The following is a 57,671-nucleotide window of genomic DNA, read 5'->3' on the forward strand; positions in this document are numbered from 1 at the left end:
GATCAACTTGCCAATAAAGGAATTCGTGTTATTGTTAGCGGCCTAGATCAAGATTTTCGCCGCCGCCCTTTCGGCAATTTACCAAATTTAATGGCAATTGCCGAAAGTGTTACCAAATTACAAGCAGTTTGCGTAATTTGTAAACGCGCAGCGACAACTTCAGCCCGTAAAACTAACTCAGACCAACAAACCTTAATTGGCGATAATTTTGAATATGAGGCAAGGTGCCGCGCTTGTCATCATAAAAAATAATTTAAAAATATTTTTTATGATATAATTATTACAAGTTTGTGCAAGTGTAGTTTAATGGCAGAACTTCAGCCTTCCAAGCTGACTGTGAGGGTTCGATTCCCTTCACTTGCTCCATATCAGTTTGACCTATTTTAAAAAGTGGCTTTTGCCACTTTTTACATTAATTTAAATACTTTTATTTTAAATTAATGTAAAATATATAAAAAAAATCCATAATTTAGGGAAAATTATGGATAAAATTGAAAGGAACAAAATGGTAACTGTCACTGGAAAAGTAATTGATAAACTTGGTTTTCACGCAAGACCAGCATCAAAAGTTGCAAAATTAGCAACTAGTTTCAAATCTGAAGTTAAAATTTTTACAGGTCAAAAATCCGGAAACGCAAAGTCAATCATGAACATCATGGCGATGGGAATTAAAGAAGGCGCAGATTTTCGCTTTGAAATTACAGGTGAAGACGAAAATGAAGCTGCAAAAGCAATTAAAGAATTGCTTATTGATGAAAAATTAATTCTTGGATAATTTTTAAAAGACAAATCTAACAGAAAATAAATTTTCAAACTGGGATTACCCCGGTTTTTATTTTTTAACGTAAATTTTTTCAAATTTACATTAAAAATGTAGGATTTATTAGTGGAAAAATATATATTTTTTACCAAATTTTTCCACTTTTTTGGGTTTCAATTCATCTTAAATTCTAAAAAATGCTGAAAATACGCACTTTTTGTGATTTTCATTTTCTAAGGTTTTACCTTGAAAAATGAAAACTTTACTCGAAAGTAGGTGTCATATGACACCTACTTTTTTTAATTTTTGGGTAATTGTGCATAAAAATGCTGCTTTACGAGCAAAAAAATGGCCAAATTTTCCTAAATTTTTCCACTTTTTGGGCTGTTTTCAGAACCTAAAATCATAAAATTTCCTAATTTCAGGACTTTTTTGATTTTTAGAATTTTGATTATTTCAGCGCTAAAAATTTAAATTTTTTACTATTTTTTTATTTAAATAATATTAAAATTGGCAAGTCTTTTGTTGTATAATTTAATATAAGATGTGATTATTTGCAAATCAAGTCGAATCTTTTGGCTTTGCTTGAACTTTGTTAAATTAAAATTACACTTTTAGAAGGAGAAATATGGAAAAATTTCGTTATGTAAAAAGTGGCCAAGTCATGGCAAACGACCAAGAATTAATCCGTTTTCTTGATATTGATGGAAACTTGCTTGACAAAACAGTTTTTGGGAAAATTGATGAAAAACAAGACATAAATTTATCAAGCGATCAGATTAAAAAAGCTTATGAATTCATGGTTTTATCACGTCAACAAGACGCTTACATGACACAGTTGCAGCGTCAAGGTCGAATGTTGACTTTTGCACCAAATTTTGGCGAAGAAGCTCTTCAAGTTGCCTCAGGAATGGTGCTTACAAAGGATGATTGATTTGTTCCAGCCTTTCGTTCTAACGCAACAATGTTGTATCTTGGAGTTCCAATGATCAACCAAATGCGATATTGAAATGGTAGTGAAAAAGGTAATGTTATGCCTCAAGATGTGAATGTTTTGCCAATTAACATTCCAATTGGAACACAATTTTCTCATGCTGCTGGAATTGCTTATGCAGCAAAACTCACTGGCAAAAAAATTGTTGCCATGAGCTTCATCGGAAATGGTGGGACAGCTGAAGGTGAATTTTATGAAGCACTAAATACTGCTAGCATCTGAAAATGACCAGTTGTTTTCTGCGTTAACAACAACCAATGAGCAATTTCAACTCCAAATAAATATGAAAGTGGTTCAACAACTATCGCTGCCAAAGCAATGGCTGCTGGTATTCCAGGTGTCCGTGTTGACGGAAACGATCTCTTAGCTTCTTATGAAGTTATCAAGGAAGCCGTTGACTTTGCTCGTTCAGGAAATGGACCAGTTTTAGTTGAATTTGTTACTTGACGCCAAGGTGTCCACACTTCTTCAGATAATCCACGAATTTATCGGACAGAAGAAGAGGAAAAAACTCAAGAAAAATGGGAACCTTTTCACCGAATTGAAAAATTTATGTTTGATCGTGGAATTTTAAATCCAGATCAAAAACAACAAATTTGGGATGACTCACTGGCAGTTGTCAAAAAAACTTATGAAGAATCACTAGTAAATCTTGAATCAACAATTGATGAAATTTTTGACCACACTTATAAAGTTTTACCTGCTGATCTTGAAGAACAAAAGCAAGAAGCTCTTGATTTTTTTAAAGGAGGAAAATAATGGCTGATTCAACAAAAATTGCCCTAAATAATATCGGCGCAGTCACAAACGCCCTTGATTTAATGATGGAAAAAGACCCTCGCGTTGTTATGTGAGGTGAAGATGCTGGATTTGAAGGCGGTGTTTTCCGTGCAACCGAAGGTCTTCAAAAAAAATACGGAATTGAACGTGCTTGAGATGCGCCAATTGCTGAAGCATCAATTTGCGGGATTGCAATTGGTGCAGCAATTGCTGGGCTAAAACCAGTAATCGAAATGCAATTTCAAGGGTTTTCTTACCCTTCTTTCCAGCAACTTTTTGTCCACGCTGCACGTTATCGTAATCGTTCTCGTGGTCGTTTCACTGTGCCAATGGTGATGCGAATGCCCATGGCTGGAGGAGTTCGTGCTCTTGAACACCACTCAGAAGCAATTGAAGCCCTTTTTGCCCATATTCCAGGTCTTAAAGTGGTTATGCCTTCAACTCCCTATGATACAAAAGGTCTTTTAATTGCTGCAATTAATGATCCAGATCCAGTTATTTTCCTTGAGCCCAAAAAAATCTATCGTGCTTTTAAACAAGAAGTTCCAGCTGAAATTTACGAAGTCCCAATTGGTAAAGCAAATGTTATCAAAGAAGGTTCAGATCTTACTATTGTTACTTACGGAGCTCAAGTTCATGAGTCAATTGCTGCAATTCAAGCGCTTCCTTCAACACCAGGTCTTGAAAATGTTGATGTTGAATTAATTGATCTTCGCACAATCAAACCTTTAGATACAGAAACAATTATTGCTTCTGTTAAAAAAACAGGACGAATTTTGATTGTTCATGAAGCAGTAAAATCTTTCTCAGTTTCAGCAGAAATTATTGCCCGTGTTAATGAAAAAGCATTTGAATATCTTGATGCTGCGCCAGTTCGTTGCACTGGATATGACATCACAATTCCGTTGGCAAAAGGGGAAAATTTCCATTCAATTACCAAAGAGAAAATTCTTGCTAAAATTCGCCAAATCTTTACAAAATAAAATCTAATTAATATCTTGATGGGTTAATAACTTTTACAAAAAAAAAAAAAAAACTTGTAAAAATCAATTAATTAGCATATTAATCTCAGATATATCAAGGAAGTGTGCCTGAATTTTTTATATTAATTTATTAAAAATATTTTTAGTTTACTTGTATGTAAGTTGTTAAAATTTGTGATAAAAAATTTCAAAAATTTTAACAATAAGTTTTATTAGCTTGCTAAATATGTATAAAAAGCATAAAAACTAAATTAAGACAAATCTCACAAATTCTTCTAACTAAAATTAAAAAATATTGTAATTATAATAATTTTTATAAATTCATATGAAAATCAAATTTTTCAATTAAATTTTTGTTTTTAACTTTATTCAAATTAATTAAATTAGTCAGTTCATCTACTTTTAGGATTATGATTTGAATAAAACTAATACTTTTAATAATATTTTGTCAGAAATTGTTTTTAAATTGATTAAATTAAAAACAATTTCTCTATTATAGTTATGCTCAACACCCATTAAAATTTTTAAAAATGTTGATTTTCAAGTGTTATTTGAAGCTGTTTTTTTTTTTTTTTTCAAATTTTTAAAAAAAGTGATATAATAATGATGAACATGCAAACAAAAGTTACTATTATGAAGAATATTAAGTTTGGCATTTACAAAAATGCCATCTTTTGAATTTCTTATAATAGTAGTTTTTAAATTCTAAATTAAAAAAAATAAAATTAATTTCAAATTAAAAAACTACTATCAAGACGATGGTAGTTTTTTAATTTGTAAGAAAAAGAAAACAAGGAAAATTTATGAGGAAAATTTTAATTGGAACTATTTTAGCCAGTTTTTCAGCAATAAGCTTTATTTCCTGCACTGTTGAACCCGCCTGAAAGCGACAGGAATTTAATGTTAGAATTAATAGTGATGATTCTTCACCTGGCGCTTTCAAAGTGGGGCTTCAATATGCTTTCGCGCAACCAAGCCAAGTTCAGGACTATTACACAAATTCATTTTTAATTCAATCAGTTTACGAAAATGGCCTTAAAATTAGACAGGATGGAATTGCTTCTGGCAGCCAAAATCAAAAAGACAAAATTTTTAATTATAAAATTGTTGAACCAACTTATCGCTACAAAGCCTTAGTAAATGCAAAGGCAATTTTAGTAACAAAAAATGATGGTTCTGAAGCTGTTTTTGACAATGACGAACATGAAGAAGGTTACTTAAAACAAGGAGAAAATACCCAACAATTAATAATTGATTTGTCATCAAAGAACCCAAAGTCAATTAATTCAAAAAAGTTTACTGAAGAACTAAATGATGCCAAAAAGGTGCAAATTTTCCTTAAAGAAAATGTAAAATGAGTTGATTATCAAGGCAATCCAACCAAATTTGATGTAACTCCCCGTGATTATTGGTACGGATTTCGCTTTCAGCGTCTTGGTGACCCAGATTATCGCCATCAAAATGGAGCTACTGAGGAAATTGACAAGGAGGCTTCTGAAAAAATTCCGAATTTTGATCCAAAATCAACTTATTTTAGCAACACAGTTATCAATTTTTACTTACTTGATCTTTTTGGTTTTGATGTTTCTGATTTTGATAATGAAGACAAATATATCCAAACTTATTCAGGTGAAAATACTGATTTTTCAGGTAAAAAAGCAATTACCTTGCAAAAAGGTGACAAAAAAGAAAAAGCTTTTTTTAGTGCCTTTTTTAGTCAAATTATTACAAACGGAATTTTAAGACCGGCACCATCTGGTTTTATTGATGAACGTGTTAAAAAAGAAGCTAAAATGAAGGATGGAAAACTTGTCGGTGCTTTTGGTGAAACCGGTGATGCCCTTAAATTTGGTTACTATTGGTACACCAAAGATTTTAAAAATGATCAACTTTATAATTCGCCTTACACACAAACTCATTGAGATCGATATCGCCAAAGTTGAAAAATTAATAAATATTATCCACGAACAGGGTGACAAGAAAGTTTACCATATATTTTTACAAAAATTAATAATTTTTATTCAAAATACAATAGCCCCAGCGATTTTGCAAACTCACAATTTAATTCTTACCGTGAAGGCACAATTATGGGTGTTTCCTTTAATAGTTTAAATGATTCACAGAAAAATTTAGTTGCTAGTGATCAAGCAAAATTTGGTTGAGAACTTTCACGACAAATTAGCAAAAATAGTTTGGAAAAATGGTATTATTCCTTGCTTGTTCCAGGCTCCCTAAAACAAAAATTTAGTCCAGAAACAGGCGTTAGTTTTAATGAAAATTATTATGCTTTTAATGATAATTTTTCAAAATTAAATTATGGAGTTAGCCGCAAGGAACTTGCAAGCGGTGGTGCAAAAATTATTGACTATATAAGTTCTGGAGTTGGTCTTGAATTTCGGCAAATTATTGCAAATGCCTGAAATCTTTACACAACTGCACAAGCTGGAAATCTTGATGCATTAGCTTGGTACAACTTTGTTGCTCCTGACAACAAAATTAACTCAGTTGCAACCTCAAAAACTCCCCGTGATTATTACAAAATCGCGAATACAATTAAACTTGTTGATCAAAATGGCAAAGTTTATTATCAAAAAGATCCTGAAAGCGAAAGAAAACAAAATTTTGCCAATGTCAAAAGTGCAAAATTACAATTTCAGGCTCCAGAATTTGCTGTTTTAAAAGCAAAAATGAAAGCTATACTTGACAAATTTTATGCAGAAAATAAAATCTCTGCAAGTGAAAAAGTGTCCTGAACTAGCCATAGTTTTTACATAAATACAAACAGTAAATGAATTGCAGCAATCACAAATGCTGCTGAAGCCATCAAAAGTTTAGATCCACGACTTGAATTTAAATTAAATTGGCCAATTACAGACCAAGCAAGACGAAAAAATTATTTATTTACAAGAACAGGTGGCCTTGATTATGGTGGTTGAGGTTATGATTATGACGGAATTGGTTCTGGTTTTGATGGTAGAATCCAGCGAAATGGTGTTGGCTATGCCATCCTTTCTTCAATTTTCGCCCGCGGCGAAAATTCTGAAATTGCTAAATCTTATCCACAAACTTTTAAATATGCAAAAGCAATCAAAGATTATTTTGAAGCTTTTGCCCAAAAAGGACTTATTCGTACTTTTGAATCTTGAAAAGATGCGCCAAATGCACCCGATTTTGGTGCTGATGACCAGAATCAAAAACCAAATTTAATTAATTTTTTCATTGGAAGTGTTGTTGAAAGTGATGATCCTAAAAAACCTGGTCAAAAAATTAAAACTTGAAAAAGTTTCGTTGACCAACAAAAAGAGAAAAAATCAACTGAATCACATGAAGATTTTGACTTTTATTCCCATTCAGCAACCTTTAATTTAAAATATCAAGAAACAACTCCTGAAAAGGATTTAGTTGAACTTAGCGCTGAATTAACTTCGCTTTTAACTCCGGGAATCACAGATTTACTAGTTATTCCATCAACAACACCATTCGCAACTCTCGTTAATCCAAATATAATTGATCCTTACAATGACTATTATGGAACATCAACACCAGACATGATTTTAATAAAACCATTGCTTGAAAAAGCAAGAAAAGGAGATAAATAATGCCGTGATTGTATTTTTTTAAGCGTTTAGCGCTTGCATTATTTACTTTCATTGCAATTTACATTATTGTCTTTATTTTGCTAGCTAATTTTTCACCTGACCCTTTTGCCGACTCCTTAAAAGACGCCGGAAAAGGTGCAGATGAAACCAAAAAATTAGCTGAACTTCATGCAAAATATCATTTTGACAAACCGACAATTGTGAGACTATGGATTTACACTGCTGATATTTTCAAAGGAAATTTTGGCGCAATTTACAAAACAGGCCAAGATAACGCAATTCCGAATCTTTTCTTCGGGCCATTACGTTATACAATTTTAGTTTCTTTACCTTCATTTTTGATCAGTTCACTTTTGGGAATAATTCTTGGAACAATTGCAGCATATCGCCGGGGACGAGTTGAAGATGCAGCAATTTCGGGAATTTCCACATTTTTTGTTGCCATTCCCTCGTTTGTTTTAGCACCTTTTGTTGTTTTAATTGCAATTAAAATTGGTCTTCCTTTTGAGTTCAAGGATGCCGAAATTTACGGTGTTTCAACTACGATTGCTTCACTTTTACCACCAATTTCGGTTTTTGTTTTAACTTCGGTTGCTGGCTATGTTTTTCTTGTTAGAAACCAAATTATTACTGTTTTAGCATCAGATTATATTCTGATTGCCAAAGCAAAAGGTCTTTCAAAAACAGCAATTTTTTTCAAATATGTGCTAAAAAATGCAGCAATTCCTTTGGTTAGATCATTAATTTTTTCTTATATAATTTTGCTTTCAGGTTCAATTGTGCTTGAACAATTCTTTCGAATTCCTGGATCATCAAGCGTTTTGGTTAACGCTGCTTACAATGGCGAAATTAATATTTCAATGTTTTCAATTATTTTTTTCACCTCGCTTTCACTTTTTGTTGACATAATTGGTGATTTATCCTATGTTTTCATGGATCCACGAATTAGTTTTAGTCAAAAATCACCTATTAATTATTTTGAGCGTTTCAAAAACTGAAAAGCACGAAATTATCCCAAAAAAGGAGTAAAAAATGCTGAATCCACAAGAATTTAATGAAAAATATAGGCTCAAACCTGAGCATCTTAATCTCCTTAAACCAGCAAGTGCAACTGAAAAAAATTATCAGCTGACAGGGAAAGTGCTTCAACTTTGAAAAGACACAATTAGAAAATTTTTTCGTTCACCAATTTCATTAATTTCAACAATTTTTTTCATTTTAATTCTTTTAATTGCAATTTTCACAATTGCCTTTAGTCCCTATAGTACAACAAAACCAATTTCACAAGCTGATGCTGCGCTTGTTTACGAGCAATTGCCAAGTGGCTATGGAATTATCAAAACAACAATTTCTACTGATATTTTGGAAAAAATTCGTGCAATAGAAGCTGAAAAAAATGTTGTTTTAATTACTGGCCAAACGCACGAATTATTTCCAAATAGATGAGAAGTTCATTTAAATCCCTACCAAATTATGAGTGTTCTTGAAGGTGGGAAAAAGTTTATTTCAATTATTGGAACTGACCAATATGGCCGTGATATTTGACTAAGGACTTGGGAAGGAACAATTAATGCGCTTTTAATTTCAATAATAATTGCCCTGATTCAATTTATAATTGGAATTGTTTTAGGAACTTACCTTGGTTTTCACATTGGAACTTGAATTGACAACATTGTTTTAAGAATTATTGACATTTTTGGTTCAATTCCTTGAATAATTATTTTCATAATTTTTATTGCAATTTGGGGGCAAGGAACAATTACTTTAATTCTCCTTTTATCACTAACTGGATGAACACGTCCGACCTATCAAGCTCGACTTTACACCGTGATTGTCAAAGATGAAGAATATATTTATGCAGCAAAAGTGATTGGTGCTTCAAAATTAAGGCAAATTTACTATCATATTTTGCCAAATATTTTTGGAAAATTATTATCAACTTTTGTTGCAAGTATTTTTAGTTCAATTACAACAGTTGCTTCACTTGCTTTCCTTGGTTTTATCAAAGAAGGTGTAGATTCTAGCGCAAATTTAGGTCTTATCATCAATTCGGCTGTTTCTCTTGCAGATAAAAATCCTTTGGCCTTAATTTTTCCATCAATAATTTTGGTAATTTTAGCTGTGACAAGTCGCTTTATTGCCAACGGAATTCATGATGCCCTTGACCCACGTGTGGGAGGTCGAAAATAATGGAAAAAAAGAAGATTTTAGATGTTAAAAATCTACATGTTAGCTTTAAAACTGGGCGAAAAGAATATCTTGAAGTGATCAGAGGAATCGATTTAAGTGTCTTTTCTGGTCAAATTGTTGCCCTTGTTGGTGAATCAGGTTCTGGAAAATCTGTGTGTTCCAAGTCGCTTTTGGGCATTAATAATTTTGCTAAAACAACTGCCAAAAAAATGGAAATTGCCGGTACAAATGTCCTTGATTTTAAAAAAGATTATCAATGACAACAAATCCGTGGTAAAAAAATTGGCTATATTCCCCAAGATCCACTTGTTGCGCTTAATCCAACAAGAACAATTGGGAAACAACTTTTGGATGCAATCAAAAATGATTCGCGCTTTAAAACTAAAGCTGAAAAAAAGCAATTTTTGGTAAAATTGCTTGAATCCTTTGGTTTTGACGAAGCCGAAAAGCGCTTTAATTCTTATCCACACACACTTTCTGGTGGAATGAAGCAGCGAATTGTGATTGCGATGGTTGTAGCTGCTCAACCATCAATAATTATTGCAGATGAACCAACAACAGCGCTTGATCCAACTGTGCAGTCATCAGTTTTGGCGCTCCTTGATGAAATTCGTCAAAAATATAATTTAGCAATCATTTTTATTTCTCACAATATTTCAATAGTTGCTAAATTTTGTGACTATATTTACGTAATGTATGCAGGTCGAGTGGTTGAAAAAGGAACAAGAAATGACATTTTCACCGATCCACGGCATCCTTATACTTGAGCACTAATTTCAGCGATTCCGGAAGGAACAAAAAAAGCTGAACTTTATACAATCACGGGAAATCCACCTGATTTAAAAAATTTAACAGCTGGTGATCCTTTTGCACCAAGAAATGACTATGCTTTGGCGCTTGATTTTGAAAAAGAGCCACCACTAATTCCTATTTCTGAAACTCATGCAGCTGCAACATGACTTTTGCACCCTGATGCGCCCAAAATTACTTTGAGCACTGAATTAAAAGAAAGAATTAAATCATTTAAAGAAGTTTTATAATGGAAATTGCACTACAAACAAAAAAATTAGAAAAATATTTTCGGAACAAATTTGGTATTGTCAATGCTGTTGATGGTGTTGACCTTTTACTTGAAAAAGGAAAAATTTTAGGAATCATTGGTGAATCTGGCTCAGGGAAAACCACAATTGGTCGTTGCCTTGTTCGACTTTACGAGGATTTCGGTGGGCAGGTTCAACTTTTAAATGAAGTGATTTCAGGTAAGAAATTAAGTAAAAAACAGAACCTTTTCTTGCGAAAAAACATGCAAATGATTTTTCAAGACCCCTTTTCTTCATTAAATAAGCAGAAAAATATTTATGCAATTTTGAAGGAAACTTTAGTAATTAATGGAATTATTGGCGGAAAAATCAAGGACATTTTTACTGACTGAAATGAAGTTGTTTTTCATTTTCAGCGCTCTTTAGAGCGAAAATATCTGGAAACAGAAGTTATTTTGCTTGAATCTTGGGTAAAAAATTTCACTGAATTTTTCAATTTTTGGAGTGAGCAAATTCCAAAAATTGAAAGCGAGATTGTAGAATTTGAAAAAACAGTTACAGATGAGGTTGCGCTTAATGAGTTTTTCAGTCATTATTTTTCTTATTTTGAAAAAAAACAGAAACTTTTTGCTGAAAATTACAATTTAGGTTATAAAAATGTTGCAATTTTATACAATTATTTTTATGAAGTTCAACAAATTTATCGTAAAAAAGAGCAGAGTAAAATTGAATTTGAATATCGTAACGCTCTCAAAGAGCTTGAGGAACTAAAAGCAAAAATTAAGGAGGAAAATTCACTTTTTACAAAGACTTTAAATCAAACTGGGATTGAGGCAAAAAATATTGCAAAAGATCTTGAAATAAAGTTTAATAATCAAAATAATCTCATCAATTCTTACATTTTAGAACACAAATATGAATCTAAAATTGCTAATGATAATGCATTGGGATCAGGTGAGAATTCCAATTATTCTTTTTATAAAAAGCAAGCAATAATCAGCAAATTAATTGCCAAATTTTTGGCAAAAAAAGTCTCCATTTATTCGCAAAGAAAACTTTTTTCTTTTTTGGAAATTTCACAAATTGAACAACTTGTGAAATTTCTTGCTGATTTTCAAACTGAGCAAATTAAAAAACATGAAAATTTGATTTTCAACACTATTTCACAAAAAAATGCTATTTCAAAAAAGGAATTTCACAACCAAATTGCTACAAAATTGGAAAATTTACCTCTTGATAATTTAGTTAAAACTGCTCTTAAAAATCAATCAGATTATGACAAAATTGTTAATTTTAAAACTAAATTTTTGACATTTAATTACATTTTTGCACTTAATAATGCCAAAAAAGTTTCAAAAAGAAGCGAAAATTTGACAAAAATTGCTGAGCTTGAGGCAAATTTTGAAGCAAAAAAAGCTATTTATGACAAAGATAAGAACCATTTTGTTCAAGAATATGAATCCTGAAAAACAATTGAAACTACAAAAATTAGTCAACTTAATCAAGAACAAGGAAATTTGATGGCTAAAATTAATCAGCTTGACCAAAAAATTCATATGATTCATAAAATTTTTTTGGCTAAAATTAGCCAAAATTCTGAATTTAAACAGTTTTCAGAAATATTTCAAAGTCGCTTTTTTGAAAAAGTTTCAACTGTAAAATCTTCACAAATTGAGAAAGTCAACTTGGCAAAGGTTTATAAAAATATTCAGCTTTTTTATGGAATTAAAAAGCTGCCTTTTCGTTCTTTGCTCAAAAGAGCAATTAAAAAGTTCGTATTGAGTGAGTTAATTTATGAAGCCTTGGAGAATGTTGGGCTTTTACGATCCTTTGCTTACCGTTATCCACATGAATTTTCTGGTGGCCAAAGACAAAGAATTGCGATTGCTCGTGCCCTGATTGTTCAACCTGAAGTAATAGTCGCTGATGAACCAATTGCCTCACTTGATATTTCAATTCAGGCGCAAATTATTAATTTGCTTAAAAAATTAGTAAAAGAAAAAAATCTTTCACTAATTTTCATTGCTCATGATTTGTCAGTTGTTGAATATATTGCTGATGAAGTTGCAATTATTCATGCAGGAAAAATTGTGGAAAAAGGTTCAACTGATGCCATTTTTGAAAACCCAATTCACCCTTATACAAATAATTTGCTAAATTCCGTGCCGAAAATTTCAAATGCACATATCCCTTTTTCACCAGTCTTATTTAACAATAAATATCTTGAAGAGCAAAAGTACCCAAATGTTATTCAAGAATTCAAAGTTGCTGACAATCATTTTGTCTATGGCACATCAGAGCAACTAGATTCCTGAACTTCAATCAATCTAAAAAAATAAGATTTAAGATTGAATTTTAGTTGATTAAGTTAAAAAATTCCTCAATTAGGGTATATTTTAGTGTTTGTTTCTAAATGCTTTTTTTGAACTAATTTTGGCCAAATCCACATGAAAAATGGTGGATTTGAAGTGGAAAAATAAAGTTTTTTTCCTAAATTTTTCCACTTTTTAAAATAATTTTAGCATGTAAACTTTAAAAACTCCTAAAATCAGACTAAATTAATATACTAATTTATATTGTTCTACCATTTTTTAGAATGCCTAAAAAATTATTTGCATAGGCATGCAAAATTGATTCTTTGTGTGCAATTTTACTGTTTGATTTTCTTTTGTGAATTTCTCTAATTTTTCTGTAAAATGCAAAATTGCTGTTTTTGCCCCTTTAGATTTAGCAATTTGATGTATTTAATTTTATTTTCAATTGGTGAGTTTATATTGTTTCATTTGACATGACTTTTTTGTTATTTTTGAAATTAATATACTAATTTGTTTAAAATTATTTACTTTTTTTTTTTTTTGCAATGATATAATTATTCAATTATTTATTAACCTGAAGGGGAAACTATGAAAACAAACACTAATTATATTTTTTGGAAAAAATTTCTAAAATTGACTGTGAGTGCGATTCCACTTGCAACTTTTGCTACGCTTGTTTCTTGCGTAGTAAGGACAAGCGACGCAGAAAAATTAAAGGAGGTAAAATATTTGGCAATTGGTGATTCAGTGACTGCTGGATTCAACCAGGAAACCTATACTGATTATCAGGGTAAATTCACTGATAACAAACCTTCTGGACTTTCATATCCAGCATTTTTTGCGCACTTTTTGCAAAAAATTAACCCAAGTTCATTGGTTTCATATGAAAACCTCGCTTTTTCAGGTGCAACTGTTAAAAATTGGTTGTATTTACTAAAACCAGATAAATATCCGGATGGAAAAATTTCAGATAATCCATTTGTTTCAAAAGAAACTCAGAACAGTGCTAATTTTAATAATTTATCAACTGTTTTCAATAAATTTGAAAAGCCAAGTTTTCCTACTTTAATTCAAAAAGTTAGTGATGCAAATCTTTTAACAATGACTGTGGGGGCCAATGACATTTTTCTTGAAGCGACTAAATTTGGTCCACTTTTAACACCAGAAAGTTCTGGAATTCTTGAAGAATTAATGAAGATTCAACCACCAGCTAAAAATGAAACTGGATCAGGCGCAACTACTACGCCTTCAGCACCATCCGGAGGTAACAACTCTACATCAGGTTCTGGGTCCACTGCTAGAACTTCAACAAATTCAACCACTGGATCAAGTGCAACAACTCAAGTTTCAAGTTCAAAAATTACTCCATCATTATTTCAAACAACTCCTGCAAAAACACCAAAATTAAGTAAAGAAGAAATAAAGGTTAGAAGCGGGATATACATAGCAAATGAAATTGATAACAGACTTAAAGAACTAAAAACTGATGTTGAGAATTTAATTAATGAACTAAAGGCAATTAACCCAAATTTAAAGATAAATTTGCTGAGTTATAAATTGCCAAATTCAACTTTAGTTAAAGTTTTAAAACATCTTTTAAATAATGAATTTGGTCTTGGTCTTGATTTTGTTGATAAAACTGTTGAAAAAATCAATAAAATACATCATGACATAGCAACAAATAAAGGAATAAACTTTGTTGATCCTTATGACCAAACTGTTTGAAATGATAATGACCAAATTTATGGTGCAACTGATTTTGATATTCACCCAAAAATTAAGGGTTACAAAAAAATTGCTGAAGAACTAATTCTAAAATTAGGTTTGGATCAATCTCAGTCTGATCAAAATGTAGCTAATCTTACCAAGGTTGATAAAAAATTCATTGATGTAAACAAAGATGGTAAATTAGCTTATCGCCAAATGTTAGATTTTTCAGCTATTGCTCCTAAAAATGAAGATTTAATTAAAAAATTACGTGGTGACAATGATTCTGTTACATTTATTAAATCAAATTCAGAATTTGAAGATGCACAAACAAAAACAATTGAATCTGGAAAAAATACACTAAACCAATCATTATTGTCTATTTTAGATTCAAATTTTTTAGGAAAACTTAATTTTAAAGAATTAATCAAATCAACTGGGGGCTGAGGTTCTACAGTTGCTGGTGTAATTCCTGATGGTTCTGAAAATTTTACAATAACAAAAGGATTAAAAAGTGTTGAAGAAATTGCTGTTGGAAATGATTTATTAAAAGCAACTGTTGATAAAACTAAATTTTTGGACTCAACACTAAATGAATTATTTGATTGATTTAAAAAACATGTTAACGATACAACATTACATAAAAAAATTACATTTAAACTTATTACTAAAGAATTGATTAATTTAGCAATGGCTAAAGTTGATCTTGGAAAAGCGTTAACATACTTTTTAGGCGGTGGTTCCAGCGGTGGTTCCAGCTCTTCCGGTTCCAGCGGCGGTTCCAGCTCCGGTAAATAATCCCACTCAAATTTTGAATAAATCTTAAACCCAATTTGTTAATTTTAATAAAGAAATTAACAAATTGGGTTTTCTTTTTGTTAAATTTTATTCATGAAAGAAAAAATACAAGAATAGTACTAAAAAATTTTTCAAAACTAAATTATAATAATAGTAATATTTAAAAATAGGGTTAAAAATTATTGTTTATGAAATTAATTAAAATTGAAATTGAAGGATTTAAATCGTTTGCTGAGCCAGTAAGTATTAAATTTGATGGTTCAGTCGTGGGAATTATTGGCCCAAATGGCTCAGGAAAATCAAATATTAATGATGCAATTAAATGAGTTTTAGGTGAAAAATCAGCAAAGCAACTGCGTGGTTTTAACATGGATGATGTTATTTTTGCTGGGTCTAAAACAGTTTTACCAGTCGACAAAGCGATGGTAAGATTAACCTTTAATGATGACAGTCGTGAAGATAGTGCCCAAGTATTTACGATTTCCCGTGTAATTAAAAGGGGTGAAGGGCTTAATCAATATTTTTACAACGATCAACCTGTTCGCTATAAGGATATTCGCAATCTAGCAATTGAGGCTGGAATTTCTAAATCCTCGCTTGCAATTATTTCACAAGGGACAATTTCAGAAATTGCTGAATCAACACCTGAACAAAGAAAACTTGTAATTGAGGAAGTCGCCGGAACTGCGAAATATAAACTTGATAAAGCTGAGGCGATTGCAAAATTAGATCAAACTCAAATTGGGATTGAAAAAATTGAATTTAAAGTAAAAGAACTCGAAAAACAAACGCATCAATTGGAAAACCAAGCTAAAAATGCCAAGATTTTTCTTGAGAAATCAAAACAATTAGAATCTGTTGAAGTTGCTCTAATCACAAACGATATTAAAGAATATCAAGTAAAATTAGCCCAATTTTCACAAAAACTTGCTGAATTAAAATTTGAAGAGCCAAAATTTGTTGCTGAAATTGAAACAAATGAGAAAATAATTGTTGATTCAACAAATAAAAAAGCCGAAATTGAAAAAAAAATCAATGATCAAAACAAAAAAATTTCTGATTTAAAAAGTCAACTTTTAACAATTGAAACTGCATATGAAAAAGCAATTCAACTTCAGGAAATGATTTTAGCAAATGAAATAAATGTTGATTTTGAGCAAAAATTAGTTGCTTTAAAACAAAAATATAGTCAAATTTCTATTAAAAAGGAAAATTTTGAAAAATTAATTCTAGAAAATCAAAGTAAGAAAAAACAAATTTTGCAAAAACTTACTGAATTGCAAAATAAAAAAAAGGAATCCGAAAATAATTATTATTCTTTAAATTCAAAAAAAATAACTGCACAAACACAAATCGAGGAACTTGAAAAAAGACTTAATTCAAAGACTTTTTTGTCAAAAGGAACAAGAACAATTGTTGAAAATAGTTTTCTTTTCCCTGGTTTTTGTGGTTTGGTTTCTGACATAATTAAAATTGATGAGAAATATTTAGTTGCAATTGAAACTTCACTTGGTGCTGCTTTGAAGCAAATTGTTGTTGAAAAATCTGAGGATGCTGTCGCTGCGATTAATTTTTTGAAAAAAAATTATGCAGGTAATGCGACTTTTATCCCCCTTTCATCAATAAAACCTCGTTTTGTTTCTGATTTATATTTAAATCAGCTCGAAAAGCAAAAAGGCTTTATAAATTTGGCAAATAATTTGGTTAGATTCGAAAAAAAATACCAAATTTTGGCTGATTTTTTGCTTGGTGGGATTATTGTTGTAGATCAAATTGAAGCAGCAAATCAAATTGCAAATTTTGTTGATCACAAATATGTTGTAGTCAGTCTAGATGGCGATATCATTCGTACAAGTGGTGTAATTTCAGGAGGCCACAAGCAAAAAAGCGACTCTTCGCTCTCAATCCAGCTTGCAATTGACGAGTTGAAAAATAGAGTGAATTTTTTTGAACAGAAAATTCATGATTTTAAGCTAGAAATTAACAATTTTGAACAGCAAATTGCTGCTGAGAACAATTTACTACAACAAATTGAAGTTAATCTTAATGTTTTTCAAATAAAATTTCAAGAAGTAAAAAATGAATTAATTGATTTGAAAACTCAAAATCAAGAATTTGAGAGTTTTTTGAACAAACCTGAAAAAAATGAACAAGCAATTACAGAGACTTTGAAGGACAAGATTGAACTTGAAAACCTAATTTCTGGATTCGAAGATGAAAATAAAGCCTTGAATTCAGAAAAGCAACAATTAGAATCTCAAATTAATGAATTGACAATTTTATTGCAGCAATTGAATCAAAAACAACGAAAAATCAATGCTGAATTAAATCAAACTCGTACAAATCTGGACAAAATTGAATTTCTACTTTTAAATTTAAAAAGTGATTTGTCGCAAAAATACAATTTAACATTTGAGGCAGCTGAAGCCGAATATGAACTAGAAATCGACATTGAGGTTGCCCGCGAATTTGTTGAAAGTTTAAATCTGGAAATAAAATCGCTTGGTAACATAAATTTGGATGCAATTGCTGATTTTGAACAAATTTCCGAGCGACTTGAAAAATTAAAAAATAATCAAAATGAACTAGAAGTTGCGCGCTCAAAAATTTTGGAAGTGATTTCTGATTTAGACAAAATTATTATTGGAAAAACGCAAGAAATTGTTGATTTGGTCAATTCTGAATTCAATTTGGTATTTCAAAATATGTTTGGTGGCGGTATTGCAAAAATTTATTTCACTGACAAAAATGATATTTTAAATTCAGGAATTGAAATTAGCGCTCAACCGCCAGGGAAAACAATCAAAAATATCCGACTTTTTTCTGGTGGTGAAAAGGCAATTATCGCAATTTCACTCTTATTTTCAATTATCAAAGCAAGACCAATTCCACTTTGTATTCTTGATGAAGTTGAAGCTGCGCTTGATGAAGCGAATGTTATTCGTTATGTTGAATTTTTGAAGCAATTGAAAGAGAATACGCAGTTTTTAATTATTACACACCGACACGGAACTATGTCTCGTGTTGATCAATTGTTAGGAATAACAATGCAAAAAAGAGGAGTAAGTTCGATTTTTTCAATTGAACTTGACAAAGCAAAAGAACTTTTGAAGGAATAAATTCATCTAATTTCATTGATTTTTGCCAAAAAGTAAAAAAATTTTTTAGTTTTGCTAAGATCTAATTTTGAATTAATTTTAGCGAAATCCACATGAAAATTGAGATTTAGGGCGGAAAAATAAAAATTTTTCCTAAATTTTTCCACTTTTAGGTAAAAATACAAAACCTTTTTTCTGAAAAACTTCCTGTTTTTCAGTCTTTTCAAGTCCTTTAACACAAATCTAGTTTTTTATTTATTTTTTTAAAATTTTATGATATAATTTCTTAACGAAAATAAACTTATGTAGAGAGCAGGAAACTAAAATTTTCTATTCTAACCCAGATTTTTATCTAGCACTTTTCGTAAACTTACTAATTTTTCTTTTAATTATCCTTGCTGTACCAGTAATTCTTGTTTTATTGGTTGCTTTTTTTAAACCAAGGATAAAATCAAGTTCTAATATTTATCTTTATTCCCTGAGCACAGGACTTTTGTTAATGGTAGCGACAGTTGGACTGATGCAAGAAGGATTTAATGGGGCTGAAGAATTTAGCCATAAATTCGGTAATTTGGAAATTTTATATAAAATTTTAATTATCGGCGGCGGTAGCATAATTGGTCTAATTAGTGTTTTTATTGCGCGCTATTTTTTTCTAAAGTTCTTCAAAAAACGCGATCTTCATTCTGATCACAAAACCCACGATCATGGTGATCATATTGTCAATTTCTCTGATGTTGACAATCCAAAAGCTGCCTGACTTGCAATTCTTTTGCTTCTTTCCCATCGAACAATTGACGGATTTATTTTAGGTTCTGTCGTTTCTAGAACTACTTCTGGCGAACCTATTAATTGATTTTTGATTGGAACATTCGTTGCTCACATGTTGATTGAAGTTCTAATCATCCATTATCGTCAAGTTCAATATGGACAAACAATTAAAAAATCAGTGATTTACAACTTGATTACGACAGTTATTTTGGTACCAATTATTGCAATCGGCGCTTTTGCAAACCGCTTTTTTATTAGTACTGGTTGGCTAATTCCATTTTTCAATATTTCAGGTGGAGCAATTTTGAGCTTTGTAGTAATAATTGAATTAGTTCCAGAATTTATTCATCTACGAAATAGTTCATCATCTAAGTGATATATTTCATTGGTTTTGTTTTCTGTAGGAATTGTTTTTGCATTAATTTTATTAACTATGCATGAACATCCTTCTATGGAAGCGGCTGGTGACCATCATCACCATCACAACCACTCTCATTAAATTAATTAATAGTTGTAGATTTTTCTTTGGAAATAAAAAAAGCCTAGTTTTATTTAGGCTTTTTTATTATAAGTGAAAAATTAGAAAAAATCAGTTAATTTTACAGTTAAAATTTCATTAAAATATAAATTTTATCAAGAACCTAATGCTTGAATTTTGCAATGAATTTGTTGTAAATTCAAAAACTAGCAAAAACTAAACCGATTCCAGAAAATAAAATTAGAGGAATCAATCAATATCATGTTGATTTTTGATCAACACCCCCTTTTTTTGTACTATTTTTGCTTGAATTTTCGGAATCTAAAACACCAGAAGGTGAAAAATCTGAATTAAAAACTGTCAATTTTTTAGTTCCATTTAATTGAAAAGAACCAGGTTCAAGAATTAAGGTTGCCTTATCCAAATTGGGATTGTTTTTGAAATCATGCGCAATTTCTGATAAGTTTTTTAAGTGCAAATATTTTTTTGCATCAATATTTTCTGGCAAAAGTAAATTATAAACATGATCTTTGATTGCATTTTCTAGGTTTTCACTATATTTTGAAATTGAAAGTCCAAATTGTTTTACTTTTATTTCGCTTAAATTTTTAATTTTTGGCTTCCTTAAGCTGCCAACAATATTTACCAATCTTATATTTTTCACCCCATAAAATTTTTGATTTGAATTTTGTTTAGGAGTTAATTTTAAATTTCAAATTTTGTGTGGGAGTTGTTCATTTTCTTCAATATTTTTAATTGCATTTTCAACTATTTTATCAAAATCAGCAATTTGATAATCAATATTGTACTGAAATTCTGTATTCTTTCAGGATTTTTGGATTTCACTAAGAATAAAATTTTTTGCTTCATCTGATGATTTAATTCTGGCTAAATTTATGCTATCAATGTTAAGATTTTTGAAAATATTTGTCGAATTTTCCTCAATATTTTGATTTTTTGATAGTTTTCTTAGTAAAATAAATGGTTTTTCTAAATAAAATTTGTCATTATATTCTTTTTTAATTTTGAAATTTGCAAAAATTCCATCAGGATTTTTTTCAATTACGATGTCAACTTTATCACTATTATTTTGTTTGGAAAATTCCTCAATAATTTGTCCGTAATCATCAGCATCCTCACTTTTTAGCAACAGTTTTTTATCAACATTCAAACTAATTTTCTCTTTAATCTCACTGAAATCTTCATTTTCAACCTTAATATTTTTAAAACCTAAAGTGTTTTTCTGAAAACTTGATTCTAAATTTCTGTCTAAATCAATTGCTTCAAACTCAATTTCAAAATCAAAAGATCCATCATTATTTTCCTTGATATTAGTAATTTTTGTGCTAATTTTACCAATTAATTCCTCATCATCAATCGCCATTAAAACTAAATCATCAATCATTTCAGGCTTTATTTCTAGAATTTTGCCTGTGTTTTTGCCATCATTTTGAGTTTTTTCTTTCTTTTTGATTATTGATGAAATTCGATTTTTAATTAATTCAATACTTTTAATTTGTGAATTAACTTTTCGAAGTCAATATTTTTTAGTTGAATTTTCAATAAAATTTTTTCAGTGTAACAAAATTTCTTCATATGAAAGTTTTTCCAAATCATCTTGTGAAAATTTTAGTTCTAGCAAATATTGCATCAAAAACTGACCAGGTTCTGAATCTCAAAATGGTATTATTGCCTTATTTGGAAAAATGTCAGTAAAAAGTTGTGAATTTGAATTATTACCAATCGAAACTAATTTAAAAGATGAATTTCCTTTGTCAAATTTTGAACTAAACAGTCAAATTCCTGAACTAGAAAAATACTTATTAGCACTTTTTGTTATAACAAATTCATTCGATTTTTCATTATTTTTTTCCTTAATTTCAAATTTTTCAAGGTTCTCTGTGTTAATTGAAAATTTTTGTGAACTATTTTTTTCATTTTTAATTAATTTATTTAAAGTAATATTTGCGCCTTTTCCACTCACACTTGCCTCGGCGATAAAACCAAAATTAGAATTTCTGTTTCTTTTTCAGTTATTCAATTCGTTTGGTAGTTGCAAAAAAACACTGTTTTTAGGCAAATTTTTTGGATTACTCCCAGTTGAAACTCACAAAATTTGCTTTTTTGTTCCTGTTTTTGGATCAATTAAAGGGTCAAATTTTGGATTTTTTACTTTCTTCCCGAATTCATCGCTTATTACATTGCCTTTTTCATCTTTCAAATATGGTTCAATTAATTCTTGTTGTTCCTTATTATTTGCAGGATTTCAAGCAAACCATTTGATGTCCATTATTGAATTTACAGATTTTATTACTAAATTAATTTCATAAATAGCAATTACCTTTGAATTATCCTGAGTTTCATGGTTTTTTTCAAATTTTTTAATCTGAATTTTATATTCATTATTTGCGCTTTGCGCCTGTTTTTGTTCAAGTCGTAAATCTTCCAATTCATAATCAAAATTGCGATCAAGAACATCAATTGGCTTATCATTTATGAACAAAATTTCGTTTTCTTCGGGATCAGCAATAAAATTTAACCTTGCTTTACTATGATATTCTCATTTTCCACCATTAATATAGCGAATATTTTCTTTTTTTTCTACAGTTTTTTTAGGTTTTAAAATTTGATCTGGTACATCAATTTTTATAGTTTGATCATTTGGGTCGTAAACTTGACCTGGTGTTATTGTCAGTCTTTTTCAAAATTGATCTTCATTTTTCACATTTTTTAATTCAAAAAGGATGGCTACATTGTTGTTTAGTACAAAATTATAATAATTTTGATCTTGTGGGTGTTTAAAAACAAGAAAAAATTCAAGTTTATTGTCGTCAATAATCCGGAATGATAAATAGCTATTATATTTTTTCTGCTCATTGTTTTCAACTAATTTTTTTTCAAATTCAGGAATTTTTTCCTTAATTTTTTGCAGATTTTCAGGCGTTGATCGCAATGAAATGTTCTTAATCTCTGAATTATTTTGATTTTCTTGAGTACTTGGAAGCAAAATTTTATTATCTTTGATAACTTCTGTGTTAAATTTTGTTTTTAATTTATTTAAATAATTTGTTAACTCGTTGTTTGGGAGTAAACTTGGCTCCCGATATGTGTAATAAAATTGAAGACTTGCGGTAAATTTTTTAATTTTATTTGCTGTTATTTCAAATCCAACTCGATAAAGTAAGTTTGCAACTTTTATTTCAAAAGCGCCAAAATCATTTTTTAATTTTTCAATTTTTTCTTTTGCAAATTTGCTTAATTTATTACTTATTTCAAGAATTTTTTGATTTTTTGCATTAATTTTTAAAGAAACAAGGTCAAAAATCGAGCTGTCATATTGACCATAAACATTAAAAATTGTTTCATTATTTCAGTTCCGAAATTTTCTTTCGTCTCAATAATATTGCCAATTTTGGCAATATTCCAATTTCTGGCAAAATTGATTTGAATGAATATCAGGATTAATTTTTGGTGCTTCACCTGGTGAATAAATTTTTTTTATGATTCTCTCATCAAATCAGTAATATTTTAATTTTCGTGTCTCAATTTTTGAAGAATCATTTCATTCAAAATTGAATGAATTAATGTTGTTATCAACCTCAAAATCAAAATTTGTCGTGAAATTCGCAAATCCAGATTTGGTTTCGAATTCAGCATTTTTTCCGATTTCAAAATTTTGATTATTTTGAAACCCAGTTGAAAAAAAGAGAATTGGTGTTAAACTTAAAAGCAAAAAAATTGGAATTTTTTTGTTCATTAATTTTCCTCCTTAATTAATTTGTCACCCTTATCAAAAAATAATTTTTTTTCCATCTGATTAAAATAACCAGCGCAAATATAACGGTCATTCAGGTTTGCAGAAAAAATAAATTCACCAATTTGCGCCAAAGCAATGAACTTTTTTTCCTCCTTAGTAAGACCGCCCGATGATGAAAAAAGTTTATCAACCTTTTCAATATCGTTGCTTTTTAAATTGAAGAAGAAAGCATATTGGCAATTTTCGATAATTGCTTCTGATTTTCGAGCAGCTTCACCGCTAATCGCAAAATCACCCGGATTTTGTGTTGTTATTATCAAAGAACCATTGTATTTTCGGATGGTTTTTGCAATTTTAAACAAAAAATCCAACGCAACTGTGTTGGATTCGTCAATGAAACGATGTGCTTCATCAACAATTAAAACAATTTTTTGTTCTTTGTAAAAATTAGTGGCAATTTTTCCTTCAATAAAAGACAAAACTAGAAAAAAAGCTGCTTGATAAATCCTTTTTTCAAGGTGCATCAAGGTTGAAACATTGAAAATCGAGAACCCTTTGTTGATATCAAGTTCGCTACTAAAACCATTAAAAAGTTTATTTAATTTTCCATATTTGCTAAATTCGTAGCGCAAAGTTGAAAGCACAATTGTTTTTTCTGTTGGCAAAATGTAGTCAAATTCCCTTTTTTGATAATCCTCAATTAAATCATCAATTGTTGGAAATTCTTTTGGATTTAAAAGGTAAATATCATTTTCCATATGATAAAAATTGCAATTTTTATAAATTTCATTTGTTGCTTCAACAATTGACATCACCATTTTGTGGTCAAGATTTGGTAATAAAATTTTAAAAAATTTTTCAAGATTTTGAAGGTGCAAAGCAATTGTTTCAGCATTATTTGTAGCTTTTAAATCCAAATTTTTCGCCTGTGGATTAAACACTTTTTGAATCTGCAAAGGATTAAAAACTGTTGTTGCTCCACCCCCAAAATTAATTTTATTTGCATCTAAACTGTCACCAATTTTTCAATATTCGTTCTGTGGATCCAAAACTATTACGGAATTTCCGACTGCTTTGTTATAGGTTAGTAATTTTTTTGTGATTGTTGATTTGCCAGCACCAGATGTTCCTAAAATAAAACAATTGGAATTTTTTCTATCCTGATTTTGCAAAAAAAGATCAAAAAATACCGGTGTGTAATCAGTTTTACTGATTCCAATTACATTGTAATTACCATCATTAAAATTTCGCGATGTAAACGGAATTCCAAAAGCAACATTGCTTGCTGGCATTTCAATTTCTTCTTTTAAAAAGTTGCTAAATCTAAAAAAAATTGAGGCAAAACCCTGTAATTGACGGTATTTTAGTGTATTGATTGTTGCACCAATGTTACGTAAATTATTGCGATTTTTGCTTTCAATTTCCTTGAGCGCATTTTTAGTTTCACCTGTATTTAAATAAATAAAAGTAGAGTAAAAAATTTCTTCACGAGATGAGCTAGCAATGTTAATTATTTCCTCAAGTGCGGCCCTTTCGGTGGCAGTTTTAGATTTTTGAACAATATTTTTTTGATCAGAAAAGTTTGATTCAAGATTTTTTGCCCCACGATTAAAACTATTTTCTTTTTCAGCGCTTGAAAGGCGATTTAGGTGCCAAATTATGCTACTATTTGTTGCAAAAAGTTGCGCTGCTCAACCCAAGGGAAGATTAAATGGATATTCATTGATGCTTTGAACTGAAAAATATTTTTGATTAATCTGAAAATAATCAGTATACCATTTGATTTGATCTTGGGCTAAATATTTGCAAATATTATCGCCATTTTCGATGTTTTTGTATTCATCATCGCTTAAAAAATCATTGAAATTAATTATTTTTAAGTTCAAATCAAGCAAACTGCGTAAAGGTGCAATTTTCGCACGAAATCCAGTTGCTGAAATATTTGCACGCATCAAATTTACTTGTTGAAGTAGAGAAACATCGTTTTTTTCATAAATTATTATAAAGTAGCGGTGGTGCAAATAACTGTCAAAATTAACAATATCCTGTTTGTATTCTTCACAAAAATTTTCATTAAGATTTTCAACACATTTTTCTTCAAATTTAAGAAAAAACATTTTATTTTTTCTTAAATCATTTGGATGCGCAATTTTTACTATTGAAATTCGGTTAGTTATTGCATTTAAACTTGTTGTTAGTTGTTCTAAAATTTGCTCAATTTTCTCACTTCCAATGCTAAAAATATCCTGGCCATTGATCTCAATTCCACCAACAAAACCACCACTAACTTTAATAAAATCGTGTTTTGCACTTGTGTAAGGCAATAAATTTTGTGTATTTGCGCTGGTTCTTGACATTTTATTGTAAATTTTTGGCCGTGAAATGTATAAAATCATGTACCAAAGAATCTTATATCCTTTAAGACCTCAGTTTTTGTAGTGTTTTATTAGCGGTGTTGTAAAAATCAGAAAAAAGGATGCTGAAAAAAGCATTTTTCAAAGAATAAAAAGATTTTTCGGTAGCGCAAAACCGATACTTGCTGACAAAAAAAACATAAACATAATGATTGGTAAATCGACCAAAGTTATTCTGCGAAAAATCTGAATTTGAACGTTTTTTATTCGTTTATTTTGTAATTTCATCGCTTTTTTCCTTATTTTCAGCCTTTTTTATGTCATTTTTAGTTACTTTTAAATCTAAAGATTCACTTTTTAACCCATTTGAATTTTCTTTTTCAGCTTCAGCATTAGATTTTTTAGTAATTTTTTCAGTTTTTAGCTCAGATTTTTCTTTTACTTCAGATTTTGAACTTTGGTTTTCAGTTTTTCCCACTTTTTCTTGTATTTTTTCAACTTTTTTTATGTCATTTTTAGTTACTTTTAAATCTAAAGATTCACTTTTTAATCCATTTGAATTTTCTTTTTCAGCTTCAATTTTTTTAGGTGTTTTTTCAGTTTTTTTCTCGTCTTTTTCACTGTCTTTTTTTGTTTTTTCAATCTTTTCTTCCTCATTTTTTTCAGATTTTTCCACGTTAGCTTTCCCCTTTTTTGCAGTTTTTTTAGAAATTTTCACTTTTTCGCCTAAAGCACCATCTAAAAAGTTCAAATTTTCATTGGTTTCATCTTTGTTTTCCACAGAATTATTTCCCAAATCTGGAGAATTTTCAATATTAAAACTAGGAATTTCATCACTTTTCCCAAGTAAATTTGGTTGTTCTTCAAGCAAACCTTCAGGAATAATTGCGCTGACTAATGATGGGTCTTTTTGATTGCTTTCACTATCTTTTTTCGTAGTTTTTGAGTCAATTTCTTTTGAAGAATCACTATCTTTTTTTGCTTTATTTGCAATTTTTTCATCACTATTTTGTTCTTTTTTGTTAATTAGTTCTGATTTTTCATCACTTTTTTCAGGCATTCTTCCTTTTTTTTCAGCCCTTTTTTTTCGCCATTTTTCAATTGCTGCTTTTCCAAATTTAAAAGCAGCGACTCCTCCCATCAAACCCAAAGGTAGTGCAGCAGAACCAATGACCGGGTTACGTCAATTACTTTTTGCCCCTGGCGCAATCGAATTATCAACAATTGAAAAAGGATTTTGCCCTGGCCCGTTTTTAGCAACTAAATTTTCAATTGCCATTCCATTTCCCAGTTTATTTTTCGACTGTTTTGACATCACGCTTGTTGCACCAGCAAGCGCAACCCCACCAACTTTGAGTGTTGACGAGGCAAGTCTTTGATGGTGTTCAACCGCCCCTTCTTGCCCATATTGCGCGGCAATTTGGCGAGTGAAGGTTGAGATTGCCAAACCACCACCAATTATGAACGCAATTTTGAATAAAAAACGAAAAATTTGTTGATTTTGAGCAATTCCAAAATCAATTGAATCAGCAATTCTATGGGTTGAAGCTATTCAAATCAAAAACAAATTAAAACTTGCTTGGTAAACAATAATGATCGCGAACTGGCCAAAAAAAGTTTTTGTTCAAGACTTTAGTCTTTTTCCGTCGTCTCAAATGCTGTTAATAGCTCAAACAGGCATTGTCAAAAAATTCATGAAAAGTTGCGCAGATGCCGTAAATCACGAGATAAAACTGATTCCCAAAATGTAAGCAATCACAATTGAGGATGCTGAAAGTGTGATAATCAAAGTCAAACCCTCGCCACTTTCAAAACCTGAAAAAGTTGAAAAACTTGGTGCAGAAAAACTGATTGAAATTGCATTGAGTTCTTCAGTTGGAATTTTATTTGTTGCTGACTTCAGCAAAAGTCCAATTAAATTTTGATCACCACGAATGTAACGATTTATAAGTAAAAGTGTTGACTGAATTATCACAAGCAAAATAAAAAAAATAATTGGAAATAGGAAAATGAAAGCAAAGGCAGCAATTCCAGTTTTTCCCATTGAAATAATTTCAGCATCTGCTGATCTCTTGCGAATTACCAAAAATTTTAAATAGCGTAAAACAAAAATAATAAATCCAAGTGAAATTGAAAGAATTGCAAAAATCCAAAATCCGATTGGCAAAGAACTAAAGGAGAAACTTTGTTGATTAAAAATTGCATTTACAATGATATTTATGCCAATTTGATTAAAAATAAAGTTAAAAAAAGCAATAATTGCTAAGGGTAAATAAACTAAAAGATATCAGCCGGCTATAAAAAAAGGATAAGTAATTAGGCTGATTAAACCATTGAAAAGTCAGCCAAACATTAGCCAGTTGAACCACCGCTAGCTGCTGAACTAGCAACAGAAATTATTACTGTTGAAAGTCCAAGCGCAACTAAAATAATTACAAAGCCAATTGATGACCAAATAAGGGCTTTTTTTCATTTTTCACGTTTTTCAACATCATGAGTGATTGATAGCATTGTTGCAAAAAAGACGACTGAAGCTACTAGAATTCCAGCGGCGATTGGCATCCCAATTTGTGTCAAATATTTAATTCATTTTTGTAAAGTGGTTGCAAGTGTTGAAATCTCTCCACCAACCTCAACTTCTGCAAATAAACTGATAAAATCCATTATTTTCCTCCTAAACTTGCTTCATAATAGATGTCTTTGATTTCTGTGATTCAATTTGCGCCTTGATCAATTAGTTCGGAACACCCTTGATAATCAAGGAAATCATGATTGTTTTTGTCAAAAAAACAGTAAATTTCTTTGCCCAAATCAAGAAAAAAATTTACCAAACTTTGCGAACCGCCATAGCGTCGGATCGAATAAATTACAAGAAAATTAGCAAGAGCTGCAGCAATCCGGTTTCGCTCGATCAATCTTTTTTGATTGATCTCAACCCCATCGGGGTATTCAGAAATGAGTAAAATTTTTTCATAATTATTGTAATCACTAAACATTCAGGGTTTGCTAACTCCGTTAGCCGAAACGCCGATGATTGGCTTTTCGTTTAATCGATAATATTCCATTACTTTTTGTTCAACACCCTGATAACCGTTTGTAATTAGCGTGTGTCTTTTGATGATTTCATCAAGCGAGCGATTGAAAAATTCCTGAATTTTTGAGTTGTATTGTTCGCCAATTAGGGCGCTTTTTTGATTACTATTATCCAAGAGTTCAATATTTCCGCGATAAAAAAGTACAAAAGGTGGTTTTTGCAAAATTTGTAGAGCCGTTGGGTAATTTTTGTCTAATATTGTGATTGCTTTGATTTTTCCAGTACTAACTTCTTCTTTAATTTTTTGCAGTTCCTGTTCATCAACATTTTCATTTTTTTGTATAGCTTTTTGAATTAAATTGAAATCACCTTGATACTTAATTGCAAGGTAAATTAGTGTGTTTTTCATTTTTTTCCTTTCACAATCAATTAAAAAAATTTGGAAAAATTAGCAAAAAAAAGAACTTTTCTCACTAAAAATTTCATTTTTTTCTCTTTTTCAGAGGTAAAAATGAAATTTTTTTAATGTTTTTAAAAAACAAATATTTGCAACTCAAAAAATTGTCTAATTTTCTAAGGAAAATATTTAAAAAATAAAAGCATTAAAAATTATTGAAAATAAGATGTTTTTATGATTTTTATTTATTTAATAAATAAATAAAAAAAAAAAAAAAAAACTATGAAAAATCAGCTGATTTTTCATCTTATTAGTTTAAAAGAAAAAAATCCCCAAAATAAAAAGGATTTACACTCTTTATTTTGGGGATTTATAAGAAAAAATTAAAAAATAATTAAATAGATTCAACACTTACATATTTTCGGCGACGCACTTTTTGAAATTTAACAATTCCATTAACAAGTGCAAATAAACTATCATCGCCTCCACGGCCAACATTTTTGCCAGGGTAAATTTTTGTTCCTCTTTGGCGAAAAATAATTGAACCTGTGTGAGCAAATTGTCCATCTGCAATTTTTTGTCCAAGTCTACGGCCGCGGGAATCACGGCCATTCTTGGTCGAACCACCAGCCTTGGTCTTTGCCATTTCGATTTATCCTTTCAATTCAGTTATTTTAACGCGCGTAAAGGGTTGTCGGTGACCCAGTTTTCGTTTGTGAGTTGATTTTGGGTTGTGACGGTAAACAACAATTTTTTTTGCTCGTCCTTGCTTTTCAACAACTCCAGTAACAACTGCGTTTTTAACAAAAGGTGTTCCAACTTTACCATTAATAAATAAAACCTCAGTAAAAGATACACTTTCACCTTCATTTTTGTCAATTTTTTCAACAAAAATTGTTTGATTTTTTTCAACAATAATTTGTTTTCCACCAGTTTTAATAATTGCAAACATAAGTTTCTCCTTATGATAATCATCCTCGAGGTACTAAATTATTAAAAAAATAAAATTAGTTTTGACCTTTTTGGAATGGTAGTTTGATGAAATAAACTTTTGGAATTATAACATATTTTTGTAAATTTTTTATAAAAAATTGATTATTTTTTGGTTATAATTTTGTTCATGAAAATTGACTTTAAATATTTCATGGAAAAAGAGATAAAAAAACCATATTTTCAATTACTAAAACAAAAATTGGAACAAGAATATAAAAATTTTCAAGTTTTTCCAGAGAAAAAAGATCTTTTTCGTGCAATTAAATTAACTAAATTTGAAGATTTAAAACTTGTCATTTTAGGTCAGGATCCATATCATCAAGATGGTCAAGCAGATGGATTGGCTTTTTCAACAAGATCAAAAAAATTACCTCCGTCACTTTTAAATTTATTTTCAGAAATCAAAAATTCCTATCCCAATTTTACAAAAACTGATGGTGACTTGCAAAATTGGGCAAAACAAGGAGTTTTGTTGCTAAATACAGTACTTTCTGTGCGAAAATCACAGCCAAATTCTCATGAAAACATTGGTTGGAAAATTTTTAGCAACAATTTAATCAATTTTATTGTTGAAAATAAAACTGATGTTGTTTTTCTTCTTCTTGGCCAAAAAGCAAAATCAACAGTTGAAAATATTAACCTTGAAAACCAAAAAGTTTTTATTTACTCACACCCTTCGCCATTTAGTTTTGCAAATTCTTTAAAAAATTCTGGAGTTTTTCGTAAGATAAATGAATTCTTGCGCTCTAAATCACAGACAGAAATTAATTGAAATTTTTAGAAAAAATGTATAATGTTTTAATTAAATTAAAGAGGAGAAAGATTATGCCAATATTGAAAAAATTAAAAAGTTACTGCGACATTGACGGAATGTCCCGTTATGAAGAAGAAGTTGTTGACCAATTAAAAAAATCTACAAAAAATCTTGATCTTGTCTACAGACGTGATGGTTTTGGTTCGTTAATTATGGAGAAAAAACATCAAAATCCAGGACCTAAAATTGTGGTTGCAGCACATATGGATGAAGTTGGTTTTATTGTTCTTGACATCACAGAAAAAGGTTTTATCAAGGTAAAATCGATTGGTGGAATTTGGGGAAATATTGCAATTGGTGCAAAATTTAAATTAATTAGTTCCACCGGTAAAGAATTTTTTGGAATTGCTGGCCATACATCAATTCACATTATGGAACGCCAACAAATCGAAAAAGCACTACTAGTAAAAGATCTTTTCTTCGATTTTGGCTTTAGGTCGAAAAAAGAAGCAGAAGATTTAGGTGTCGAAATCGGAAATCGAATTTATTTCAATAATTCTAATTTTTTGATGCAAAATAATGATTATTTTGCATCAAAAGCAATTGACAACCGCGCTGGCGTGGTTGTCATTGATGAATTAGCCCACCGACTTGCCAATAAAAATCTAAAATCCAATCCAATTTTAATTGGTACTGTTCAAGAAGAAGTTGGTCTTCGTGGTGCGCGTGCAGTTTCAAAAATGATCGATGCTGATGTTGCTTTCGCAATTGATACTGGCGCCGCACATGATACCGAGGGTGCAATCCCAGGAGTTCAAAAATTGGGAGCTGGGGTTGCAATTGATATTGCTGATGGCGGCGCGCTGATGGACCCAAGATTAGTTGAAATTCTTTTTAGCGTTGCAAAAGAAAAAAACATTCCAATTTATCGCTATGTTTCACAAGGCGGTGGAACTGATGCTGAAGAATTGCAGTATTCAGGATTTGGAACACCAACTGTAAGTATTTCAATCCCTCAACGCTATTTGCATTCAACTTATGGATTAATTAGCATTTCAGATATCAAGGCTGCAATCGATCTCATCGAGGCTTTCATTTTGGCCTTCGATTCAGAAAAATTAGAAGAACTAAAATATAAATAAGTAATTCTCGAAAATAATCTAATAAATAAAGTAAATTGGTTGGGTGGCATCAGCTTTTTCGCTTGCAGCTTTTGCAGCTTTTGTTGAGTCTCATTTTACACTTTGGCTAGTTCCGGTTTTGATTTCACCGGAACTAGATTTGAAAACTTGATAAATTGCTGCAATTCCCATTACTGCTGGCGTTAATCTTGCAATTACACCTGCAACACTGGCAATTCCGGCTATCAGCCCTGCCCCGCCAATCTCATTTTTGTCTTTTTGACTAAGTTTAACAAGAGATTGGTTTGTTTGATTAGTTTTCATTTTTGACCTCCTTTCATATTAATTTAATAAAAAATTTAAAAAATCGCAAAAAATAGAAAAATTTAGGAAAAAAGTGCAAATTTTACTACTTTCAAGATCAGAAGCGATCAAAATCATTAAAAATTCAGAATTTTTTTCGAATAAAATTCTTGATCTTAGCAGTTTTAATTTTCATGAAATTGATAATTTTGCCTTTTCGGGACTCAATTTGGAAATTGAAAAATTAATTTTACCTGCTTCGTTGCTAAAAATCGGTGAGTCGGCTTTCATGCTAAACCGCGTAAAAAAAGTGATTTTTGGGGAAAATTTGGTAAGCATTGCAAATTCAGCCTTCGAATCGAATCTGATTGAAGAGTTGGTTTTTCCAAAAAAATTAACTCACTTAAGTCAATCTGTTTTTGCAAACAATAACTTAAAAAGGATCGTAATTCCGGACTGAATTGATGAAATTGAAGATGATTGCTTTGCTGATAACAAACTAGAAAATATTCAATTTTCTAGTTTGAAAACAAGCGTAAAAACTTATGCTTTTGTGGGTAATTCGCCTAAAAAAGTTGAAATTTTAGGCGAATTTATACTAGAAAATGGGTCTGAAAGCCTAAATTTCTGTAAATTAACCCTTGATTTTTTAAATAATTTTGACGCTTTTGAAAACAAATTTGTCATTGAATTTACAAGATCGAATTTGAAAGCAAACCTGCTTTCATTCAATTGGGAAAATTTGCAAACAATCGAACTTATTTCCTTACCTTGTTCAGGACAAAGAAATTTGGAAATTTTTGTTCAGAAACCAAAAATTGGTAAAAATCTTGAATTAGAGGGTTTTGGCCCACACTTTTTCAAAAAAACCTTAAAAATTTCCTAATAAATTCTCTAATTAAGTTTATAATTTAAGATAATATTGGCAAATAGGATTTAGATTCAAAAATGAATGACATGAAAAATTATATTTCAAAAAGAACAAAAATTATCGCGACAATCGGGCCAGCAACACAAGATTATCAGGTTTTGAAAAATCTGGTTTTAGCTGGCGTGAGTGTAATTCGTGCAAATTTTTCGCACGGAACTCATGATGAACAAAGGGAAAAATTCGCAAGCGCAAGGCGCCTTTCTTCTGAATTGCAAATTCCGATTTCAGTGATGCTTGACACAAAAGGTCCAGAAATCCGTGTTGGTAAAATCAAAGATTCCATGCAAAAAATTCTTGCAAATCAGGAACTAACTGTGCTTACTGACACTTTTTCTTACAAAAATTTTGAGGGAACCTCAGAAACTATCACAGTTTCACACCAAATTGACAAGGATTTAAAAATTGGTGATCGTGTCCTTTTTGATGATGGAAAATTGCAATCTATTGTCATTAAAATCGAGGACAAAAAAGTCATTGTTAGAACAAAAAACTCCCATATTTTAAGGTCAAATAAGCGACTTAATATGCCAGGAGTCGCTTTTTCTCTCCCATTTTTGTCCCAAAAAGACATTGATGATGTTCTTTTTGGGATCTCCGAAAATATTGATTATGTTGCTGCATCGTTTGTAAATTCAGCTGTTGATGTTCAACAATTAAGAGATCTTTTGGACAAAAATGGAGGCTCTCATATTCAAATTATTTCCAAAATTGAATCAAAATTAGGACTTGAAAACATTGATGAAATCATTGAATTTTCTGATGGAATCATGGTCGCCCGTGGTGATTTAGGGCTTGAGGTTCCTTATGAAGAAGTCCCTTTTCAGCAAAAAAGGATAATTCGTAAGTGCCGTTTTGCTGGAAAAACTGTTGTTGTTGCAACGCAAATGCTTGATTCAATGGAAAAATCCTCACAACCGACTCGTGCTGAAGTTTCTGATGTTTATTGAGCGACCGAATTGGGCGCAGACGCCACAATGTTATCGGGTGAATCAGCACAAGGGCAATTTCCGGTAGAGTCAGTTCAGGTGATGTCTGTAATTAATAAAAGAGCAGAAAAAGAGTTCTATAACAAATTGTTTTATACAAAACAACTGGCATTTATAACGCAAAATTCTCGTGGTCAGCGGGCAAAAATTGCTCACAAATTAGCACATTTAGCTTATGAAAAAAAAATAAAATACACAATTGTTTTATCAAGAACAGGTCAATTATTGAAAACAATTGCTAAGTTTCGCCCAAACACAGCTGTTATTGGTGTTTTGAACAACGAAAAATTGATTAACGGTTTTGGAATCACCTCTTCGGTCTTCGTTTCAATTAATTCAATAAATGAATTCGAGGCGATCAAAAAGGATTACAATCACGCGCGAAATGTTTTGAAACCATTTGGAGTTGAAAAGGGTGACACTTTCTTGGTTGTTGAAAATGAAAAAATGACCCAATTCATTTATTAATTTTTTTAAGTTATATAGTTTCTAAATTTTTTTGATTTAAAAAGTGGAAAAATTTAGAAAAAAGAGCCAATTTTCTACTTGTAAGATAACTTTTTAACGTGCAATTAGCCAAAAATGAAAATTTATTTTGTTTTTTATATTTTTTTAGTATAATTTATTATGCAAATTTTTATTTGCAGAAAGTAGATTTGCTCTCACCTGATGATTTTTGATCTTGGGTTTACCTGACAAACAAAAATTATTTTTTGTCTAAAATGACGATTTATTTCATTTTTTAATTTTGAATGTCCTGATCAAAAAATATTTTTATGTAATTAGTTTTTGAGCAACCTTTGTAAGGAGAAAAAACTTAAATTTTGAATCCAAGAAATTTTTTTCAAAAAAAACCTGTGCAGGAACACCAAATTAATGAAAATATCATATTTTCTAGCGTTTTTTTGCTTGGTGACAACAATGAAAAAATTGGTAAAGTTGCCACAAAAGAAGCTTTGCAATTGGCAAAATCCAAAGGCCTTGATCTAGTTTTAATTTCAATTAAAGAAGTAAAAACTAATGATGGTAAAATTCAGAAAATACCTATTGCAAAAGTTCTTGATTATGGAAAATTTCGATATGACAATAAAAAACGAAAAAAACAGGAAAAAGAGAAACAAACTTTTACTAATAATCGTGAAATCCGCCTCAGTTTTAACATTAGTATCCAAGATATTTTAGTTAAAGCAAAAAAAGCAAAAGAATTTATTCTTGATGGTGATCGAGTTAAAATTGCCCTCCGCTTTCGTGGTCGCGAAATTACACGAATTGAAAGAGGACAACAAACACTTGATTTATTTTTTGATGAATTAAAATATATTGCTAAAAAAAGCAAGGAAGTATCGCAAAACGGTAATTTCTTGGTGATGAATCTTGAGCGAGATAGAAAAAAATTACCAAAATTTACTTCATCCAAGCAAATAAAAGAGTTACTTGTTTTTGAAGAAAAAATAAAGCAGGAAGAAAATGCCAAAAATTAAGTTAAAAACAAAATCTGCCCTAAAAAAAAGAATAAAAGTTACTGCTAGTGGCAAAATTAAGCACTCTCATGCTTACCGTTCACATCTTGCTCAGAACAAAACAACAAAGCAAAAAAGACAGTCACGCAAGTCTGATTTGATGCAAAGTTCTGATTTCAAGAGATTAAAAAAATTGATTTAACTTTTTAAAGAATAAGATATTAAATTTTGCAAGGAGCATTATTATGCGAGTTAAAGGTGGAAATGTTACCCGTCAACGTCGCCGACGTTGGTTAAAATTAGCTAAAGGTTATTGAGGTCACAAGTCAATTGGGTTCAAAGTTGCAAAGCAAGCCGTTATAAAATCTTGAACTTATGCATTTCGAGATCGAAAACAACGAAAACGTGATTTTCGTAAATTATGAATTAGCAGAATTAACGCTGCTGCACGCCAACAAGGAATTTCATATTCACAATTAATGTACGGAATTAAGGCAGCGCAAATTGAAATTAATCGTAAAATGCTTGCTGAAATGGCGATTCATCATAGTGCTGAATTTGAAAATATTGTAAAATTAGCATTAAGTGCAAAAAAATAGGTTAATTACAAAATTTTATTTTAAGGAAAGAAATGGCTCGAAAAGATCTAATTGCTCAACGCGGTCCGCAAAGTGGAAATAATCGTTCTCACGCACTTAATGCAACAAAAAGAAAATTTAATCTTAATTTGCAACAGGTTGTTCTTAAAACTGCAAATGGACAGAAAATTCGGATTAAAGTTTCTGCAAAAACAAAAAAAACACTTCGTAAATGAGGCGAAATTTAGCGTACAAACTTTATTAATTTTTAATATTTTTGGAAAATATTAATTGTGTAAAACAAAAAGGACCCAACAAAAATGTTGGGTCCTTTTTGTTTTCAAATTTTGAACTTAATACCTTTATTTTTTTTGAGTTTTTGGAAAAATTTTTAAATTTCAAAAAACATTAAAAATAGGAATTTTTCGAATTTGAATATTTTTGTTGCCTTAAAAAAAGTGAAAAAACTTCATTTTTTCACTCTAAAAACACTGTTTTTCATTAAATTTACTCAAAATTAGAAAAATTTGTCTAATAAGCAAATTAAAAGCATTAGCTAACTTATTTCACCATTTTGGCAATCATAATCAGGTTTTGCTATTATTTTTCACTTTTTTTTGACAATATAATTATTTTTTTTTAGCAAGAATTGACTTTTTGTTGATTTTGAACAAATAAAATCAGCTATCGAATTAATTTTTGACTTTGAAAGTTTAATATTTTTAAAATTTTGGTTGACATACAAATAGACAATGTTATTTTTTTTTCTAATTTTTCTAAAAAAATTAACACTAAATTCCGCTCTTTTTCATCTAGAAAGAATTCACCTTTCTTGTAGAAATGATAAATTTTTGTAAAAATTTAAAAGAAAATAGCATAAAAAAAGTAAAAACCGCACAAAACTAGATTTTTTTTGTAAATAAAACCGCACCTGATTTCGTTCATATTTTGTTTCAAAATTTGATTTGTCATCAAGAAAAGGAATTGATTTTTTGCGGCATTTTCTAATTATTGATTCCTTTGTGTACAAAAATAATAAAGGTCTTCAAATTTTCATGCCAAAAATTTGATTTGTTACCCTAATTCCTCAATAAGACACTGTCTTTTTTTTGCTTTTTTGCATCAAAATTGTTTCAATAAAATCATCACGGTGGTGAGCTGTTAACAATTTAGTACAAGAAAATTGTTGATAAATTTCCTTAAAAAACTGATATCGCGCAATTCTGAGTTGATTTTGAAGGTTGCCTTTTACTCGGAAACTGTCAAAAGACAAAATTTTTAAAGTTAAATTGTTTTTTTGGCAAAAATTAATTAGTAAAAGGGTCTCAAAAATTGCTTCAGGCCGAAGGTTATAATTGATATGCGCAACGACAATATTTTTTTTTTTAAATTTATTAAGCAAAAACATCGAGTCAGCGCCGCCTGAAACTGCAATTAAGTACTTTTTTTTAGGCTTTATTTTTGTTAGCATTGAATTTTTCAACTGTTGTCATAAAACTGTTTGACAAATAAAATACCAAAATGTCAACAACTTGATTAATAACAAGCATAATCCGCCCTTTAGCCAAAGGTTCAAAAGGAGAAAGTACATACTCCTTAGGTTCAGAACACCGCGAAATACCAATTTTCAATCGTTTTATGTTCTTAGTTCCACACTTTTCAATAACATTTCCCATTCCACGCTGACCACCAGAGTTTCCAGATGCTTTAATCGCGGCTTGTCCAATTTCATAGTTCATGTCATCGTAAACAATCATGACGTCGTTAATGTTAATTTTGTAAAAATTGACTAATTCAAGGACAAAATCACCCGATTTATTCATAAAAGTGGTTGGTTTTGCAAGAATGAAATCACCTGTTTTGCAATAAATTCCATTTTCAGTTTTTAAATCAAAACTTAAAGACAACTTCTCTGCTAATAAATCAAGGACTCAGTAGCCGACGTTGTGTTTTGTTTGGGAATATTTTTCGCCTGGATTTCCAAGTCCAACAATTAATTTCATTTGAAAACTCCTTTATTTTTGCGTCCTAATTTTGCTAATTAGAACTCTTTTTTGTTATCCAAATCGATTATGCTATCATCGCGAAATTGCTCAATTTCGTCCATTTCATTGTTAAAAAAATCTTTAGGCAGAACCTTTTTCCCCTCAAAAACAAATTCGTGTTCATGAAAATAATCATTAATAACGGTTTCGGCTTGATCGATAATTTCATCATCGAATTCTTCAATTGGCTCTAAAAGTTGCTTGGTTTTAGGATCATATTCATAACAACCTACATTCTTGTATTCATCAAAAATAAAACCAAAAAATTTGTCACCAATTTTTGTTGAAAACAAAAAAGTATAATTTATAGAGGTAAAAATTTGAGTGTTTTCATCGAAAATTTTGTGTTCAAGTAGCCGATTTGGATCGGAAAGATCAATTATTTTATTTGAGTATCTAGTGTTTTTTGTTGCCATTTTGTGAATGTAAGTACCTTTCTAAAATAATTTGCGCTGCCATTTTGTCAATAATTTTCTTCCGTTTTTGAAAAGAGAGACCAGAATCAAGCAAAAATAATTCAGCTTCTTTGGTCGAAAGTCGTTCATCTTGTAAAAAAAGCTTAATTTTACAGGATTTTTTAAAAATTTTTGCAAAATGTTCAATCATTTTTGTTCTTGGTGAAATTTTACCAGATAAAGTTGTTGGATATCCCAAAACAACAAGTGAAATTTGGTATTCTTTTAGTCAAAAGTTAACACGCTGAACGACTTTTTCAAAATCGTAACGGGTAAAATTGAACTGTTCCAAAGGAAAAGAAATTTTTCTAGAATGATCCGAAATTGCAAAACCACAGGACTTAACACCTAAATCAAGGGCTAAAATTCGAAATTGATCTTCCATAAAAGTGAATTTATTTCCTCAAAAAGTGGTTTTTGCGACAATTTTCCAAGCGCAATTTTTGAATTTCCTCCACCTGTTCCTCCATAATTTTTTAAAATATGATCAAGTATAAAATCAGATTTTAATTTTGTCGAAGAAACAGCAATCAAAAAATTATCATTTTTTAAATTAGCTAATAAAATGAAAGATAATTCGTGATTTTGTTCACGAAAAACGGCTGCTGCTTTCTTTAAATTTTGTGCTGAAAATTCAAAATCAAGATAAAATTGAAAATTTTTTATTTGCAAAATTTTATTTTTTTCAAGTCTAAAATCACTGCTTTCCTTTTTTTCCTTAACAACTTCAAGGTAGTATTTTTTTAACTCATCTTCTTTTTTTTGCAAAAATTGAAGATGAGCTTCTTTGTCAGAAAATACTGGAAAATCAAAGATAAAATTAGGTTTAATTTCCTTGATTTTTTTGATAAGTGCAAAATTTTGCTCATTAATTTTGGCAATATTTTCCTCCACAAAAGCAAAATATTCCTCAAATGAAGTCACTGCTCGAATCCGGTAAATTCCGGCACCCTTGTTTTGGCACCCTGTAATTGTAAATTTTTCAATTAATTTAGTATTTTCAATGTGGGTTCCTCCACACAAATCGGTTGTGATTCCCGAAAAACGAACAAGCCGGACAGAGTTTGGATCCAAATATTCTGATTCTTCAAGCGTCATAATTGCGTTTAACTTCTGCGCTTCTTCTAAATTTGTCAACAAATATTCACGTGAAACTGCTTGATTTATGTAAGAATTTATGCGTTTTTCAACACTTTGCAATTGTTCAAAAGTTGGTTTTTGTTGACAAGGAAAATCAAAAGTGAGCCTATTTTCATTATTATTTGATCCAAGTTGCTTAATTTGCTCACCAAATTCAGCCCGAAGTGCTGCAAATAAAAGATGAGTTGCAGAGTGATTTCGTTCAAGTTTGACTCTGTTTTTAGAGTCAACAATAAGTGAAACTAGTTTTTTATTTGTTAATTTACCTTGAAAAACATGGACATTGTTGAAAAATTTGTCCTTAAAAACATTAATTACAGGAATTTTTTGGTTTTCCTGCACTATTCAACCCTGATCATGTTTTTGACCACCGCTAGTGGCATAAAAAGGTGTTTTTTCAAAAACTACGTAGGAAAGTTCATCGTTGTTTGATTCATCAATTTTTTCATTTTCATTGGCTAAAAAAACAACTTTTGTTGTTGTTTTTTGTTGGTCATAACCAACAAAATCAGAAATTTTTTCTAAAATAAAATTAAGCGAATTGATTGTTTTTGCCATTCCAATAAATTTTTTTTTTCTTGAAATTTCTGCATGATTTTTCTGTAATTCTTCAAGATCAGCAAGATTAAAATCAATTTTTTTTTCAGCAAGAATTTCCTTTGTGAGTTCAAAGGGAAACCCATAAGTTTCGAAAAGTTTAAAAACAAGTTTGGGATCAACAAAACTTTTATTTTTTGAAAGTTCCTTCTCAAGCAAATTATGTCCTATTTCTAGTGTTTTTGCAAAACCTTCTTCCTCTTTTTTGATAATTTTGCTAATAAAGTCAGTTGAAAAACTTTTTTTTAAAGTTTTTGCAACAATTTTTGGTAGTTTAAAAAGAAAAGGCTTTGAAATTCCGAGCTTTTTTCCATTTCAATAAGCACGTCGAATTAAGCGCCTAATAATGTAACCGCGGTGTGAATTTGATGGTAAAACTTGGTCATTTATAGCAAAAGTGATCGCTCTAATGTGGTCCGCGATAATACGAAAATTGGCATTAATCGCACCTTGTTTTGCATTTTTTACAAAATAATTATCAATTTTGTACCTAAAATCAGTAAATTTTTCAATTTCTTGAATAATTGGCAAAAAAAGATCAGTGTCATAATTTGTTGGTCCTGATTGTAAAATTGAAGTAATTCGTTCTAAACCAGCGCCAGTATCAATGTTTTTTGCTATTAAATTTGTGTAATTTTGGTTACCATCATTGTTAACTTCAGAAAAAACGATGTTTCAAATTTCAATAAAACGGTCATTTTCAATTTCTTTTTCAATTAGTTCACTATTTCTTTGGTCAAATTTTGGTCCTCGGTCAAAATAAATTTCTGTGCAAGGTCCACAAGGTCCTTGCCCTAGGTCTCAAAAGTTGGTTTTGCGACTTCCTGGTATCAATTGTGATCTAGGAATACCTAATTCTAGCCATTTTTTTAGAGTTTCTGTATCCTTTTTATAAAAAGTTATGAATAATTTTCCTGGATCCATTTCAAGTTTTTGCACCAAAAATTCGTAAGCAAATTCAATTGCCTCATTTTTAAAATAGTCGTTAATCGAAAAATTACCTAGCATTTCAAAAAGTGTGTGGTGGCGTGAAGTCATACCAACATTTTCAATATCATTGGTTCTCAAAGCAACTTGCGAATTCACTAATCTTTTTGCCGGTGGAACTTTCTTGCCAGTAAAATAATCCTTGAGAGTTGCAACGCCTGAATTAATTCAAAGCAGGGAGTCATCGTTTTGTGGAACAAGTGATTTTGATTCAAGAAAAAGGTGTTTTTTTTCAACAAAAAAATCAACTCAAAGTTGTCTAATTTCACTTGATGATAATTTCTTCATATTTTTGCACCTTATAAATTTAAAAAATAACTCATTTTGTTCAATTTATATTAAAATTTTACTTTATGTTTCGCTTTTTTGTTGAAAAAAAACAAGAAAACTTTTTTGTTTTGTCTGAATTTACCCTAAAACACATAAAAACAGTTCGAATTGAACATGAAAATTTTATTTGTGTTTTTGAAGGTAAATTTTATCTGACAAAATTACTTCCAAAATCAAATTTGGCTAAAATCATTTCAGAAATTGATTTAAATAATGAACCGAATAATAAAGTTACGCTTGCAATTGCGATTATAAAAACAAAATCCTTCGAATTTGCAATTCAAAAAGCAATTGAAATTGGTGTAAGTGAAATTTGACCATTTTACAGTAAAAATGTTAGTCAAAAACTAGGAAATGACCTTAATAAAAAACTTGATCGATGACAACTAATTTGTTTGCATAGTGCTCAACAAAGTTTTCGCAATTTTGTTCCGAAAATTTTGCCACCGACAAGTTTTGCAAAAATTTTGGAAAAATCAAGTGATTTTTCTACAAAATTAATTGCTCACGAAAAAGCAAAAACTGCCTTTGATTTCACAAAAATTGGCCAAAAAACCATCTTGATTGTTGGACCTGAAGGTGGTTTTGCTGATGATGAAGTCGATCTGGCTCAAAAGGCAAATTTTCAAGCAGTATCGTTAGGTAAAAGAGTCCTAAGGTCGGAAACAGCAGCAATTTTTCTGCTCTCAAAATGCGTAAATGACTAGTTTTAATTTTATGTTATGAAATCTAGCATTTGAAATTGAGATAATAGAAAGTTGCCTTGAAATTTTCTATGCGAATGCATTTTCAATTCTTTTATGCACTGTAAAAATTGGTGGTTTTGTGCGGAAAAATGAGAGATTTTTCTTAAATTTTTCTACTTTTTAACACTTTTTGCTGATCAAAATTTACAAAAGAACCTATTTCCATTAGTTTTTGTGATCCTCATTTTTAAAGGGATTTACTTCAAAAAATGAAAAAATACTCGAAAGTAGGCGTCATATGGTGCCATATTTTTTTTATTTTTGGCCAATTGCGCATGAAAACGTTGTCTGAGACACACAAAAAAACCGCCGTTTTTCTAAATTTTTCTACTTTTTAACTACTAAAATCAACTCGAAAGCAAAAATATGCCCGAAAACTGATGATTTTTTCTTTACATCCATACGCAAAAAACAAATTAAATTTATACAATTTATTATGCAAAAAAATTTTAAAAATAGTGTATAATTAATAAAAAAAATTGCGATAGATAGGAGATTAAATCATGAAAATAATATCAATTGGCACAAATCACGCTGGGACTTCGTTTTTAAGGACCTTAAAAACTATCTATCCTAACGCTGAACTTGTCTCCTATGACCGTAACACTGACATTTCCTTTCTTGGATGTGGGATTGCTCTTTGAGTTGGTGGTGAATTTGACGATCCTTCTGGACTTTTCTATTCAAATCCTGACCAGTTAAAAAAAATGGGAATTAATGTTAATTTGGAACATGATGTTCTCGAAATTGATAAAAATGCTAAAGTTTTAACTATTAAAAATCTAAAAACTGGTGAAATTTTTAAAGATCACTATGATAAATTAGTTTTTGCAGGTGGAACTTGGCCAATTGTGCCTCCTTTTGAAGGGGTTAATCTTGAAAATGTCTTGATTTCAAAAACTTTTACCCATGCAAAAGAAATCAAAAAAAAGGCGCTTGATCCAAGTATTAAAAATGTTGTTATTGTTGGTGGTGGTTATATTGGAGTCGAACTTCTTGAAGCATTTCATAAATATGGCAAAAAAGTTACTTTAATTGATATGCAAAATCGTATAATTCCAAATTATTTTGACCATGAATTTACTGATAAAATGGAAGCAAAAATACGTGAACAAGGTATTAATTTGCAATTTGAAGAAAAGATTGTTCGCTTCCTTTCAGATGAAACAGGCAAAAAAGTTAAATTTGTTGAAACCCAAAGATTAAATAATGGCGATAATTCTTTTGGCAAATATGAAGCTGACCTTGTAATTTTAGCAGTAGGTTTTTCGCCAAATACTAAAATTCTTGATGTTGCTGAAAAAACACCTAATGGTGCAATAAAAGTTGATGAGTTTCAGCGTTGCCTAAGTGACAAAGACATTTATGTTATTGGAGATTCTGCTGCAATGACTCATAATGTCACTAATAAGCATGCTCATATTGCCTTGGCAACAAATGCTGTAAAATCAGGAATTGTTGCAGCCTTTCACATCGCCGGTCGGACAGACATTCCTTTCCCAGGTTATGTTGGCACAAATGCTATTTCAGTTTTTGGATTTAATTATGCTTCAACTGGTTATACTGAAAAATCTTGCGTTTTATTTGGGCTTAAGGACATCGCAGTTGAGTATCTTGAAGATTGAGATCGCCCTGAATTTATGCAGGAAAAATCAAAGGTTTGAATTAAAATTTCTTATGAAAAATCAACTTTACGCCTAGTTGGCGCTCAAATAGGCTCATATGGCAAAGAGTTTAATCACACCGAGGTTATCTACTTTTTAGCTCTTGCAATTCAAAAAGGTCTAAAACTAACTGAAATTGCACTCTCAGATTTTTATTTTTTGCCACATTTCAATAAGCCATTCAATTTTGTTTTACAAGTAATTTTAAATGCACTTGGATTAAGTTACAACAAAAAGTTTTCTAATGAAAATTGTGGTTGCGAAGGTAAGAAAAAGTCCTAAAATATTACCTTTTGCAATTTTGTAAGTTATAGTTAACCCTTATTAGATCGACAAAATCGATCTGAATATGGTGGATGTGGCGAAGTGGTTAACGCATCGGGTTGTGGTCCCGACATTCGCGGGTTCGATTCCCGTCATCCGCCCCATTTCCTTTTTAGGGCCCTAAATAATATTAAAGAAAAAATGGTTTTTGAACCTAAATTAATAAAATAGTATAAATTTACAGTTGAACAAAAAATTAAATACATCAAAATTGCTGAATTTCAAGGACTAAAAACAGCAATTTTGCATTTTGTAGAAGAATTTAGAGAAATTTACAAAAGAAAATCAAACAGCCTTTTTTGATATAATTTGAAATAAAAGGCAATTGAGAAATTTTAATACCATACTTTGTTTGAACCTTTTTAATTTTCTATGTTATAATACTATTAATATACCTTATTTTAAAAGTTTTTAGGAGGTTTTCTATGGAAAAAGATCCAAAATTTGCTCACTTAACTGATTTGCAGTACAGAGTTACTCAGAAAAATGAGACTGAACCTCCATTTGATAATGCTTACAATAAAAATTTTGAAGATGGTGTTTATGTAGATGTTGTTGACCATACCCCACTTTTTTTGTCAACAGCTAAGTATGATTCTGGATCTGGTTGACCGGCTTTTTGAAAACCAATCGATGATAATCTAATTGACGAAGTTTTGGATTTTAGCCACGAAATTACCAGAATTGAAGTTAGATCTAAAAAATCTAATTCTCATTTAGGTCATGTTTTCGTCGATGGACCAGTAAAACATGGTGGCAAACGTTATTGTATCAATTCAGCTGCGCTTAAATTTATTCCAAAAAGCGAGCTTGAAAAAAATAATTTAGGTTATCTTTTGCCGTTTTTTGAAACAAAATAATCATTTTTTTTGTTTCAAAAAAGTTCAATTTTAAGACTTTATTTTTACCTTTTTTAATCCAAATTTTATTCCTAAAAATGCTATTAAAAAAGCAGAAATGTGCTATAATTCCTAAATAATAATATACACGAAGGAATTGTTATGTTTGATCAGGAAAAGGAAAAGGAAAAAAACAATGATTTTGAAGAAATCAAAGACGATTTCAAAAAAGTCTTCGTTGATTCTAATTCCCAAAATCTTGTTGCTGATTCTGATGAAAATGAGAATGAAGTTATCAACTACCTAATTGAACCAACAATTTTGTCAGTTGAAACCAACAACATTTCACCAATTAAAATTGAAGATGAAATGAAGGTTTCCTTTTTGGATTATTCAATGTCAGTGATCGTTTCGCGAGCGCTCCCTGATGTAAGAGACGGGCTAAAACCTGTCCACCGCCGAATTTTGTATACAATGTCGGAATTAGGAATTGTTTCTGGTAGCAGTTACAAAAAGTCTGCAAGAATTGTCGGTGATGTTCTTGGAAAATATCACCCTCATGGTGATACCCCTGTTTACGAATCAATGGTTCGAATGGCACAGCCATTTTCACTTCGTTATCCACTTGTTGATGGACATGGAAATTTTGGTTCAATTGATGGTGACGAACCCGCAGCGATGCGTTATACTGAGGCAAGATTATCAAAAATTGCCAGTAAAATGGTTGAAGGAATCAAAAAAAACACAGTTGATTTTCGACCTAATTATGACGCAAGTGAGGTCGAACCAGACATTCTTCCGGCTCGCTTTCCAAATTTGTTAGTTTCTGGTGTTTCCGGGATCGCGGTCGGAATGGCGACGAAAATTCCACCGCATAATCTCAAGGAAATCATTGATACTTTTATTTTATTAGCAAAAAATCCTGAAATTAGCATTGAAGATCTTGTTGAATCGCTTCCTGGACCTGATTTCCCAACTGGCGCGACGATTTACGGCAGAAAAGGAATCAAACAAGCTTATTTAACTGGTCGCGGTTCATTTTTAATTCGTGCAAATGCAAAAATTGACACTCTTAGTTCAGGTAAATCACGAATTATCTTTCATGAAATTCCTTATGAGGTCAAAAAACCAACTATTATTGAAAAAGTGGCAGCACTTGTTCGCCACAAAAAAATTTTTGGAATCAAAGAAGTGCGTGATGAAAGTACGCGTCACGGAATTAGAGTTGTTTTTGATATCAAAAAAGGATTTAATCCCGAAGTAATTCTTAATCATCTTTATCGTGGCACCGATTTGCAAGTCACTTATTCAGTTAACATGTTGGCATTAAACAAAGGTGTACCAAAATTAATGAATTTAAAAGAAATTTTAACTCATTATTTGGATCACCAAAAGGAAATAAATCTCCGTTCACTCAACTTTGACCTTGAAAAAGCAAGCGAAAAATTGAACATTTTGCTGGGAATTAAAGTTGCAATTGAAAACATTGATGAAGCGATTCGTATAATTAAGTCCTCAAATTCTGACCAAGTTGCTCAAGAAAGACTTGCAGAGACATTTAACTTAAATCCAGCACAAACAAAAGCAATAATTGATATGCGTCTTGGTCGTTTGACCTCGCTTGCAATCGAAAAATTAATCAATGATATCGATGATCTTAAAAAAGAAATTAGTGAAATCAAAGAAATTATTGCCTCACCACAAAAACTAGTTGACTTAATTGTATCACAACACGAGTCTCTTGTTGATCAATTTGCGGATCCACGACGTTCAATAATTATTCCTGAACTGAATGATTTTAGCGATGAAGATTTGATTGTTGACGAAAATGTAATTATTTCTTTAACACAAAATAATTATGTAAAACGTAACAATCTTGCTGAATATCGGCTCCAAAACCGTGGCGGAATTGGCGCTTCAGTTTCAAGTCTTTACAAAGATGATGAATTAAAATCACTTTGCATTACAAAAACCAAAAGTGACTTATTGATTATTTCATCAACTGCAAAAATTTTCAAATTACGTGCTTATCAAGTTCCAGACAGTTCCAAACAAGCCAAAGGAACACCATTCCTTAATTTAATTCAAATTCAGAAAAATGAAAATATCTCCAATTTGATTCCTTGGAATCAAAGTTATGAAAATCACTTTTTAATCACAATTTCGGGGCTTGGTTACATCAAAAGAACCGAACTTTCTGCTTTTAAATCAATTAATAAAAATGGAAAAATTGCTTTAAAATTACAGGAAAATGATTATTTAGTTTCCGCATTCATTGTTCCTAACCAAGAAAATATCAGCATTATTATCGCTTCCTCACAGGGTCTTGTCAACCATTGGCCACTAAAATTATTACGCAATCTTGGCCGTAATTCAATTGGAGTTCATGGAATTAAATTAGAACCAGGACACAAAGTTGTTAGTGCCTGCTTTTCAACTGGAAATGATCTTGTTTTTGCTCTTGGCAAAAACGGATTTGGAAAAAAAACTACCATCGACGAATATAGAATTACATCCCGAAACACAAAAGGATTGCGGACACTTAATACTTCCAAGGCAGGTGATCTTGTCTTTATTGCGACAGTCACTGATAATGATGAGGTAATCATTACAACCAAAAAAGGTGTTGCAATTCGAATCAGCATTAATTCAATTTCTCTAGTGAGTCGAAACACAAAAGGCGTAAAATTAATTAGCCTTAGAAAAGGTGATGAAATTCAGTCAGTTAGCTTAATTCGCGACACCAAATTAGAAGAAGTCTAAATTTTTATTTTTTCTACACTTTTTACCATTTCATTTTTTAAAAAAGAAAAATCCTAGTTTTTAAAGGAAAAACTAGGATTTTTTCATAAAAATAAAAGTCAAAATATTGATATGGTGGGAACGAATGGGATCGAACCATCGACCTCACGATTATCAGTCGTGTGCTCTAACCGTCTGAGCTACGCTCCCAAATATTATTGTAAAAACACAATAATATTATAACAAATTTCTATAAAAATTATAGAAATTAACGTTTAGAAAATTGGCGTGCACGTCTGGCTTTTCGTAAACCGAATTTTTTCCGTTCTTTAGCACGAGCGTCACGAGTTAGCATTCCAGCAGATTTCAAATCAATTCGAAAATCTGCTGAAACTTCAAGAAGCGCACGAGCGAGTCCAAGCCTAATTGCGCCAGCCTGACCTGAAACTCCACCGCCATGTGCATTTACTCTAATGTCAAATTCACCAAGAGTTTTTGTAATAGCAAGTGGCTGTAATGCATCTTTTATCAAAATATCAGATTTTAAATATTCTTTTGCAACACGGTTATTAATTTTAAATTCGCCTTTTCCGTGTTTGATAAATATTCTCGCGACTGAAGATTTTCGTCTTCCAGTCCCATAATATGTCAAATTCGCATTCATTAATTATTTACCTCGAGTTCTGTAGGATTTTGGCCTGCGTGAGGGTGAGTTGAACCTGAATAAACATAAAGATTTCGGCGCTGTTTGTCACCTAATTTTGTGTGTGGAATCATGCCATAAATTGCTCTTTCAACCAAAGCAATTGGTTTTTTTGCTCTCATTTCCCGAGCAGTTCTGACACGAAGGCCACCAGGATAACCTGAGTGATTATAGTATAATTTTTGGTCCTCTTTTTTTGCAGTAAGTAAAACTTTTTCAGCGTTAATGATAATAATTTTATCTCCCATGTCAACATTCGGTGTAAAAAGTGGCGAATGCTTACCACGTAAACGAGTTGCAGCAAAGGATGCAAGGCGTCCCAAGACTTGTGAGTTTGCGTCAATTACAAACCACTTTTGTGGAGATTCCTTGTATTTTGCCATTGTTGTTTGTCTCATCACTATCCTTTCATTTCAAAAAAAAAAAAAAAACGAACAAGTCGTATGAAAATTAATGTAACGTAAGCGGAGAAATTAATCTAATTTTACACTATTTTTTATTTAAAAAAAGTTTTTTTTATTTTAAAAAACAATCACTCAAAAATTATTTAAAATAATATTCAGTCAGCGCAATAAAAGTTTCTAAAGTTATTTCTTGTGGGCGAATATTTTTTGAAAACTGGAAAAAATCGAAAATTTTAGTGATTTTTTCAGTTTCCATAAAAAATTTGAAATTATTATATAAAGTTTTGCGGCGAAATTGAAAACTCATTTTTACAAATCAAAAAAATTGTTTCATTTTTTCAGAGTCTAAATTTTTCTTAATTTCAAAAACAACAAATGCAGAATTAACTTTTGGTGGTGGTGAAAATGATGATGGTAAAACTCTAAATTTCATTTCAACTTTAGCAACATATTGGCAAACCAAAGTTAATTTTGAATAAGCATTACTTCCGACTTTAGCCACAATTCGCTGAACAACTTCTTCTTGGAGCATAAGTGCTAGTTTAGTAAATTTGTCAATATTTTCGAAAATTTTGAATAAAATTTTCGAACTAATATAATAAGGGAGATTCGCAATAATTATTTGTTTTTCAGTAAAATTAAGTTTTGCTTCCAAAAAATCCTGATTAATCAAGTTAATTTTTGTACTTTTAAATTTATTTTCAAGAATTGGAATTAATTCACTATCAATTTCATAACAGTGTAAAAATTTAGCTTTTTTTAGCAAAAAAGTTGTTAAAAATCCAGAACCACAGCCAATTTCAACAACATTTTTGTCATTAAAATCAACACTTTCAACTATTTTTTGGGCAACATTTTTGTCAATTAAAAAATTTTGACCAAGCGATTTTTTATGATTAAATTTCATGATTTTTTATCCTAAAAATTCGTAGAACATTTTGCTTGATAATTTCACATAATTCCATTATGGTCAAATTTTTTAAGTTAGCAATTGTTTGATAAACCCAGAAAATTTGTGGTGATACATTTGGCCAAAGGTCTCGATTAGGTTCTGGACTCAAATAGGGAGAATCAGTTTCTAGTAAAATTCTTGAAATTGGGGTGTTTTTAATAATTTTCCGGAGTTCCTTAGATTTTTTAAAAGTGATTACACCTGAAAATGAAAAAAAGCAGTTTTGTTTTTCAAGTAATTCCTGGAATATTTCATAATTTGTTGAAAAATTATGAAATATAAAATCAATTTTTGGATATTTTTCAATTATTGATTTTGCCTGAAAGATAGCCTTATTATCGTTATTTTTATCTCTAATATGTAACATAACAGGTAAGTTGTTCTTCTCAGCAATTTTTATTTGTTCTTCAAGTGCAAAAAGTTGAAACTCCTCACTTGGGTTATCCTCATAAAAATAATCAAGACCAATTTCACCGATTGCAACCACTTTTTTGTCAATAAATTTTTCTAAATTTTGAAAATTATCAGTTTCTTTTATTAAATTTGGGTGAATTCCAATAATTTTGTAAACTTTTGGAAAAATATTGGCAATTTTTTCCACTTCTGCCAATTCATCTCAGGTTGTTGAAATCATAAAAAAAAGATCAATATTTTTCGAAAATCAGGAAGCAATTTCCTTCTCATTATTAGGAAAATATTCTGAAAATGGATGCGAGTGAACGTCAACTAAATGATATTTTTGTTGGTAAAAAATTTTAAAGTCTGTTTTTTGTTCATTTGTTCAAGTTGAATATTCAGAAAAAAAATCAGCAAATTGCTGATTTTTTTTAAGAATTTTTAATCTAATTTTAACAGTTTTAAAATTTTCATTAATAAAATTAAGTACAAACTCAGCAATAATTTCCATCCATTTTTCATCAAGATTTGGGTGGAAAAAAACTAGATTAAAAATAAATTCGTTTTCATTTCTTGAAATTACAAAATAAGCAAAAATAAATTCACTATTATTGTCTGAATCGTATATTAAAAATTCAAAATTTTCGGAAAAATCATCAAAATAAGATAAATTTTTAAGACTAATTTTTCCATTTTTTTGGGAAAAAACAAGATTTAAATTAAACTCTTGAACGGTCTTTTTGAGTAAATTTAAATGCCTTGGAAGCAATTTTTGAATTTTTAAATACATAAATAAGTTGCATCCTGTTTGAATATTCAAAAAATATTAGCTAATTTAATTTAGATTTTTTAAAAATCTTGTATACAATTTAAATTATATTATAATAAAAATTTTTAATTATTTATCAAGAAAAGAGAAAAATGAACATTGATTTAAAAAAAAATATTCTTCTTTTTGGAATGAAAAACTCTTATAAATTAGCACAAAAAATTTCTAAAAAAACAGGAATTCCACTTTCAGAAATCGAAAGAACTGTTTATGCTGATGGTGAAGTTCTCCTAAAATCAAACGAGACGATTCGAAATTCCACAGTTTTTGTTATTGCTAACACCTCCAAACCTGTAAATGAAAATATTATGGAGTTACTAATCTTTATTGACTCGCTAAAACGTGGCTATGCTCAAGAAATAGTTGTGATTCTATCCTATTATGGCTATGCCCGTCAGGATCGCAAATCATCAGGTCGTCAGCCAATAACTGCGAAATTAGTGGCTAATCTACTTGAAAGATCAGGGGTTACAAAACTAATTTTAGTGGATATTCACAATCCCAGCATTCAGGGTTTTTTTGATATTTCAGTTGATGAACTTCATGGTCAATATATTTTGGCTAACGAGCTTGTTGGCAAAAAACATGACTATGTTGTTGTTAGCCCAGATCATGGCGGCGCAGTTAGAGCACGAATTTTGGCAGAAATTCTTGGTAAAAAAATCAATGTTGCTGTTATCGACAAGAGGCGAACAGGGGTTAATCAAACTGAAATTCTTGGCCTAATTGGTAAAGTAAAGGACAAAGATTGTGTAATTATCGATGACATTATTGACACTGGTGGAACAATAATTAAAGCAGCAAATGTTGTTAAGGAAAAAGGCGCAAAATCAGTTATTATTGCTGCAACTCATGGTGTTTTTAGTCGTGGTTTTGATGAATTTCAAAAAAATGACAATATTGACAAAGTTATAATAACTGATTCAATTGATAACACTGAATTAATTAATAAATTTAGCAAGCTTTCAGCAACCTCGCTTGCAGAATTTTTGTCAAAAAGCATTTTGGCTTGCATAAATTCGACTTCAATTACAAGCATTTATGAGGAGATGAAGGAAAAATTGACAAAACAAAACACTAATTAAAAACAGGATTTTTAATTTGATGATGTTCAAAGAAAAAACAAAATTAATTGTCACTGATTTTCAATTTAAAAAGTTAGAAAAATTTGTAGAACTTATTGAGTTTTACAATCAAAATTTTAATTTAACCGGTTTTAGTGGTGATAAACTTTGAAAAGAAGGAATTTATGAGTCAATTATCACAATGAATTTTATCAGTGAATTTGTAAAAAAAGATAAAATTAGTGTTCTTGACATCGGTGCTGGAGTTGGATTTCCTTCAATACCCTTTTTGATTGTTAGTTCAAAAATTGATTTAACAATTTGTGAATCAAGAAAAAAACGTTGCCAATTTTTGCAAATTGTCGCAAGAAAATTAGATCTTGAATTTGAATTAATTTGCGAAAGGGCGGAAAGAATCGAAAATAAAAATTTTGATTTAATAACTGCAAGAGCATTAGCAAATTTGCAAAAACTTGAAATTTTAGTAAAAAAAATAGTTACACAGAAAACAGTTGTTGCTTTTATAAAAGGACCAAAAGTTTTTGATGAACAAAAAAATTGTCAAAATTGCAATTATGAAATTATGGAAATAAAAAATAACATGGATAAAAAAATTTATGTTGCAATAAGGAAAAAATAATTGCTAAAAAAGCTAAGTTTGAATAAAATAAAAAAATCACTCGAAAATAGGTGCTATAATGACAGTGTCTTTTTTATTTTTGGAGAATCACACATGAAAATTTTGTTTAAAGTGGAAAAAATAAGCCGATTTTTTCTAAATTTTTTAATTTTTTGCGTTAATTTTTAATAAAAATTACTTAAAAAATTTATATGCTCATGAGACATGTTTTGAACAGTTTTTTTAAAATTTTAGAAGTAAAAATTAAAAAACTAGAACAGCAACTCAGTTGTTTAGAAATTATTTTTTAAATTAAACAAGACTCACAAACTTCGTAATTTTCCGAATTCTCAAGTACATCTTGGCGAATTCTTACATAATAAATTGATTTGCAACCCTTTTTAAAAGCATGAATATAAGCGCGATTTAGATCTCTTGTAGTCGCTTTATCAGTCAAAAATAAAGTCATTGAAATTGCCTGATCAACATGTTTTTGGGCTTCAGCGACAATGTTAATTATTGGAATTGGCCCTAATTCATAAGCGCCTTGAGTATAAAAATCATAAGTTTTGGCACTTAATTTATATGAAGGCACATAAATTCTTCCCAATTTTCCTTCTTTTCGAACTTCAACCGGGGCAACAACTGGTTGCAATGAGGGCGTGCAAGAAGTTAAATAGGAAATTGAACCAGTTGGCGCAACTGCAAGTAGGTGGGAATTGGCAATTCCGGTCTGCTTAATTTGTTCAACTAGTTCAATTCAGTCCTGTTGTGAAGGAATTTTTACTTGATAATTTGCAAAAATTTCTTTAATTTTTGCAGTTTTTGGCAAAAATTCTTCCAAATTAGCTTTAGTATATTTGTCAAAATAAGAACCATCAGCAAATTTGGTTTTTGCAAAACCAAAAAAAGATCCAAATTTTTCAGCTAATTTTGCTGATGCTTTAAAAGCGGAAAAAGCGAGGCAATAAAAGAAAATATTAGTAAAATCAGTGGCTTCTTTTGAATCATACATGATTTGATTTTTGGCTAAAAAACCGTGTAAATTCATTGCTCCAAGCCCAATTGCATGATTTAAATTATTCCCATTTTCAATTGAAGGCGCAGCTGATAAATCAGAATTTCGTGAAACAGTATCAAGCGCTGAAATTGCATAGAACACCATTTTTTCAAATTCAGAACCTGATTCCATTGCTTTATCAATGTTTAACGATCCTAAATTACAACAAATGTCTTGACCAACTTCTTTAAAATTAAGGTTAGCAAAATATTCGCTTGGAGTCGAAGGTTGCGCAATTTCACTACATAAATTCGACATAACTACTCGATGTGGATGGGCATTTTCACGATTGACAGTATCTTCAAACAAAATGTAGGGATAACCGCTTTCAAAGTGAAGTTCAGCAATTGTTTTGAACAATTTTCTTGCTGAAATAAAGTTTTTTTTAATTTTTGGGTTTTCAAGCATTTCCTGATATTTTTCAGTGATTGAAATATCACTGAAAGCACAGCCATAAATTTTTTCAACATCATAAACAGAAAAAAGTGCCATTTTTTCGTTATTTTTTGCTAATTCAAAAGTAATATTAGGAATTATTACTCCAAGCGAAAGTGATTTTATTCTGATTTTTTCATCAGCATTTTCCCTTTTTGTGTCCAAAAAAGCCAAAATATCAGGATGATGCACATTTAAATAAACAGCTCCAGCTCCTTGGCGCTGACCAAGCTGGTTTGCGTAGGAAAAAGAATCTTCAAGAATTTTCATCACTGGAATTACACCAGTTGCCTGATTTTCAATGTTTTTAATTGGCGCACCTTGTTCACGTAAATTTGTCAAAAGCACACTAACGCCACCGCCACGTTTTGAAAGTTGCAAAGATGTCGTAATTGCACGGGAAATTGATTCCATATTATCTTCAACTCTGATCAAATAACAGGAAATAAATTCACCTCTTTTTAATTTTCCAGCATTCAAAAAAGTCGGTGTTGCGGGCTGAAAACGGCCAAGCATAATTTGGTCTAAAATTTGGGCGGCACTTTCAAAATTACCTTTTCCTAAGAATAAGCTATTTAACAAGGCGCGGTCTGGAAAATGTTCAAAATAAGTCGAATTATCATTAGATTTTAGTGCATAGGAAGAATAAAATTTAAAAGCGCCCATGAAAGAAGGAAAAAAGTGGTTGTAACTTCAAGCTTTTTTGTTTAGTTCTTCAATTTCTGCAAATGAATATTGATTAATGATTTCAGGATCATAGTAATTTTCGTTGATCAAAAAGTCAATTCGTTCTTTGAAAGAACTAAAGTTTTTAAATCTTGGATTTATATGTTCCAAAATGTAATTTTGGGCAGCTAAAATATCAAATTTGTTTGCTTCTGGGTTTTTTGCAAATAATTTTGCTTTCGCATTCAAACTAATATAAGTTTCTGATTTACTATTTTGTTTGTTCATTTTAGTTGCCTCAAAAATTTTTTAAAATTTTTTTTACTTCAAAAACATCGGTTTTTGTGCCCAAAAGTTCAAATTGATATAAAAAAGGAACCTGTAATTTTTTTGATAAAATTGTTCCCGCAAGACCAAAGGTATCACCAAAATTTGTATTGCCTGAAGCAATTACACCGCGGCAAAAACTACGATTTTCGGGGTTATTTAAAAATTTTATCACCTGTTTTGGGACTGCTCCACTAGTCAAACCTTTGCCGCCACTATAAGTTGGGCAAAAAAGTATATAATCCTGATTTACACTAAGATTTTCTTCAATTTCGACAGGAATTCTTGCGTTTTTAAATTCAAGTTTTTGAATAAATCTATGAGTATTATTTGAAATTGAAGAAAAATAAACAAGAAAAATTTCTCCTTTTGGTTTTTTAAAGTTTTTAAAAAGTGGATTTTCATTCTGTTTTTCCATTTAAAATTCCCAATCTTCATCTTCGGTTTCTTCAGCAAGCGCCATAACATAAGAAGAACCATTTCCAGAAAAAAAATCATGATTTTCATCAGCGCGAGCTGATAGTTGGCTTAAAATTTCTGGTTCGATTTCAGTTTCTTCTTTTGAAAAAGGCGAATCATAACCTAAGTTTTGGAGAAATTTCCCGGCATTATATAAACTAAACTTTATTGCTGATTTAGCAATCCCAATTTCAGAATAAAGATCATAAAGATAGTCTTTTTCGAGTTCAATTAATTTATAAAGGAGGTCAAACACGAAATTTTTGATCTCCTTTTGTTTTTCAGGATCTAATTTTTCTACCTTTTTTTGAAATTTATAACCAGAATAATAATTATGAATCACTTTATCGCGCAAAATTAATCTGATAATATCAGAAGTATTAGGCAATTTTGACCTTGCAGAAAGGTAAAACGGAAGGTAAAAACCACCATAAAGCAAAAAACCCGGCATTAAAGCAGCAGCTACTTTTGATTTTAAGGGATCAGAATCTATGTAAAAAGGGATTAAAATTCTTGCTCTTTTTTGTAATTTTTCGTTATTAATTACTCAATTGTGCGCTTCTTCAATTTCTTCACTTGAACAAAGAGTGGAAAAAATTGAACCATAAGAACGAGCATGAACTCCCACCATAAAGGCAAAATTAGTATAAATTACTTGTTCATGATCAGTTAAGGCGTGTTTTATTTGGGCTACATCACCAATTGTGGCCTGAATTGTATCTAAAAGTGTTAGTCCGGTAAAAGTACGAGTTATAATTTTTTTTCAAATTGGGCTTAAAGTTCTTCAGGACTCAAGATCATTAGAAAGTGGAATTTTTTCCGGAATTCAAAAATTTTGGACAACACGAGTTCAAACTTCAAGATCTTTTGGGTCATTGATGATATTTCAATTAATTGAACGCATTTTGCCTGAAAAATTTTTTAGGGCAAATTCAAGCGGTGATACTGATTGATTATAGTATTCATTTTTCAATTTTAGCCTGTTAGTTTGGTGCATAAGCATGCCTTTTCTAATACTTTTTATTAATTTTATAGGTGGATTTTTTGGGTAAACAATTTAAAAAAATTAGAATTAAATCGTAATTAAATCATAATTTTTTTAAATTGTTTAGAATCTTAATTTTACCAAAAAAATTAATTTTTTTTTAAAATTATTTTTTTGGTAAAATTAATGAATTTTTTTGAAAAATATTATTAGAATTTGAACAAAAAGTTTATTTTTGCGATTTAATTTTACGTTCAAAAGATAGGGTAAATTAAAAAAAGGAGGAAAGGTACTGAAATTATAAAGGAAAATTTTAAAATTTCAGTATTCAGTAAGAAAAAATCAAAAATGAGGACGAGGATCATAAATTGAGTAAAAAATAAATTAGTTAATTGGTGGAATCTAGTTTTGAAAGTAGATGAAATTGTGGTTTTACTATTAAAAGTTTTACATCTTTTAGTTTTTGAAAGTTAGTTTTTGAGAAGCATTAAATTAATTTTTATTAATATTTTGCGTATTGTTTTTACTTTTTTGTTTGCTTAAAAAAGTAAAAAATCGCACAAAATAACCAAGCGCCATTGCACAAAAGTAGCTAATTAGTGGAATAAAATCTATTAGAGTTATTTTTTTTGTACTAGTGAATGGCATTTGTGAAAAAACAAGTGTAAAAATTATTGTTGCCATTCCTAAAAAGTAAATTAGCGTTTCTCAAAGTGAAATTG

General features: G+C 30.3%; 47 protein-coding genes and 3 tRNA genes (2 of these 50 cut by a window edge). 28 read left to right on the plus strand and 22 right to left on the minus strand.

Annotation, left to right across the window (positions count from 1 at the left end):
- The 13 genes from IM807_RS00445 to IM807_RS00505 form a co-directional block, all read left to right on the plus strand.
- Positions 1-252: the final stretch of a thymidine kinase gene (locus tag IM807_RS00445; protein WP_196362621.1), read on the plus strand. Its footprint begins 306 nt before the window's first position; only the last 252 of its 558 coding nucleotides appear in the window; its start codon lies beyond the left edge, outside the window; its stop codon occupies positions 250-252.
- A 40-nt stretch (positions 253-292) separates the two neighbouring features.
- Positions 293-366, plus strand: a tRNA-Gly gene (locus IM807_RS00450).
- A 115-nt stretch (positions 367-481) separates the two neighbouring features.
- Complete coding sequence (locus IM807_RS00455; protein ID WP_374958954.1) at positions 482-775, plus strand: HPr family phosphocarrier protein; 294 nt, start codon at positions 482-484, stop codon at positions 773-775.
- A gap of 613 nt (positions 776-1,388) precedes the next feature.
- Complete coding sequence (gene pdhA / locus IM807_RS00460; RefSeq protein WP_196362622.1) at positions 1,389-2,513, plus strand: pyruvate dehydrogenase (acetyl-transferring) E1 component subunit alpha; 1,125 nt, start codon at positions 1,389-1,391, stop codon at positions 2,511-2,513.
- Entirely contained in the window at positions 2,513-3,517 is a 1,005-nt protein-coding gene (locus IM807_RS00465) for an alpha-ketoacid dehydrogenase subunit beta (protein WP_196362623.1), read from the plus strand. Before pdhA ends, IM807_RS00465 begins: the two co-directional genes overlap by 1 nt.
- Positions 3,518-4,320: 803 nt before the next feature.
- Complete coding sequence (locus tag IM807_RS00470) at positions 4,321-7,116, plus strand: OppA family ABC transporter substrate-binding lipoprotein (protein WP_196362624.1); 2,796 nt, start codon at positions 4,321-4,323, stop codon at positions 7,114-7,116.
- Positions 7,116-8,171 (plus strand): ABC transporter permease, encoded by a 1,056-nt coding sequence (locus IM807_RS04115; RefSeq protein ID WP_196362625.1) that lies wholly within the window; start codon positions 7,116-7,118, stop codon positions 8,169-8,171. Before IM807_RS00470 ends, IM807_RS04115 begins: the two co-directional genes overlap by 1 nt.
- Positions 8,149-9,306, plus strand: coding sequence for an ABC transporter permease (locus tag IM807_RS04120; RefSeq protein ID WP_196362626.1), 1,158 nt, complete (start codon positions 8,149-8,151; stop codon positions 9,304-9,306). Before IM807_RS04115 ends, IM807_RS04120 begins: the two co-directional genes overlap by 23 nt.
- Positions 9,306-10,346 (plus strand): ABC transporter ATP-binding protein, encoded by a 1,041-nt coding sequence (locus IM807_RS00485; protein WP_196362627.1) that lies wholly within the window; start codon positions 9,306-9,308, stop codon positions 10,344-10,346. The genes IM807_RS04120 and IM807_RS00485 overlap by 1 nt, the downstream gene beginning before the upstream one ends.
- On the plus strand, positions 10,346-12,685 hold the full coding sequence (locus tag IM807_RS04125) for an ATP-binding cassette domain-containing protein (RefSeq protein ID WP_196362628.1): 2,340 nt from the start codon (positions 10,346-10,348) through the stop codon (positions 12,683-12,685). The genes IM807_RS00485 and IM807_RS04125 overlap by 1 nt, the downstream gene beginning before the upstream one ends.
- Before the next feature lie 564 nt (positions 12,686-13,249).
- The gene (locus IM807_RS00495) at positions 13,250-15,166 is read left to right on the plus strand and encodes an SGNH/GDSL hydrolase family protein (protein ID WP_196362629.1); all 1,917 of its coding nucleotides are present in this window, start codon (positions 13,250-13,252) and stop codon (positions 15,164-15,166) included.
- A 188-nt stretch (positions 15,167-15,354) separates the two neighbouring features.
- Positions 15,355-18,285 (plus strand): AAA family ATPase, encoded by a 2,931-nt coding sequence (locus tag IM807_RS00500; protein WP_196362630.1) that lies wholly within the window; start codon positions 15,355-15,357, stop codon positions 18,283-18,285.
- Between the two features lie 478 nt (positions 18,286-18,763).
- On the plus strand, positions 18,764-19,534 hold the full coding sequence (locus IM807_RS00505; protein WP_196362631.1) for a hypothetical protein: 771 nt from the start codon (positions 18,764-18,766) through the stop codon (positions 19,532-19,534).
- Between the two features lie 142 nt (positions 19,535-19,676).
- Here the strand turns inward: IM807_RS00505 and IM807_RS00510 are convergent, their stop codons facing one another.
- From IM807_RS00510 to rplU, 7 genes are all read right to left on the minus strand, one after another.
- Positions 19,677-23,270 carry an Mbov_0399 family ICE element protein gene (locus tag IM807_RS00510; protein WP_196362632.1) on the minus strand — a complete coding sequence of 1,198 codons (3,594 nt, stop codon included), beginning with the start codon at positions 23,268-23,270 and terminating at the stop codon, positions 19,677-19,679.
- Positions 23,270-25,912, minus strand: a complete 2,643-nt coding sequence (locus IM807_RS04130) for an Mbov_0397 family ICE element conjugal transfer ATPase (RefSeq protein WP_196362633.1) — start codon at positions 25,910-25,912, stop codon at positions 23,270-23,272. The genes IM807_RS00510 and IM807_RS04130 overlap by 1 nt, the downstream gene beginning before the upstream one ends.
- Positions 25,896-27,977, minus strand: coding sequence for an Mbov_0396 family ICE element transmembrane protein (locus IM807_RS00520; protein WP_196362634.1), 2,082 nt, complete (start codon positions 27,975-27,977; stop codon positions 25,896-25,898). The genes IM807_RS04130 and IM807_RS00520 overlap by 17 nt, the downstream gene beginning before the upstream one ends.
- Entirely contained in the window at positions 27,977-28,288 is a 312-nt protein-coding gene (locus IM807_RS00525; RefSeq protein WP_196362635.1) for an Mbov_0395 family pilin-like conjugal transfer protein, read from the minus strand. The genes IM807_RS00520 and IM807_RS00525 overlap by 1 nt, the downstream gene beginning before the upstream one ends.
- Positions 28,288-29,067 carry a DNA-processing protein DprA gene (locus tag IM807_RS00530; RefSeq protein WP_196362636.1) on the minus strand — a complete coding sequence of 260 codons (780 nt, stop codon included), beginning with the start codon at positions 29,065-29,067 and terminating at the stop codon, positions 28,288-28,290. Before IM807_RS00530 ends, IM807_RS00525 begins: the two co-directional genes overlap by 1 nt.
- 382 nt (positions 29,068-29,449) lie before the next feature.
- Complete coding sequence (rpmA, locus tag IM807_RS00535) at positions 29,450-29,701, minus strand: 50S ribosomal protein L27 (protein ID WP_196362637.1); 252 nt, start codon at positions 29,699-29,701, stop codon at positions 29,450-29,452.
- Positions 29,702-29,707: 6 nt separating this feature from the next.
- Positions 29,708-30,007, minus strand: coding sequence for a 50S ribosomal protein L21 (rplU, locus tag IM807_RS00540; protein ID WP_196362638.1), 300 nt, complete (start codon positions 30,005-30,007; stop codon positions 29,708-29,710).
- Between the two features lie 168 nt (positions 30,008-30,175).
- Between rplU and IM807_RS00545 the strand changes: the two genes are divergently transcribed.
- Entirely contained in the window at positions 30,176-30,829 is a 654-nt protein-coding gene (locus IM807_RS00545; RefSeq protein ID WP_196362639.1) for a uracil-DNA glycosylase, read from the plus strand.
- 44 nt (positions 30,830-30,873) lie between these two features.
- On the plus strand, positions 30,874-31,944 hold the full coding sequence (locus tag IM807_RS00550) for a M42 family metallopeptidase (protein WP_196362640.1): 1,071 nt from the start codon (positions 30,874-30,876) through the stop codon (positions 31,942-31,944).
- A gap of 18 nt (positions 31,945-31,962) precedes the next feature.
- Here IM807_RS00550 and IM807_RS00555 read toward each other — a convergent pair whose 3' ends face one another.
- Positions 31,963-32,247 (minus strand): hypothetical protein, encoded by a 285-nt coding sequence (locus IM807_RS00555; protein ID WP_196362641.1) that lies wholly within the window; start codon positions 32,245-32,247, stop codon positions 31,963-31,965.
- 73 nt (positions 32,248-32,320) lie between these two features.
- Between IM807_RS00555 and IM807_RS04135 the strand changes: the two genes are divergently transcribed.
- From IM807_RS04135 to rpmB, 6 genes are all read left to right on the plus strand, one after another.
- Positions 32,321-33,112, plus strand: a complete 792-nt coding sequence (locus IM807_RS04135) for a leucine-rich repeat domain-containing protein (RefSeq protein ID WP_196362642.1) — start codon at positions 32,321-32,323, stop codon at positions 33,110-33,112.
- 71 nt (positions 33,113-33,183) lie between these two features.
- Positions 33,184-34,611: a pyruvate kinase gene (gene pyk / locus IM807_RS00565; RefSeq protein ID WP_374958955.1), complete on the plus strand. Its 1,428-nt coding sequence runs from the start codon at positions 33,184-33,186 to the stop codon at positions 34,609-34,611.
- A gap of 356 nt (positions 34,612-34,967) precedes the next feature.
- Positions 34,968-35,624 (plus strand): translation initiation factor IF-3, encoded by a 657-nt coding sequence (gene infC, locus IM807_RS00570; RefSeq protein WP_196362644.1) that lies wholly within the window; start codon positions 34,968-34,970, stop codon positions 35,622-35,624.
- Positions 35,611-35,805 carry a 50S ribosomal protein L35 gene (rpmI, locus tag IM807_RS00575; RefSeq protein ID WP_196362645.1) on the plus strand — a complete coding sequence of 65 codons (195 nt, stop codon included), beginning with the start codon at positions 35,611-35,613 and terminating at the stop codon, positions 35,803-35,805. The genes infC and rpmI overlap by 14 nt, the downstream gene beginning before the upstream one ends.
- 40 nt (positions 35,806-35,845) lie before the next feature.
- Positions 35,846-36,202: a 50S ribosomal protein L20 gene (gene rplT / locus IM807_RS00580; protein WP_374958963.1), complete on the plus strand. Its 357-nt coding sequence runs from the start codon at positions 35,846-35,848 to the stop codon at positions 36,200-36,202.
- Between the two features lie 32 nt (positions 36,203-36,234).
- Positions 36,235-36,429 (plus strand): 50S ribosomal protein L28, encoded by a 195-nt coding sequence (rpmB, locus tag IM807_RS00585; protein WP_196362647.1) that lies wholly within the window; start codon positions 36,235-36,237, stop codon positions 36,427-36,429.
- 308 nt (positions 36,430-36,737) lie between these two features.
- Here the strand turns inward: rpmB and tilS are convergent, their stop codons facing one another.
- The 5 genes from tilS to alaS are packed head-to-tail and all read right to left on the minus strand — an operon-like array spanning position 36,738 to position 41,693.
- Positions 36,738-37,652: a tRNA lysidine(34) synthetase TilS gene (gene tilS / locus IM807_RS03540; protein ID WP_196362648.1), complete on the minus strand. Its 915-nt coding sequence runs from the start codon at positions 37,650-37,652 to the stop codon at positions 36,738-36,740.
- On the minus strand, positions 37,630-38,184 hold the full coding sequence (gene pth / locus IM807_RS00595) for an aminoacyl-tRNA hydrolase (RefSeq protein ID WP_196362649.1): 555 nt from the start codon (positions 38,182-38,184) through the stop codon (positions 37,630-37,632). The genes tilS and pth overlap by 23 nt, the downstream gene beginning before the upstream one ends.
- 38 nt (positions 38,185-38,222) lie before the next feature.
- The gene (locus IM807_RS00600; protein ID WP_196362650.1) at positions 38,223-38,642 is read right to left on the minus strand and encodes a hypothetical protein; all 420 of its coding nucleotides are present in this window, start codon (positions 38,640-38,642) and stop codon (positions 38,223-38,225) included.
- A complete protein-coding gene (ruvX, locus tag IM807_RS00605) occupies positions 38,623-39,066 on the minus strand; it encodes a Holliday junction resolvase RuvX (protein WP_196362651.1) in 444 nt (147 codons plus the stop codon). The genes IM807_RS00600 and ruvX overlap by 20 nt, the downstream gene beginning before the upstream one ends.
- Positions 39,042-41,693, minus strand: a complete 2,652-nt coding sequence (alaS, locus tag IM807_RS00610; RefSeq protein WP_196362652.1) for an alanine--tRNA ligase — start codon at positions 41,691-41,693, stop codon at positions 39,042-39,044. The genes ruvX and alaS overlap by 25 nt, the downstream gene beginning before the upstream one ends.
- Before the next feature lie 65 nt (positions 41,694-41,758).
- Between alaS and IM807_RS00615 the strand changes: the two genes are divergently transcribed.
- The 5 genes from IM807_RS00615 (at position 41,759) to gyrA (ending at position 48,071) form a co-directional block, all read left to right on the plus strand.
- Positions 41,759-42,442: a 16S rRNA (uracil(1498)-N(3))-methyltransferase gene (locus IM807_RS00615; protein WP_196362653.1), complete on the plus strand. Its 684-nt coding sequence runs from the start codon at positions 41,759-41,761 to the stop codon at positions 42,440-42,442.
- A 542-nt stretch (positions 42,443-42,984) separates the two neighbouring features.
- Positions 42,985-44,427 carry an FAD-dependent oxidoreductase gene (locus tag IM807_RS00620; RefSeq protein ID WP_196362654.1) on the plus strand — a complete coding sequence of 481 codons (1,443 nt, stop codon included), beginning with the start codon at positions 42,985-42,987 and terminating at the stop codon, positions 44,425-44,427.
- A gap of 70 nt (positions 44,428-44,497) precedes the next feature.
- Positions 44,498-44,573, plus strand: a tRNA-His gene (locus IM807_RS00625).
- A gap of 321 nt (positions 44,574-44,894) precedes the next feature.
- Positions 44,895-45,329 carry a peptide-methionine (R)-S-oxide reductase MsrB gene (gene msrB, locus IM807_RS00630; protein WP_196362655.1) on the plus strand — a complete coding sequence of 145 codons (435 nt, stop codon included), beginning with the start codon at positions 44,895-44,897 and terminating at the stop codon, positions 45,327-45,329.
- A gap of 141 nt (positions 45,330-45,470) precedes the next feature.
- Entirely contained in the window at positions 45,471-48,071 is a 2,601-nt protein-coding gene (gene gyrA, locus IM807_RS00635; RefSeq protein WP_196362656.1) for a DNA gyrase subunit A, read from the plus strand.
- A gap of 112 nt (positions 48,072-48,183) precedes the next feature.
- Here gyrA and IM807_RS00640 read toward each other — a convergent pair.
- The 5 genes from IM807_RS00640 to IM807_RS04140 form a co-directional block, all read right to left on the minus strand.
- A tRNA-Ile gene (locus IM807_RS00640) sits at positions 48,184-48,260 on the minus strand.
- A gap of 58 nt (positions 48,261-48,318) precedes the next feature.
- A complete protein-coding gene (rpsI, locus tag IM807_RS00645; protein ID WP_196362657.1) occupies positions 48,319-48,714 on the minus strand; it encodes a 30S ribosomal protein S9 in 396 nt (131 codons plus the stop codon).
- Positions 48,714-49,151 (minus strand): 50S ribosomal protein L13, encoded by a 438-nt coding sequence (gene rplM / locus IM807_RS00650; protein ID WP_196362658.1) that lies wholly within the window; start codon positions 49,149-49,151, stop codon positions 48,714-48,716. The genes rpsI and rplM overlap by 1 nt, the downstream gene beginning before the upstream one ends.
- A gap of 145 nt (positions 49,152-49,296) precedes the next feature.
- Positions 49,297-50,064: a 16S rRNA (adenine(1518)-N(6)/adenine(1519)-N(6))-dimethyltransferase RsmA gene (rsmA, locus tag IM807_RS00655; RefSeq protein ID WP_196362659.1), complete on the minus strand. Its 768-nt coding sequence runs from the start codon at positions 50,062-50,064 to the stop codon at positions 49,297-49,299.
- On the minus strand, positions 50,054-51,295 hold the full coding sequence (locus IM807_RS04140; protein ID WP_196362660.1) for a TatD family hydrolase: 1,242 nt from the start codon (positions 51,293-51,295) through the stop codon (positions 50,054-50,056). Before IM807_RS04140 ends, rsmA begins: the two co-directional genes overlap by 11 nt.
- A 131-nt stretch (positions 51,296-51,426) precedes the next feature.
- Here IM807_RS04140 and IM807_RS00665 point away from each other — a divergent pair, with 131 nt between their 5' ends.
- Both IM807_RS00665 and rsmG read left to right on the plus strand, forming a co-directional pair.
- On the plus strand, positions 51,427-52,419 hold the full coding sequence (locus IM807_RS00665) for a ribose-phosphate pyrophosphokinase (protein ID WP_196362661.1): 993 nt from the start codon (positions 51,427-51,429) through the stop codon (positions 52,417-52,419).
- A 22-nt stretch (positions 52,420-52,441) separates the two neighbouring features.
- The gene (gene rsmG, locus IM807_RS00670) at positions 52,442-53,038 is read left to right on the plus strand and encodes a 16S rRNA (guanine(527)-N(7))-methyltransferase RsmG (RefSeq protein WP_196362662.1); all 597 of its coding nucleotides are present in this window, start codon (positions 52,442-52,444) and stop codon (positions 53,036-53,038) included.
- 286 nt (positions 53,039-53,324) lie between these two features.
- Here rsmG and nrdE read toward each other — a convergent pair whose 3' ends face one another.
- The 4 genes from nrdE to IM807_RS00690 all read right to left on the minus strand — a co-directional run.
- On the minus strand, positions 53,325-55,466 hold the full coding sequence (nrdE, locus tag IM807_RS00675) for a class 1b ribonucleoside-diphosphate reductase subunit alpha (RefSeq protein ID WP_196362663.1): 2,142 nt from the start codon (positions 55,464-55,466) through the stop codon (positions 53,325-53,327).
- Position 55,467: 1 nt separating this feature from the next.
- Positions 55,468-55,923: a class Ib ribonucleoside-diphosphate reductase assembly flavoprotein NrdI gene (gene nrdI, locus IM807_RS00680; protein ID WP_196362664.1), complete on the minus strand. Its 456-nt coding sequence runs from the start codon at positions 55,921-55,923 to the stop codon at positions 55,468-55,470.
- Complete coding sequence (nrdF, locus tag IM807_RS00685) at positions 55,924-56,967, minus strand: class 1b ribonucleoside-diphosphate reductase subunit beta (protein ID WP_374958956.1); 1,044 nt, start codon at positions 56,965-56,967, stop codon at positions 55,924-55,926.
- A 474-nt stretch (positions 56,968-57,441) separates the two neighbouring features.
- Positions 57,442-57,671, minus strand: the 3' end of a protein-coding gene (locus IM807_RS00690; protein ID WP_230861144.1) for an amino acid permease. The gene runs 547 nt beyond the window's last position; the window shows 230 of its 777 coding nt (coding positions 548-777); its start codon lies off the right edge, out of view; it ends in the stop codon at positions 57,442-57,444.

The sequence above is a fragment of the Mycoplasma sp. 'Moose RK' genome (genome assembly GCF_015708155.1).
Taxonomy (GTDB): domain Bacteria; phylum Bacillota_I; class Bacilli_A; order Mycoplasmatales; family Metamycoplasmataceae; genus Mesomycoplasma.